Here is a 57,671-nt window from a genome sequence, read left to right on the forward strand (position 1 = left end):
CACCGCCGCGTGATCCACGTCCCGGGCCCGATCATCCCTGGAGGCAATACGCTCAGATCGCTCGCCGCAAAGAGCTCAGCGCCCAGGGGGTGACATTTTCGCTGAACCGTTAGCATGACAGGATTGCTGAACTACGACATCCCGCCTTCTCCGGATGAGACGGCGGATTGCGCCGACCAACCCGCCTCCTTCGGTCACGCTGAGGTAACAAACGATGCGGCCCGTCCAGGGTTCTGACGGACCGAGACGCGGTCACTCCCAGGACGTTACACGCAGGGCGGCGGGTTCCTCGTGCCGTGGTCGCACGAACTGCGGGCCGAGCGTGCGATGCGGCCATCTGCCACGGGCGAGGCGCTGTCGCGCAGTGCCACCCAGATCACACATGCGGGTTCGCCCGGGGGCTCCGCCCGCCTAACCGGTGATCGGGTACCGAGGGATCACATAGTCCCGGAACCGGTCGGGGTTCCCGTCCATCCCGGCCTCTGCCGCCTTCGCGATGTTATAGGCCTCTCGTGCGGTCACGTAGTGCAGCCGGTAGGCAACGCCGTCGTTGTAGGTCTCCTCAAGATGGGAAAAGAACGCCGCGATTCCATCCCCCAAGAGCAGGTCGAGCGTCGCGGGATCCTGACAGCCGTGGGTATGCACCTTCACGAAGATCCAGTTGGGCCGACCTCTGACATGCACCCCGGCGCGAATCCAATCGGCAGCGCGTCTCGACGAGGGCGGATTCTGCGAGCTGATATCGCTGCCGCCGAGGGCGGGGCCCTGGAAGATGACGAGCTCGTGCTGCGCGCGGCCGCCGGCTCGGAGATCGATTCCGGTGTTGTGCGATTTCGGACGGCGTGGATCATCGCGCGCGTAGTAGATGCTGTTGATCTTGGCCGGCTGCATCGTTCCCCACGCCGGGAAGGTAAAGTCGGCGAAACACCCCGTTTGCCGTAGGATCTCCAATTCGTCGTTGACGCCGCACCACCCGTGGTAGCCGCGCATCCACCGGCTGTTGTCGAGGGCCCACGCACCGTGAATCACCGCGTAACGGGTCTCGGATGGATCGCCACTCGCATGTCGCACGCCCGCGCGCTGAAAGTCGCTCCGCGCAGCGTTCAGTAAGGCGCGAAGCTGAACGGAAGATTCCACGTTCGCAAACACGTTCCGCGCGGGTTGCCCCGCGAAGTATCCGCGCCCGTGATGCAGATGCAGTTCAATCTCTCCACAATCCACGCCGCACAACGCGTGCAGGCTGCGTAGAAGCGCCACGTTATCGGTCTCATCCGAATACAAGTAGAACCAGGTGTGCCGTGGCGGTCGGCCGTCGTAGTCTCTATGCGGCAACGCAATCTTCGGATAGGACTCAACCCAACGCGCAACCTCGCCATGCGTGAGTGTTAGCTCCCTCCCCTCAAAGTGATCGCAGAACGAGAACATGACATCCACGGGTCCCGGGACCCTCGCGAGCCTTCGTGTGACGAGGCCTGCGGAGAATCTCAAATGTTCCCACACGTGACGCGGCGTCGCGTACCGGTTGATCATCTACATCTCCGCGGTAGGTTCGGCGCACCCGTCCTCGACGGCATCACCGATCGGCCCATCTCCGTGCAACGCGACCCGCAACCGCGGAGCCATGCCCTCCCACGAAAGTTGTTCCGCCGCGCGGCGACACCGAGTCCGCGTCGACGGGTCCCGAGTGAGAACCGCCAACCCGTCCAACGCCGCCGGCCAGGTGGAAGCGTCGTCAGGATCCACCAGAATGCCCAGCCGGTCAGTGGCCGTCAACGAGGAGTAGTCTCCAACGTACGGAGAGGTGATGACGGGAAGGCCGCAGGCAAGATACTCCGCAAACTTCACGGGCGCCGAAACGACATTGACCATGCTGTTCTTTCTGAGCAAGAACGCAGCATCCGCAAGGCGCAGATAGCGACCGACATCGGCGTGAGGCACAGCCATGACCTGGTAGTCTTGTGGGGCAAGGGTACCAAGCGTCCTGCGCCAGGTTTCAATGTCAGCCGATAGCACGAGCAAGAACGCATTGGGGAACCGTGCGCGGGCCGATCGGAAGAACTCAACGGTTTCAGAAACACACTGCCAGCGAGCCGCGCCGCCACTGTACACAAAGACAAACCGATCCGTCAAATGCAACGCGCTGCGCATTTGCAGGCGATCGTCGTCGCTCCACTGAAACCGCCGGAGATGCACGCAACACGGCACGAGGAGCGTGTTACGAACGCCGTATTCGCGTCGACAATACTGCGCCATCTTTTCCGAAACGACCACAACAGAACCACACCGTGGCACGAACTTCCGCTCAAGCGCCTTGTTGATCCAATACTTGATCCGGTCGCCGAGTCGCCCGGACAACAGGAATTCCTCCGCGATGCCGTGCTGAATGTATGCAAGTCGCGAATATCTCGCCGCCAACACGGGAGCTAGGAGCAGGAGGCCAGGCCCAACAACGATGCACGCGTCACTCTTCCTGCCGTCTGCGAGGACCACCCGAAATGCACGCCAATTGGCCCACGCCAGCTCATACATCCTCCACACGATCGCCGGGATGAATTTTGCGCAGCGGCTGCCGGGCGGCACGGAGACCGCGGTCCCGTCGATGGTCTCCGGCGTGTTGGCAGGCCCCGGCACGATCTGCTGCAGGAAAAAGGCCCGCACGGCCTGACCGGTCTCTCGCAGGGCATCGACGAACGACAACAAATACACGCGGGCCCCGTGCGAACGCTGGATATCCCCGAAGCCGAGAAACAAGAGACGTGGAGCCCGATCGTGTGTCCACGTAGAACGTCGCTGTTGAACGTCCATGACTTGCCGTGTCACGAGGCCGCGCCGGTGCCACACTGAGTCATCACCTTGGACCATCCCCTAGCGGCGTCTGCACGGGCGCCGCCCGGACGCAGGCGGCGTCCGACAGACCCCCAACGTATATACCCGTCGAGGGACGGCCACGCGACACGACGGCGGCGACACGCCAGCTCGAAGACCAGGGACCGTTGCCGTCGGAGAAAATCAGCAACCCCGCGCTTGGCTTCCGTGCTGTGGTTCGCGGCACCTCCTAGGCTGCATCAGCTGTACGGCCAAGTGCCTCCGCCGGCTCGGCCATCTACGCCGTCCACCGGATTCGGCAAACGAGATCGTGGATACCGCGTTCAGGGCACGAGTGCCAGGAGGCAAACATTTGTTCGTGTGCGCCTTATTCAAACGACCGACTGCGGCGATTGAAAACAGGAGAGGCAAACCCTTCGTTGGGATGAGGGCCGATCTGCGACAGGATCGCGATACTTGGTAACTAGGACGAAGATGATGCAACCGGCAACGCGGGGCTGGAAGATGAAAGTCTCTGTTGAGTCGGCGGCTGCGGCCGCCGAAAAACGACGAGAATTCGTGCGGTATCGAAGCGACGGGCCCCTCCCACGAATGCGTGTCATCTCCGAGCATGGCGAAAGTCGGCCGCTTGTGACCGTGGTCATTCCCACGACCGACGGCAGCCGCGGAGGCAATCTCACGCGCCTACTCGACCAACTCGGCCAGCAGACGTTTACGGAGTTTGAGGTTGTGGTGGTCGAGGGAGATCGGAGGCAAGGCCGGGCAATTAACACGGCCGCGGCGATTGCGCGGGGCGACATCCTGATCACGATGGATGACGACTCTCGGCTGGGGCACTCCGATCTTCTTGCGCGCATCGTCGCGGCGTTCGCTGCGGATCCAACGATCGGGATCGCGGGAGTCAGCAATGTGGTCCCGCCGGATGCACCGTGGGTCGTCCGTCGCGCGATGCGGGAACTCCCGCGACGCTCCTCTCCGATCGTCGAGGCAGTGACCGACAGCGATATGGCTGAACACCCGTGTCTGGGGATCCGCAAGGGCGTGTTCTACCGGGTCGGAGGAGAACATGAGTGGATTCCGAGGGGACTGGATCCGTATCTGAGGCGCGAAGTTCGCAAAATCGGGTATCGGGTCGTTGTCGTCCCACGCGCCTGGATCCACCACATGCTTCCCGCGACGGTCCGTGGCATCGTTCGCCAGTATTTTCGGAACGGTGTCGGCGCGGCGTACGTGGCGAAGTTCTACCCGGATTTCGTGATCGACCAAACGCTCGACCACCGCGCGGCACCGCCGAGCGCGGACGCCCGCTTGGCGCGTGGGGTGCGTTACGTCGGTCGGCTGGCTGGTGCCGCATGCGCGATGCGGTGGATCTACCTGGCTACCCTCGTTTCGTACGCGACGGGTTACGCGTGGGGTATGTGGCGGCTCCGATCGGATTCTCTGTGATGGCGCAGCTTCTGCCGGAGTCCGCGGAGACCACACGAGCGCTTCCCGGCGAAGCGCAGTGGTGGCCGACCGACGTGCTGCGGGCACGGCAATGGCACTGGCTCCAGGAGATCCTTCGCGTCGCCCGCGATACCAGTCCGTTCTATCGCCGCCGGATGGCGGGGATCTGTGGCCTCCCGGTCAGCCCCGAACAGCTTCGTCTCGTGCCTCCCGTGCGGCGGGAGGATCTTGCCGAACACGCCCGGGAGATCGCCCCTGCGAGGGACCGCGTGCGGCAGGGTCCCGAAGGCCGTAGTGTGCGGGTGCGGGTTCCCCTCGATCGCGCGACGTACGACTGGTATGTGGCCGGGACTCGACGGGGGTTCCAGTGGTGGGGGGTCGATCCGAGCGACCCGGTCGTCTCGATGCTGGGGCGCTCCTGGGCCTCACGGTTGAGCCAGGGGCTCGTGCGCAGCACGGGCTCCCAGGGCAACTGGCGCCAATTCTTGGTGGACCACGGATTTGACGACCGGATCCACCACGTGCTCGGCGAAATCGTACGATTCAAACCCGCTGTGCTGTACGGCTATCCGTCGGCGGTACACAGACTCGTGCGCGGGATACGGGAGGGCGCAGGCCCATCCCGCATCCCGCTCAAGGCTGTCGTGCTGACCGGTGAGCCGCTCTACTTATTTCAGCGCCAAGCGATTGCCGACACGCTCCAGTGCCCCGTAATCGAGGAGTACGGTAGCGTGGAGCTTGGCTCGGTTGCGTTCGAGTGCCCCAACGGGACGCTGCACGTGGCGGCCGAAACCGTCTTCCTCGAGACGCTCCCGGGGGACGCCGGCGGCGAACGCCTGCTGGCCACGCACCTGCGCAATCGGGCGTTCCCGTTGATCCGGTATGAGATCGGAGATATCGGCGTGCTCGACTCAGAACCGTGTGGATGCGGCCGGGGCCTACCGACGCTCCGGATCCTGGGGCGCGCCAGCGATGGTCTCGCGGGCGCGCGATGGCAGAGCCCCGCTCGACCGCTCGTGGAACGGTGTCTGGGGGCCCTCCCCGCCGGCCTACAGGGCCGCACCCGGGTGCTGCACCCGAGCACGGGGCTCGTGGTGCTCGAGGTGGAACGCGCGCCGTCGGGCGAGATCGACCGGCTCGATGATCTCCTGGCTGCAGCACGCGAGACGTTCGACCCGGAATGGCGGATCGGCGTTCGACAGGTGGAGCGATTCGTGAGGCTGCGGTCGGGTAAGCTCCCCTATTTCGTCCGCTTGGACCCGACGGCGCGAAGGCACCATCGACTGCCGGAGACGTTTCGCCGGACCCCGCAGATCCACGTCGCGTGGCCGAGGTGATGGTGGTGGCGGGTTGCGGGCTGAGTGACCACCACGAGGACAACGGCAGGACCTCGTCACGGCGCTCCGTCGAGGCCGCGCGGACGGCCCGGGATCGCCCGCGGCGCAACGCGCGCACGGGCGGAAGCAGGGCGAGATGAGGCCGGCGCGCAGGATTCGCGTGCTTCACGTCATCACGCGGATGATCGTGGGCGGGGCCCAGGAGAATACGCTCCTGACCGCCACCCGCCTGGATCCCGCGCGCTACGACATCACCCTGGCGAGCGGGCCGACGATCGGCCCCGAGGGCACCTTGGAACCCCGCATTCCGGGCGGGCTGCGCTTCGTCCGGGTGCCGGAGCTTGTCCGGGACCCGCACCCGATCAAAGATCCGGTGGCGCTCGCGCGCCTCTACGGGCTCGTGCGGGCCGGCCGGTTCGACATCGTGCACACGCACACGACCAAAGCGGGCCTGCTCGGCCGCATCGCAGCGATCTGCGCCCGCGTGCCCGTGATCGTGCACACCCCACACGGACACGCGTTCCACGGCTATCTCGGAACGGGAGGGTCGTCGGCGCTGCGGATCGTCGAGCGCGCGCTTACCGCACGGACCACGCGCGTCATCTGCCTCACGGACGCCGAGCGCCAGGATCATCTGCAACTCCGTATCGGCGCCCCGGAGAAGTTCAGCGTGGTGCACAGCGGAGTGGACCTGGAGCGCTTCCGGACCCCCCGCGGCACGCCCGAGAGCGCGCGCCGCGCCCTCGGCCTCCCCGAGAACGTACCGCTGATCGGGTGTGTCGCCCGCCTGGTGCCCGTCAAGGGGGTGCAGCATCTTCTGGACGCCGTGCCCGCTGTGCGCGCCGCGGTGCCCGGAACCACCGTGGTCTTCGTCGGGGATGGACCGCTCCGTGGCAGTCTTCAACGAACGGCGGCGGCCCGGGGGCTCGATCGCGCGGTGGTGTTCCTGGGCCTCCGCGACGACGTCCCCGACATCCTGCCGTTGTTTGACGTCGTCGCGCTGCCGTCACTGAACGAGGGCATGGGGCGAGCGGCGGTAGAAGCCCTCGCGGCGGGCCGCCCGGTCGTCGGGTCCCGCATCAGCGGAATCCAGAACGTCGTGGCGGACGGTGAGACGGGGATCCTGGTGCGGCCTGGGGACAGCGAGGCCCTCGCCGGCGCCATCGTCCGCTGCCTGCGCGACCTCGAGGGCCGGCGCGCGATGGGGGCGAGGGGCCAGCGGTCGGTGGACGGATACGGCATCGACGCGATGGTGGAAAAGATCGACCAGATCTACACGGCGCTGCTGGCCGCGCGATCGGGGCCGCGTTCGGGTGAACGAGCGAATTCGCTCGTCTGAGGGTTGTTGAGCACGAGGATCCTGTGTTAGAAGGAAGGAAGAGACGAATGGACCGTAACGTGCGTTTCATGCGGAGGATCTGATGCGAGTGCTCGTGACCGGTGGCGCCGGATTCATCGGGTCCCATCTCGTTGACGCGCTGATGGCCCGCGGAGACGACGTGTGCGTCCTCGACCATCTTTCGACGGGCCGCATCGAGAACGTGCGCCATCACCTTCGTCAGCCGCGATTCACGCTGGTAAACGACAGCATCCTCAACCGCGACGTCGTGAGTCGGCTGGTGGAATCGTGCGATCTGGTGTTCCATCTGGCGGCCGCCGTGGGCGTCTGGCACATCGTGGAGAATCCACTCGCGGCGATCAGCGTCAATGTCGAGGGCACCGAGAACGTCCTACGGGCCGCATTCCGTTTCTGGCGCAAAGTGGTCATCGCCTCGTCGTCCGAGGTGTACGGGAAGTCCACCAAGGCGCCGTTGAGCGAGAACGACGACCGCGTCCTCGGCCCGACGACGATCTCGCGATGGTCCTACTCGTCCTCCAAAGCCATCGACGAACACTTCGCGTACGCGTATGCGGCACGTGGCCTCCCCGTCGTGATCCTGCGATTCTTCAACGCGTACGGACCGCGCATCCATGAAAATGGCTACGGGACGGTCGTCGCCCGGTTCACCCACCAGGCGCTGAACGGCCTCCCGCTAACGGTCCACGGCGACGGCCGCCAGACGCGCTGCTTCTGCTATGTCGAGGATATCGTGCGGGGCATCCTCCGCTCGTCAGACGTCCCCGACGCCGAAGGCCAAGTCTTCAACATCGGCAACGACTCGGAGATCACGATCTACGACCTGGCGCTGTTGATCAAGACGCTTGCGCGGTCGGGCTCTGAGGTGCAGCTCGTTGCGTACCAGGACTATTACGGTCAGCGCTTCGAGGACACCCCGCGGCGAGTCCCGGACCTGCGGAAGGCACAACGGATCCTCGGGTACCATCCGGAGACGTCACTCGAAGACGGCCTCACGCGGACCATCGACTGGTGCCGCGCGAACCGGTTCGTGGAAACCGCCCCGGGCCACCGGGACGTGGACCCGTGATCGTCGGGATCCACCAACCGCACTACCTCCCCTGGCTTCGGTACGTCGAGAAGATCGCGCGGAGCGACGTCTTCGTGTTGCTCGACGATGTGCAGTTCACGAAAAACGGCTGGCAGAATCGGACGAGAATCAAGAACGCGCAGGGGTGGATGTACCTGACCGTCCCGGTGCTCGACGCGTTCGGCAAGCCGATCAACGAGGTCGCGATCAACAACCAGCAGCGCTGGCGGGCCAAGCACTGGCACGCACTCCAAACGAACTACGCTCGGGCACCCTACTTCGAACGATACCGCGAATTACTGCGCCCGTTGTACGACCAGCCTTGGGAGTCCTTGTGCGAGTGCAGCATTCACGCTCTGCGGGTGCTCCTGCCCGCCATCGGGATCCAAACGCCCCTGGTGCGGAGCTCCGAGCTCGGGGTCGCCGGCGGCGGCACGGAACGCGTGATCGAGCTCTGCCGGACACTGGGCGCGACCGCGTACCTCACCGGCGACTACGCTGCGACCAATCACCTCGACGTGGCCACCTTCGCGTCTTCCGGCATCGAGCTGCAGCCGCAGCGGTGGGAGGCGCCGGTCTACCGGCAGCAGTTCCCGGCGGTGCCGTTCATCCCGGACCTGTCGATCGTCGATCTGCTGTTCAACGAGGGCGAGCGGAGTCTGTCCCTGTTGTCGCGTCGCGAATCTGAGCCTGCGATCGCCGAGTCTTCGCGCGGATGAACGTGACGAACGTTCACCCGGCGCACAGGACGGACGAGGTCAAAGGCGTAACCGACTCGACCCCGCACGTCGCAGGCGGGCGTCCCTTGATCAGCGCGATCATCCCCACGCATAACCGGTGCGAGGCGCTGCGGGATGCGATCGATTCCGCACTCGGCCAGCAGGAGCGCGGGGTCCTATTTGACCTTGAAGTGATCGTCGTGGACGACGCGTCGACGGATGCCACGCGCGACGTCGTGGCAGCCTACCCGAACGTGCGCTACATCCGGCATTCGACCAACCTGGGGGCCGCCAAGGCTCGGAACACGGGGATCTTCGCCAGCCACGGGCAGTTCGTCGCATTCCTTGACGATGACGATGTGTGGTTTCCCCATTGCATGCGCACGTTGCTCCCCGCGCTCATCGCGACGCCGGAGGCAGACATCGCCTACGGGCCCTTTGCCCACGAGCTGGACGGGAAACCGACGCCGGCGCCTGACCGCGGCGATCCGTCCGGGGACATCTTCGAAGACTTGCTGCGGCTCACCGTCAGCTGCTGTTACGGGAGGATGCTGGCTCGGCGCAACGCCGTCGTCGCCGTCGGAGGGCATGAACTCCCGGTCCTCGAGGACCTCGATCTGTGGCTTCGGATGGCCTCGACACACCGGTTCACGTTTGTCCCGGCCGACCCGATCGTCGTCTACCGTGCATCGTCGGCCGGCACGTACATGAGGATGTACGCGGCGGGCGAGCTCACGTCGTACTATCGACGGGTCGTCCAACGCGGTCTTGCGCTCCGGCCCTCGATGCCCTCGCGGGTCAAAAACGCGATCCTGGATAACATGGAGATCCTCGGACTGGAGCACTTGCGCCACGCCTCCGCGCTCTCGTGGCCGGATCGTCTCGATCGCGCCCTGGCCGCGCTGCGGGCGTGGCCGCGGCTCTCGCGTGTCCCTCGGGCCCGCCAGGTGCTGGCCCTGCTGGCGCGTGAGTTTGTACTCGCCGAAGGCCCCACACTCGCAACGGCGGTCGCGCTCACGCGTCGGATCCGCGAGGCCTGCCAACCATCGTTCCAAGTGCGCCGGACGCTGGCCAGGGTCTGGCGTGAGATAGCCGTCGGCACCTTCCGCAAAGGGGAACGCTCCATGGCCGCCGCGTCGTTGGCACGAGCGATCGTGCTCGATCCGACGCAGACGGTCGCTGGTCTCGGTGCGCGGTTCGCCGCCCGGCCGCGGAGGGGGACGTGATCGCCAGGGCGGTGCACGTCCTGGACACCGGCGCGATGGGCGGGACAGAAGCCGCGCTCGTTCACCTTGTGCGGCACCTGGATCCCAATCGATTCCGGCCGAGCGCCATCCTGTCGCCGGACGCACTGCACCTCCCGCTGGTCGAACAGCTCCGCGATGCGGGCATCGAGGTGCACTTCCAGACGATGCCGCGGACGAAGAGGGACGTCAGGCGGTTCGCGGGTCTGATCGGATGCCTGCGGCGCATGTCAGCCGACGTGGTGCATGTCCATTTGCCGTTCACGTTGGACAACCGCTGGGCCTTTCTCGCGGCGCGTCTCGCCGGAACCCGCGTGGTCGTGTCTACCGAACAGCTCGCGGCCGAGGAGTGGGTGTTTCGGCCCATCCGCGCGCGCGTGCTCAAGCGCGTCCTCGTCGCGTTGCAGGACCGCGTGATCGCGACGAGCGAACACGTGCGCGCGCGGCTCGCCGCGGCCGGCGTCCCGTCCGCGAAATTGATGACCGTCTACAACCCTGTCGAAATTCCAGAGCAGATGTCGCCCGAGATTCGCGCTCGTGTCCGGCGCCATCTCGGCATCGCCGCGGACACCCCGCTGGTCGGCATGGTGGCCCGCATCGATCCCAAACAAAAACGGTACGATCAGTACTTAGCCGCCGCGAGCCGCGTCGCGACATCGGTGCCCAGCGCCCGGTTCCTGGTCGTCGGGGACGGAGCGCCAGAAGCGCGAGCGGAACTGGAGCGCACGGCGCATGCGCTAGGGCTCGCGCCGCGTGTTCGGTTTCTGGGTTATCGCGCGGACGCGCGAGACATCGTGGCTGCCCTTGACGTATTCGTGCTCGCCTCGGACAACGAAGGGTTCCCGCTCGTCACGCTAGAGGCGATGGCGGCCGAGGTTCCGATCGTCGCCACGGATCTCCCCTCCCTGCGCGAGCAGATCGCCGATACGCAGACGGGGTATTTGGTACCCCGCGGCGATGTGGAGACGCTTGCGGGCCGGGTAACGACCCTGCTGCAGGACCGCGACCGCGCACGTGACCTGGCGAGCCGCGCACGCGCCGCCGTGCGACAGTTTGACGCCCGAAGCATGGCCGCGCGCATCCAGGACGCTTACGATTCGCTGCTCGCCGGCCGGAAGGCGGCACGACACACCCCGCACGATTGCTCATCAGCGTGGTGATTCCGACGCCCGATCGCTCAACTGACCTCGCGATTGTACCGCCGCTTCCGCAAGACCCCTGGGAAACCGCGGACAGGCGGCCGATCAGGATCGACGGCATCCGCGCAAATGGCGCTCGCTCACGCTGGGATTTGTTCACCGCCCCGTCTGACGGATCCGTCGTTCGCGCGATGAGGTTTCCCGCAAAAAACCTGCCTCTCCGGCGAACGAATGATCGCCGTACATACGTATGATATAATAGATATGCCAAATTCTCTCTTGGGGGTCCGGGCAGGATTGAAGGACAATGCGGTTTCGTCCCATTGGCGGACCGCTGAGCTATCCCATAGTTCGTATACTTGGGCATATTAAGGATCGAAAGATGGACCCGACGGCGAGCAAGTTTTGGGCGAACCAACGTGTGCTGGTGGTCGCACCACACGCCGACGATGAGGCCTATGGTTGCGCGGGGACGATGGCGAAGATCAAGACTATGGGCGGCGAAGTGTTCGTCATCGTCGGGTCGGTCGCCGATCTTCAACACTATAATGAAGGACAGACGATCGTGACGGGGCAGACCCGAACCGAAGAACTGCGCGCCTCGATGGCGATCCTCCGCGTCGACGGGTACGAGATTCTCTTCACGGACGGACAGCAACACCTGCGCTTGGACGCCGTTCCCCAGCGCGACCTCATCAACCTGCTGGAGCGGGAGGCGACCTTCGCGATCGACAAGATCCATCCGACGGTCGTGCTGTTGCCGGCGCCTTCGTTCAATCAGGACCATACCGCGCTGTTCCATGCGGGGTTCGCGGCGTGTCGCCCCCATCTCCGGGCGCACAAGCCGTTTGTGAGCTACGTCTTGTCGTGCGACGCGGTGCAGCTGGGTTGGCGCGACGCGCCGTTCCACCCCCAACTGTACGTGGATATCAGCGAGCATTTGGACATCAAGCTGCGGGCGTTGCGGTGTCATGGCTCCCAGTTGCGTGACGATCCGGATTTCGGGAGCGTCGAGAACGTCGAGCGTCTCGCCCGCATCCGAGGCGCCGAGATCGGCGTGGCGGCAGCGGAGGCGTTCGAGTGCCACCGAGCCGTGCTATGATCCCACACTCCCGCCCCACCGTGACACCCGCGGACGCCGCAGCGGTCAGCGCAGCGCTGCTGACGGGGCAACTCGCGCAGGGCGAGCAGGTTCGCCGGTTCGAGGAAGCCGTGGCGGCCTATGCGGGTCGAGCGGGAGCGGTTGCCACAAGCTCCGGCACAAGCGCGCTCCATCTGGCGCTCCTGGCGCTTGGCGTGGGGGCCGGCGATGAGGTCCTCATCCCGTCGTATACGTGCGTGGCCTTGGTGAACGCGATCCACTACGTCGGGGCGGTCCCGCTGCTGGCTGAGATCGATCCGCTCACGTACAACCTCGACGCGGAGGACGCCCGGCGACGCCTCACCCCGAGCACACGGGCCGCGATCGTCCCGCACATGTTCGGCCTCCCAGCGGACATAGCACCGATGATGGACTGGGGCATCCCGCTCATCGAAGACTGCGCGCAGACGTTCGGAGCGACCTACCAGGGCCGGCCCGTCGGCGGGTTCGGGGCCGTGAGCGTCTGCTCGTTCTACGCGACCAAAGTGTTTACAACGGGCGAAGGGGGAATGCTGCTTTCGGATTCCGAGACGGTCCTCCGACGGGCACGGGATCTGCGGGATTACGACGGACGCCCGACGCTGCAGTTGCGGTTCAACTACAAGATGACCGACTTCCAGGGTGCGTTGGGGCTCAGTCAGTTTCGCCGACTGCCGGAGTTCCTCGCTCGCCGAGGCGCGCTGGCGTCGCGCTACGACGAAGCGCTTCGCAACCTGCCCGTTCGGCTGCCGACCGTGCCGCCGGATCGAACACACATCTTCTACCGGTATGTCGTCCGCGCGAACGACGCGCCACAACTCGCCGCTCGGTTGCAGCGTCAGGGTATCGGGTGCAAGTCGCCCGTGGGCCGACCGTTGCACCAGTATCTCCAGGCGAGCGGATTTGCGCGAACGGACCACGCGATGCGCACCGCCCTTTCGCTACCGCTCTACCCGTCGCTCTCGGACGAGGACGCTGACGCCGTCGCTCAGGCGCTGGCCGTTGATATCTCGCAGCAGGAGGACCTCCAACGCTCACCTCTGTCTTTGCCTATCTGACCGCGTGCGGCTTAACGCTGCTGCTGACGCCGCTGTGCGGCGTGTTAGCGCGCCGATGGGGCGTGCTGGATCTGCCCGCGCCCCGCAAGTTGCACGCGCAACCGACGCCGCTGCTGGGCGGGCTCGCCGTCTTCGCAGGCATCGCGGCTGCGACGATGGTGTTCGTCCGTCCAGTTGTTCCCGGACAGACCGCCCTGCTGCTTGCGGGCGCGGCCGCGTTCGGCCTCCTGGGGCTCGCCGACGACCTGTGGGATGCCGGCGCGTGGAAACTCGTGGCCGAGGCGGCGGTCGTCGCCGCGATCGTTTGGCTCGGCGGATTTCGGATCAACCTCCCGTGGCCGGGCAGCGGCGAGATCCTGGCCATCCTCTGGATCTTGGGAGTCGCGAACGCCGTCAACTGCCTCGATTGCGCGGACGGTGTGGCTCCGGGGATCAGCGCCATCGCCGGGCTTGCGCTCATGGTGCTGGCGATCACGTTGGACCGCTGGGGTGTGGCGGTCGCCGCGGCGGCCGTCGCGGGGGCGTCGCTGGGGTTTCTCCGCTTCAACTTCCCGCCCGCCAGGATCTTCCTCGGCGACGCAGGCAGCCTCATGCTGGGGTTCCTGCTCGCGGCCCTGAGCGCGGCGCTCGTGGCGCCAAAGATCTCCACGGAGTGGGCCGCTCCGCTGCTGATCTTGAGCATCCCGGTGTTCGATTTCCTTCTCGTCCACGTGAAACGCTACCAACAGGGCATCCGGCATCCACTTCAGATCATTACATCGACCGGCAAGGACCATCTCCCGCACCGCCTTCTGCAGGCCGGGCTCTCGACCCGCGCGACCACCGTGCGCGTCTACGCGCTGTCCGTTGTGGCCGGCGTAAGCGCCGTTTCGCTGGCGTTGTGGGGACCGATCGTCGCGGTGGTTCTGACCGTGCCGCTTCTTGCGACTCAACTGGCGTACCTCGCCTGGATGGCGGTAAGGGCCGACCGACAACTCAGGGACTCCAGCAGCCCCTCCGCGGTCGCGGTGTCGGGGAACGTTGGAGACGGAGGCTCAGCGTGAGCCGTGAGTCGTGAGATTGCCTCGAACCGCTCGCGGCTAGCGACGGATAGTGCCGGCCAACAGGTCTCGTCGCTCGACATGTCGCTGTCAGATTCTTCGGACATCCGTGAAACGACGGTGCGCATGTCTCCAGCGGGCGGATGGCCGTAAGCCGCCCGCCGAGTCTGGGCTCCAGCACCGCGTTGAGACACCTGTTCGCTCTCCGTATACTCGGGTCCGTTGCGTTTCTGTACGTTGCGGCGCCCCTGCTGTCGCACTTTTCGACCGCATACCCTGGAGGGCGCCATGTGTGGCTTGCCGCGTTGACGACCGGCCGGATGAGCAGGACGCATCAAACTATAGACCGATACCATCCATCGGCAGGAGGACCGTTGGGATGGGCCCTGGCATAGGCTGGGTGTGGAGTTGCGCGGTTTCGGGAACCGGCAGCCTTAGGCCACGGCGTGACCGCGCCGCGGATCTTTGGAGGGTGACGCAACAATGGTCTTGTATTCAGTAATCGTGCCGACGCGCAACCGCGCATCAAACCTTCGTGACGCGCTGCGGCAACTGACGAATCAACACGCTGCTCCGCCCCACGAGCTCATTGTCGTCGACAACGGGTCGACGGACGACACCGCGGCGGTGACCCAATCGTTTCCCGGCGTGCGGTACGTGTACGACCCACGCGGCGGCTGTGCCAGCGCGAAGAATATCGGGATCGAACACGCGACGGGCGATGTGCTCGTCTTCACCGACGATGATGCGGCGATTCCGGACACGTGGCTCGCGGCGTATGCCGAAGCGTACACCATGTACCCGGACGCCTGGTCGGTTGGCGGACCCGTGAAGCTCTTGCCGGAAAGCATCCCGGCATGGTACCACGGCACCGACTTGCCCCTGAAGCTGCTGTTCGGCCCGCAGATGGAGCACGAGGAGTACCAGACCGTGACGCCCTTGCAGCCTCCCCACTATCTTTCCGGCGGAAACATGTCGTTCTCACGGACCACGCTCGAGCGGGTTGGCCGGTTCCGAGAAGATCTGGGGTATCAACCGCGGCACTCAAGCGTGTACAGCGAAGACTGGGAGTTCTGCCGTCGCGTGTACAGCGCCGGGGGCACGTGCTACTACTGCCCGAAGGCGTTCATTCTCCATCCCGTCCGTGCGGACCGCCGAACATTGCGCGGCACCCGGCGGGCGCTGTTCCTCTACGGGCGAGCCGGTGCGCTCAGCGCGAGCTTGGCTCCGTGTTCGCCCGTCGTCGCCGCCAAGGACGCGATCAAGAGTTTGATCCGCTATGCCCGCGGCGATTTCGGAGGCGGGCTCCGGCATGAGCTGTTCGCGCGTCGCGCGGCGGGATACCTGTATCAACAACTGCTGGGTCCGACGCGCGGGCAGTTCCGGCAATGAGCGCCGATCGAGTGGTGCTGGTGTGCGGTAGCTACGGAAATGCGACGGGACCGGGGAAGATCCCACCAATGAACGGAGCTGGAGCAGAACTGTATGGCAACCGTTGAGATCGTGACCGATGCGCAGCGATGGATGGCCGTCCAAGACCAGTGGAACACGGCGGTAGAATCGGCGGGGGCCGGTATCTTTCTCGCGCACCAGTGGCTGTTTCCCTGGTGGACGCACACCCGAGACACCGACGAAGTTCAGCGACACCTGCGCATCTGCCTCGTGTGGGACCAGGACAGGTTACTGGGGATCGCCCCGTTCTTCCTGGAACGGCGGTTCCGGTGGAAATTCGAGGTCGAGCGGTGCCTCCGGCTCCTGGGGAATGGAGGCGACTCCAATCGGCATGACCTTGTCGCTATTCCGGGACACGAAGCTGAGGTCGGCGAACTCGTGGCGGAGGAGGTGCTGCGTCACCGCTTCGCGGACAGCGTCTACCTTTGGGACGTTCCGAAGGACTCGCCAACCGTCGGGCACTTCCTCGCCCTGATGAAAGGCCATAACGCCGCCGTGCTGGAGGATTGGAGCGAACAGCGTTTCGTGACCCTCGTGCCGCCCAGCTTCGAGGAGTTCCTCGCCGGGCTGTACAAGCAGAGACGGCGCGAGTTCCGACGAGCGGCGGAGGAATGCGACCGGCTGGGGGTGACGGTGGAGGTCGCCTCACGTCCCGGACAGGCGTTCGAGGCGGCGATGGACGCGCTGTTCGATCTGCACATCAGGCGCTGGGACGCCGCCGGCCAGCGGAACAACGCCTTCTGCGAGGAAGGAAGCCGGGAGCGCACGCTCGCGCTTGCGCGGTCGCTGCATGAGCACGGGCAGGCCCATCTCGTGCTCCTTCGGCAGGGGGTGCAGGCCATCGCCGCCAGGCTGTCCTTCTTCGATCATCGGACCCAGACCGCGTATGGCCAGCTGTGTGCCCACGACCTGACGTGGAACCCGTTCGCGCCCGGCACGTTCCTGTTCATGACGGTCTTCCGCGACGTCGTCGATGCCGGCCTGAACCGATACGACCATGGCTGGGGGGAGCAAGAGTACAAGAAACGATACAAGCCCATCGTTGCGGAGCCCCACTGGTGGCTCCGCGTCAAGCCGTCGGCCCGCCACGTACGTCCGTTCGCGACGCTGCTGGACGGATTGCGGTCCACTCGACGGAAGCTTGCGCCAACGAGTCGCTCGGCTCGCGCCCCGGTGACGGTCGGGGCCGACTCAGCCGACGCCGACGCATAATCCGGCATCTGGTGCACGTGGCCGCGCTACGAGCGTCACGCGGCGCATGGCGGCGGGCATGAGCGCGCCCCAACGCCGACCCACGTCGCCGCGGAGCGGACGGGCGTCCGGTTAGACCCGGGAGGGCGCTTGCTTACGCAGCTGAGCCGCGACCGCGCGGAGCGCCGCGACCGCGTAGTCCACTTCTGCCTCGGTCGTGTTTCGCCCCAACGTCAGGCGGACGGACCCCGCGGCCAGGTCGGGGGCTAGCCCCAACGCGAGCAGCACGTGGGACGGCTCCACGCTCCCTGCGCTGCACGCGGAGCCGGAGCTCGCCGCGACGCCCTGCAGGTCCAGCCCGATCACAAGGGACTGTCCGTCCGTCCCCTCGACGGACAGGTTGACGTTGTTGGGGAGGCGGCGCTGGGAATCGCCGTTGAGCCGCACTCCGGGTATCTCCATGAGCCCGCGGGCGAGACGATCCCGGAGTGCGCTCACACGGGCGCGCTCCTCTTCCATGAGTTCGCCCGCGAGCTGCAACGCCGCGCCGAGCCCGACAATCCCCGGAACGTTTTCCGTCCCTCCCCTCCGACCGCGCTCGTGCTCGCCGCCGTGCTGCATCCGTCGGCAGCGCGTGCCGCGCCGGATATACAGCGCCCCGATCCCCTTCGGCCCGTACCGCTTGTGTCCCGAGATCGACAGAAGGTCGACGCCCACTTCGTTCACGTTGAGCGGGAGGGTCCCGACCATCTGCGTCGCGTCCGTGTGAAACGGAATCCCCCGCTCCCGTACGATCCGTCCGATCGCTGTCAATGGTTGTACCGTGCCGATCTCGTTGTTCGCCGCCATGATCGTCACCAAGCCGGTATCCGGCCGAAGCGCCCGCCCCACTGCGTCGGGATCGACGATCCCCCGGGTGTCCACCGGCACGTACGTGACCGCGTATCCTCGCCCTTCCAGGACGCGACAGGACTCCAAGATCGCGGCGTGCTCGATGACGGAGGTGACGATGTGCCGGTTTCGGCCCTCAGGAGCCAACGCGACCCCGAAAACGGCCAGATTGTCCGCCTCGGTCGCCCCGCTGGTGAACACGATTTCCGCAGGTTGCGCCCCGATCAGACTGGCCACCTGGGTCCGGGCGATGTCGACGGCGGCGCGCGCCTCCTGGCCGAACCCGTGCAAACTGCTCGCGTTCCCAGGTCGCTCAGAAAAGTACGGCAGCATCGCCGCGAGCACCCTACCGTCCACCGCCGTGGTCGCCGCGTGATCCAGATAGACGCGCATGCCCTTCTCCCTTCGATTCCGACGCACGAGACCCCGATACCTCTCGCCAGAATGACAAGACACCCCCTCGGTCGCGCAGGGGGTGCGTGTGTCCTTCTAGCGGAATGAGTCTTTCACAAGCGTGTTGCCACTGGCCGCACACGGACCATACCACATACCACAAACGTCGTCAAGCGATTGCCCTGAGGCTGTAATAGTTCGACAATCCCGACCGTGAGTCTGCCACCCTGGGACTATAACCAAGGAGACGATCATCTTGACTCATCGCACAAACGGCCACCTCGAGGCGGTCATCTTGCTCGCGCAACACGGCAGAAGGACGTCGGCGGCCACCGTTCGCTCGCAGCCAGGCCGAACGGCACCTGGAGTCGCCGCAGTCTAGCACCGTTGCATGGGAATCGCTGGCGGCCCGACGCGATCACCTCCAACCAGCCACGGTCTACGCGGCGGGGTGTCCGCGATCAGCGGCGAGGGACTGATGCAAACAGCCCAACTCGTACCAAAGAGCTACCTCGTCTGCAAAGCGTTGCCCCTCATTGACTGGTCTATTCAGCAGTGCCCGCATTTCGTTTTTTGCCACCAACAGCGCGGAAGAGATCACTGCCGGCCGCCTGCGTACGCCAAGGAGAACCACTGTTCGTCCTTGCCAATAGGCGCGCTGGCGGAAGAATCGGCGTTCCAGGCGTGATGGCGGTACACGATGCGTCGCTACGGCCCGTCCATTATAGAAGACGCCTCCGCCCGCGCGCTGAATCCGCCAGCACATCTCCGTGTCTTCTCCTGATAAGAGTAAGGAACCCCGACGGCCGAGGCGGGGGAGGAACGCTCCGACGCGCGCGATCGCAGTTCTGGCGAGCGAGAAATTGGCAGCATAGAGCTCTTCCGGGTAGCGGAGTCTCACGATCTCTTCGCCCAGATCCAGTCCGCTCAGGTAACCAGTCAGGCGCGTTATGGATGGATCAAACCAACTGGGACGCTTTTCCGGAAGATCCAGTACGATCTTCCCGCCTACGCACCAAGCGTCAGGGAACCGTTCATACACTCGCTGTAACTCCTCAAGCCAATCCGGGGCAACGGTCGCATCATCGTCCACAAAGGCAACAATCTCGCCGCTGGACCGCTCGATGCCAGCGTTTCTCGCGAAGCTGGAACCGAGTTGCCCCTCGAAGACGTAGCGCACCCCGTCAAGACCACGCACCGTGGCTGAGGTAGCGTCGGACGAGTTGTTGTCAACAACGATGATCTCAAAATCGCACCGAGTGTTCTGGCGAAGCAGGCTGTTCAAGGTGGCCATGATTTGATCGGCCCGGTTATGCGTGGCAACCACGATGGAAAAGGAGAGCATGCAGCTCACCCCCTCAAGGCCGCTTCGCCAAACGTTCCGTCTTCGGCTGTCGACTCGTCTTGAGTGTCCACCCGATACCTCGTGCATCGGAAGCGTCCGCCTCGGTATCCTCCACGCGTCTGCTCAAGCGTGTTCGACGCTCCCTCACGCAGGGACAAGATCGCAGAAACACCACGCGTCTCGCCGAACGACTTCGCCGCGGACGACGGGCACCGGCCGATGAAAGCGCGGCCCGTTCCAGACGAAGGTGTGGAACTCCCCGTTCTCACCGCACGGATCGACCGCCGCAGGCAGGTCCGCGAGTAGCGCGTGATCGAAGGCCCGGCCGGCGAACGACGGCGCGAGCACCCGCGTGTCGACGCACGTGAGGATGGCCTCAAACCCGTCGTCGATGAACCGGCGGGCCAGCGCGCGCGTGTCGCGGTGCCAGATGGGGAAGACCGGCGTCATCCCCGTCCCGGCCAACCAGCGCTCGCGGTATCCGCGCACCTCGTCCAGGAACAAGTCGCCGAAGGCGATCGTCCGAACGCCCAGCCCCCGATGCCGCGCCAGCGCTGGTTCCATGCAGGCCTCGTACGCCGCGTTCGTCGCCTGCTGCGGGATGATTGCGACCTCCAGGGGGAACCGGAGCGCGTCGGCCTGCCGGCGGACCACGTCCAGGCGCACGCCGTGCATACTCACTCGGTCGAACCCCTCGGTGATCGTCGTCAAGAGCGCAACCACGTCCCGCGTCCCGTCCGCCAGCAGCGTATCGAGCGCCAGGCAGCTGTCCTTGCCGCCACTCCAGGAAACCAGCACACGCTCGCGCACCATCTCTGCGACCGCCCCTCATACGACCGGCGCCGTGAGCTCCAGCGGTGCCGGCGTGTCCCGACGGCACCGGCACAGCCCGGCCTCCGCCATCGTCAGTGGAAGATGTTCAGGAGGTTAGGCGGCAAACCGGGCAGCTGCGGCAACTGCGGCAGTTGGGGCTGTTGGGACGGCTGGGGGGACGTCGGTTGCGCCTGGTTCCGGATCAACTCGGGCGTGCCGGCGAGCGAGAACTTGGGATCGTCAAAGGTCCCCTGCAACCTGAACGGAACACGCGCGCCCGTCGTACCTGCAGCTCCGGGAATCGCCTGCCCGAGCCCCTTCCCCGCCAGCGAGAGCGCCAGCCCCAGCGCGGATCCACTAGACCCTTGGCTGTTGAGGACGCCCGTACCCGTGTAGTCCAGTGTCCTGTCGAAGCCGAAGCTCCCATGCGCCGTGCCACTGAGCGCGTCGGCGTCCAGCCGGAGCGCATTGCTGTTCCCGCGCTCCGCGGCGATCCGGAGGTCCCCTCCTACGTACCGAAAGGACGTCGCCCCTGAGGAGGCACCGGGCTGCAGCGCCTGGGTGATTCGGGCCAGACCGCCCAGCCGCCCCCCGAGGTCCAACCCCGGAAACGATCCGTCGCGCACCGCGAAGGTCCCGTTGGCGGTCAACGCCGCCAGGGGGTCGCGCCCGAGCGCGGTCGCGAGGCCGAACGCCGCCTCCAACGCGCCGGTGATCCTCGACGGCCCCGGGGCCACGGCGCCAACCAGCGCCGCTACGTCGACGCCCCGCGCCTGCGCGGTCGCGACGACCGGCAGTTGGGGGTCGGCGTAGTTGAGCGCGGCAGCGCCCTGCACCGTCCCGCCGTAGGCCGACAGCCCATAGGGATCCGCCCGCAGGCGGCTTCCCGTCACGCTCAGCCGGCCGCGGACTTGGGACACCGTCAGCGGAGGGACCGTGAGCCTGCCCACCTCGAAAGTACCCCCGCCGGAGAGCGCCGCCCTCGGGTCCCGCCCCAGGGCGGTCGTCAGCCTGACGTCGGCGTCCACCAACCCCGCAACCTCCGTGCGGGATGCCAGAACCCGCACCAGCCTCGCTAGATCCACTGCATGTGCACGCGCGGTCACGAAAGCCGGCGCCCCGGCCGCGGCATAGTCCACCGCGGCGGCCCCCTGGACGGTGCCACCGTAGGCTGAGAGCGCGTAGGAATCGACCGCGACGCGGTCCGTGTATACGCTCAGCCGACCGCGCACGTGTTCGGCCTCGAACGGGGAGAACGCCAACCGGTTTACGGTGATGTCTCCACGTGCCAGCAGGCGCCGCGGTCCCGGCGCCGCCGCAACGGTCGCGGCAGACCCGTTGCTCATCAATCGCTGCAGCCGGTTCACGTCCACGTCAGGCAACTCGAGGCTGAACATCACCGACAACGGATCGAAGGCGGCCATCGTCGCGCGCCCGGTCAGTTGAAGGGTGTCGAGCGACGCGGCGAAGGTGCTCTGGGCCGTGCCTCCCTTGACGAGGATCTCCCCGCTCTGGAACTGCACCGGTTTCAGCAGCGCGGAGACATCGAGCCGCGCGCCTTTCAAGCCCACAACCACCTGGAGCCGGTGGGGCCAGTCCGGCGCGCTCGGATCGAGCGACGTCACCCGCGCGCTGACCCCGCTCAGCGCAAACGCCTGGATCGCGCGGCCGCGCCGGGGGTCGATCGCCGCCGACGTGAGGGAAAGGTCCGTCACGGAGATCCGGTCGATACGGCCGAGGGAAAACAGCAATCCTGGACCCCGCCTCGTCGCGGCGCGCGGTGAGGGGGCCGGCAGGTCCAGATTGGTCCGGCCGTGTGCGCCGCTGATCAGGGCGAGCCGGATGCCGCTCAGGGAAACACCCGTCACCTCGATCCGTCGCGACAGCAGCGCCGGAAGGGCGACTCCAAGATCGACGGACCTTACGGCAAGTGCGTCCCCTTCGGGGAAGCCCTTCGGGTTTGTCACCCTAAGATTTACCGCGTGGATGTGTAACGTGGGAAGCACATAGAGCCGGAGTCCATCGATTTGCACGTCGCGGCCGGTGGCGCCTTCGAGCAGTTGAACCACCAGTGGGCGAACTCGGTCGATCGGAACGAGAAATGGCACCGCCGCGGCGACCGCAAGCACCGCGAGACACACCACGGCACCGGCACGCGTCCATCGCGACTTATACCAAGGTCTTCCCATGGTGCCGCACCGCTCCTCCGACTGCGCCTGACGCCGTCCGCGGCCTCCACGCGCCGTGGACGCCGGTGCGCGCCGCGTTCTTCCGCCCCCGCCGGGCGCGATCCTCCGTCGCGTCGGCGGCCGCGGCCCGTCGGGTACGCGTCACCACCGCCGCCGGGCGGCGACCGCTAGCTGGCGGCGACTTCGACCCGCGCGCGGCCGGTCTGTTTGGCTCGATACAAGGCCGCGTCGGCGGCGCGGAGCAGGCTCTCGATCGTCTGCCCATGGTCTGGAAACACGGCGACGCCGAGCGACAGGGTCACCGCGCCAAGCGACCGGCCGCGGTGGCGCACATCCAGCCAGCGCACCGCGTCCTCGAGTTCTCGGGCGCGATTGATCGTCTCGTCCAGCGTGGCGCTCGGAAGCACGATGACAAACTCCTCTCCGCCGTACCGGCAGACGATGTCCTCGCGGCGGAAGCGGTCCCGCAGCAACCGTCCGACTTCGCGCAGCATGACGTCCCCGGCTTCGTGCCCAAACGTGTCGTTGAACTGCTTGAACAGGTCGATGTCGAACATGAGGACACCGAGCGACTGGCCGGCTCGTTCGGCCCGGCGAAGCTCGCGGTCGAGCGTTTCCTCGAGATAGCGACGGTTGTAGAGGCCGGTGAGCGGATCCCGAATCGACTGGTGGCGGAGCGTGTCCCGCAGTCGCAGGTTGGCGATGGCAAGCCCGACCTGGTCGGCGACCGTGCGCGCCAGCCGGATCTCGTCCTCTGAGAACACCCGTGGGGACGGCGCGGTCGCGCCGTCCACGAGACACAGCACGCCGCTCGCGTCGCCCTGGGCCATCAACGACACGCACAGCGACGCGGCTGCCGGCGCGTCTGCAAGGTGGCGGCAGCGAGCGTCGGTTGAGTCGTGCCCGAAGTAATGTGGTTGCCCGCGACGCAGCGCCCAACAGTCCTCGAGGGCAAAAGCCGTGGCCCCGCCGCCCCCGCCGCCGCCCCAAGAGACCGCGGACTCGAGCAGGTCACGGGACGGACTCACCAGATAGATCGATCCTCCGCATCCGGGAAACAGTCGGGGCACGGTCCGAGCAATAACGCCGCACGCCTCGTCGATCGACAGGCTCGCCTGAAGCAGGTCACTCATCTGCCCAAGCAGGCTGCCCTCCTGCGACTGCGCGCGCATGCGATCGGCCATCGCATTGTAGGCGCGGGCCATCGCCCCGAGTTCATCGGTTCCGCCGGCGCGCACACGACGCGAGAAGTCGCCGCCGGCCAGGGCCGCCGCCGCCTCCGCGACCTCGTGGATCGACGCAGTGACGCCCGTTGCCGCCACCATCGCCGCGATCAACAGCAGCACCAGCGCCAGCGGGACGGCCGTCGCCACGATCCGGGCGTCGCGCGCCGTTCGCTGCGTCGCCACGAGGTTGGCGCGCAGCGTGGCCTGGGCGGTGTCCACGAACGCGAGATTGACGGCGCGGATCTGGTCGACGATCGCCTGGCCGCTGTCGGCCCCGGTCAACCGCCGGAGCCGCTCGTCCGCCCCCATGGCATCCGTCCGGATGGCGCTCACGATTGGGTCGAGCTGGACGCCGATCTCCACAAGCTTGGCGGCCGGGGTCTCCGGGCCAAACCGCGCGCCCTGATCCGCGAGCGCGTACGCTCGGCCCAAGGCGGCGACCTGGGTCGAGGACTGCTCCATGACCGTCAGCGTCTCGAGCCGGTTTCGAAGATCCGAGGCCTCCGCGATCCACTGCGTAAAGAGCCTGGGGTCCCGGCCCGCCGCATACGCCCCCGCGGTCTCCCGCATTTGGAGGACCAGCACGTAGCCACGTTGCGCGGCCTGAGCGAGGCCCGGGGGCGCCTCCCGGCGCGCGGCGATCTCGGGCGCGGCGACCTCGGCCTTCCACCGGGTGAAGAGCGTTTGGATCTGGTCGTTGCGGGTCCGCTGCTGAGGCACGAGCGTCAACCGGCGCAGATCCCCGAGCGCGGCGTCGACCGCTTCCGTACCCTCGGTGTAGGTCTGCAGGAAGCCCCGGTTCCCCGAGAGGAGGTAGCCGCGCTCCGCGGTCTCAGCGTCCACCACCGCCTTCATGGCTTGGTTGGCCGCCTCGATGATCTGGTTTACGTACGCGACGCGCGCCCCCGCCGCCGCACTGACGCCGAGAGAACGATACACGAGCGCCGTGCCCGCCAGCGCCACCAGCACGCAGACGAGGCACGCCGCCGCCACTTTTGTTCTGAGGGACAACCCGCGCAGCCGTCTGGACACGCCGCGCCTCCCAGCCCCACTATGGGCCGCGAACCGAGATCCCCGGCCGTTCTTACACGATGCCCACTTGCACGCCGGAGGACGACATGCGGCGCGACGGCGGCCCGTCGCGCCGGTGTCGGAGCTGCTCGGGGCGCGAGCCACGACGCCTTCGGCCCCGGCGGTATCGGCCCAACCGGAGCGGCGGACGGCGGTCGCCGCATGGCCCGGACAGACGCGAGCCCCAGCGGATGGGGGATCTCCCAGGGGCACTCGTTCGTCTCGTCGAACTGCCCTCGGCGGCGCCGCGACAGTACGCGCGCGGCGCGGGAGGGAGTCATGCCGCAACCGCTCGTGATCGTCACCGGGGCGAGCTCCGGGATCGGCAAGGCGGTGGCGATCGCGTTTGGACGCGAAGACTACCCGCTCCTCCTGGTGTCGCGACGGATCACGCCGCTGCCGGAACTGCCGTCGGACCGGGTCATCTACGCGCAGGTGGACGTCACCGACTACGCCGCCCTCGACGGTGCTGTGCGAAACGCCGAGTCCCGATACGGCACCGCGGGCTGCCTCGTCAACAACGCCGGCGTCGCGGACGGCCGCGCCTTCACCGAGGTCGACCCGGAGAGCTACTCGCGGGAGATCGATGTCAACCTCAAAGGTGTGTTGAACGGTACCAAGGCCGTCTTGAAGGGCATGCTCGCCCAGCGGGCCGGGACGATCATCAACATCAGCTCGATCAGCGACCGCAAGGTCGGTCCCGCCGCCGTCGCCTACGCTGCGTCGAAGCACGCGGTTCGAGCGCTCACCGAATCGCTCCGCCAGAGCGTCGCGAAGACCGGGATTCGATTCATCAACATCGCGCCGGGGTACATCCGAACGAACATCCACGCCCACATGGGCATCAGCTTCGCGCAGTATCAAGAACGGCTGGGACACCCCGACTTCATGACGGCCGAGCAACTGGCCGAGATCATCCTCTTCTGCTGGAAGCAGCCGCCGACGATCTGTATTCGCGACTTGGTGGTTGCGCCGACGAATTCCACAGTGTAGCCTCACTTTCCGGTCTCGCGGGCCGCCGCCGACGATCGCCGAGGCGCCCCCGCCCGCACCCCACCGCGACGACCGGTCCCCGTTCAGACCGGTCGGGGCGGGTGCCTTACGCCAGGTATCGGTGCGCGTGTGGCTCCGCGGCCCGGAAACTCATCGTTGACGTATTCCTGGCGCTAGGCTAAAATAGGCGCGTGGCGACGAAGAAGAGGCATCCCGCAGCGGTGGCCCTTGGCCGAAGAGGCGGAAAAGCGAGAGCGGCCCGGTTGTCCCCCAAACGGCTGACCGAGATCGGCAGAAAAGGGGCACGGGCGCGCTGGGCCAAAGCGAAGAAGACGCGGAAGCCGTAGGGGGCTGCACGCGGGCTTCACGAGGCCTTGAGCCATGGAGAGTCACACCGAGGAAGCCGCCCGTGTGGCGCCGCTCCCGGTAAGTAGCCTCATGAGGCCTTGAGAGGCGGGGGGAAGATGCCCGACAACGCTTATTGGTCGGGACCGGAGCGGCGTACCATCACCACCGCGGAAGGCCTGGCTCGGCGGGTTGCCTTTGAAGACTCCTGTGAGCTGCTCCGGGTGCTGCGCCTGTCATCGCCGGCCCTCGACTTCTACAAACAGCGTGCCCGAGAAACCGGGCTCCTGCCGCACGAGTACATGCTCCAGGTTGTCGAGAACGAAGCGCGGCGGTCATCGGCCGGCAGCGCATGACGCCCTCCCCTTCGCACCCGTTCCACAGTACCGAGTGGAAGATCATCGGCAAGTACTTCCTCAAGCTCTTGGTCGTCAGTTACCTCCTCATGAAACTCATCGTTTATCTCACCCGCGTCCTCGCCGATTACTTCATGTACCACGTGTGGAGGTTCGTCTAAACCCGCAGCGCCCCAGCCGCGCGCGCCGCGCGAGCGCACGGTGGCGGCGGAGGGACCACCGGTCCGACGTAGAACGCCCATCCTGGTACCGACGTCGGACGTTCCCGTCGCGGCCTTCATCATCGCGTTGAACGGCGCTACGTCCCATCCGCCCCATGTCAAATCCTGGAGGGGGGCCGTATGCCGAAGTACCTGTGGACCGGCTCGTATACCGCAGAGGGGGCAAGAGGAGTGTTGAAGGAGGGCGGCGCGGGTCGGAGAGCCGCCGTGCAACAACTCGTGGAAAGCGCGGGCGGCAAACTAGAATCGTTCTATTATGCGTTTGGGGGGAGCGACTTCTTCATCACCATCGATCTCCCGAACAACGCGGCCGCGGCGAACGCGGCCATGCGCGTTGCCGCGAGCGGCGCCGCCCGGGTCCGCACGATCGTGCTCGTCGCGCCCGAAGACATCGACCACGGCGGAAGATCCGTGAAGTACCGCGCGCCCGGCCAGTAGCGATCGGGTGGGGACGGCCGGCGGCTCGCCGCCCGTCCCCCGACCACCTTGTGCGGCGCCGGGCCGTGGATTGAAGGGAGGACGAGATGGTTCAGGATACCCGTGCTGCGTCGCCCGTTTCGCTCGCGGTAGACCGGGCGCTGGCCGACGCCACCGCGGCCTATTCCGCGCGGAACCCGGAGAGCCGCGCGCGCTATGCCGCGGCCACGGCCGCGATGCCGGGCGGCAACACGCGAAGCGTGCTGTACTACGATCCGTTCCCGCTGAGCATCGCCCGAGGCGAGGGATGCCGCCTCTGGGACGCGGACGGGCACGCCTACATCGACTTCCTGGGTGAGTTTACCGCCGGGATCTACGGCCACTCCCATCCGGAGATTCTCGCCGCGATCGCCTCGGCGCTGACACGCGGCATCAACCTGTCGGGACACAACCCGCTCGAGGCCGAGCTCGCCCGAATCGTGTGCGACCGGTTCCCGTCGATCGACCTGGTCCGGTTCACGAACTCCGGCACGGAAGCGAACCTCATGGCGCTCGCGGCCGCGACCGTCTTCACGAAACGCCGCAAGATCGTGGTGTTCAACGGCGCGTATCATGGCGGGGTCCTGACGTTCACCGGCGGAGGGTCGCCGGTAAACGTGCCCCACGAATTCCTCGTCGCGGCGTACAACGATGTCGAACGCACCCGCCGCCTCATCGACGCCCACGCCCGCGAGATCGCCGCGATCCTGGTCGAGCCGATGCTCGGCTCCGGCGGCTGTGTGCCCGCGGAGGCCGAGTTCCTGCGGGCGCTGCGACAGGCTGCCCGTGAGTACGGCGCCCTGCTGATCTTCGATGAAGTCATGACGTCGCGCCTCGCTCCCGGCGGGCGGCAGGAAGCGCTTGGCATCATCCCCGACATGACGACGCTCGGAAAGTACATCGGCGGCGGGATGTCGTTCGGCGCATTCGGCGGCCGGCGCGACGTGATGGAGTTGTTCGACCCCCGCCGTCCGGACGGGCTGCCCCACGCCGGCACCTTCAACAACAACATCCTGACGATGTCGGCGGGCGTCGCGGGCCTCACGCGGGTGTTCACGCCGGACGCGGCGCGTACGCTCAACGCGCGCGGCGACGTGCTGCGCGATCGCCTAAACGCGCTGTGCCGACGTCGAGGCGCGCGCCTCCAGTTCACCGGCATCGGGTCCCTCATGTCCGCGCACGCCACCGCCCGCGCGATCCGAACGCCGTCCGACGCTGCGGCCGGCGACGCAAGACTTCGGGATCTTTTCTTCTTCGACATGCTCGAGCGGGGCGTGTACCTCGCGCGGCGCGGGTTCATGGCGCTCTCGCTCCCGATCGGCGACGCCGAAACCGATCACCTGGTCGCGGCCGTCCAAGGGTTCCTCGAGGATCGCCAGGCCGTGACGGCCGCCGACCGATGACATCCCGCTCGCGGCTGAGCCGGCCCGGGTCCGCGCGGGTGCCCGCACGCTCTGCTGAGCACACGGCGGGGGGCCGGGCGTCGTGACCCACCGGTTCCGGAAGTTCGACCCCGCGAACGCCGGACGGTTGCTCTCGAGCGCCCGAGCGGACATGCATCCGCCGGAGCACGTCCTGTCGCTCCTAGATCCGCGCCGCGGGCACGTCGTCGCGGACGTGGGGTGCGGTCCCGGATACTTCACACTCCCAATCGCGGAACGGGTGCAACCGGCGGGCCGGGTCGTCGCGCTGGATATCGCGCCGGAGATGCTGTCGCGGCTGCGCGCGCGTGTCGCCACGGCCGGGGTGCGCAACGTGGCCCTTGTCCAGTCGGAGGAGTCACGGCTCCCCCTCGCCGCAGCCACGTACGATCGTGTCCTGCTCGCATTTCTGATACACGAGCTCGAAGCGCCGGACGAGGTTCTGCGCGATGTCCGGCACGCGCTGCGCCCCGGGGGCCTCGGCGTGGTCGTCGACTGGATGCCCCGCGAAACGCCCGCCGGGCCTCCGCTCGAGGTGCGGGTCCCCGCCGAACGCGTCCGCGAGCGGCTCGAAAGGGCAGGTCTGGCGCCGCAGACGCCGGTCGATCTCGGCCCCCACAGCTATGCGGTCGTGTTTCGCCGGCCGTAGCCGTCGCGCCGGACACCGCACGAGGGTTTGCGATCTCCCCCGGCTGGGTAACAATCACACGCAGTCGGCTGCGTATCACCTGGAACTGCCGCGACAAGGGAAGTGAACGACAATGCCGCTGGTCTTATGGTTCTTGGCCGGGGCTGCCGTGACCGCAGTGGCTGTTCACGCGGCCACGCACTAACGGGGAGGCAGCGTGCAACGGTTCCGTGCAGGGAGGGCCCTGGACCCGAGAGGTTCCAGGGCCCCCAGTGTCCGAGTCCCGCATGCGGCCAAGCGCGCCTGCGGGACGCCTGCACGACGCACCTGGGGGTGACAGCGATGCAGCCGTTTCAGGAAGTCCTCAAGCACGGCAACTGGGTATACGGTATCGCCGCAGAGAAGGACGCCGAGGGAGACGGCACCTGGGACTGGCAGGTCTTGCGATTTCCGATTGGCGGGTCCGGCTATGAACTCTTGGGCATGGGCAAGGCCGAGTCCCGCGAGGAAGCTGAGACGCTGGCCGGCGTCGCGCTTCAAACAGCGTGGGAGACCGCGCGTCACTAGAGGCATCACCGCTCATCGGCGGGTGGTGAACCCCACCCCGCACCGACAAACCCGGTCCCGGTAGGCGCGTCCGTATCGCAGCCCGGCTCGGTCGGGACGGCCGCACCGCCGACACGCCGTTTCCGCCGGGAAAAGCCGCGCGCAGCAGGACCGGCCGGCCCGCTCTCCGTATACCGTGCCATCACCAGCGGGCGGGACACGAGGACGGTGCCACGTGACAATTCCATGGGGCGTGACCGATGGGTGCTGAGCGCGCGCACGGTCGGCGAGCGGTTGCATGAGGATCGTGCGCGTCGAGATCTTCGGCTACGCGCTCCACTACGTTCACGGCAGCTACGTGATGTCGGGCGGCAGAGTCGTGACGGCCCTGCCGAGCACGGTCGTGCGGATCACGGCCGACGACGGACTGACCGGATGGGGCGAGGTCTGCCCGCTCGGCGCCACGTACCTGCCGGCGTTCGCGGAAGGCGCGCGGACAGCGCTCCGCGAGCTGGCCCCGGCCGTGCTGGGTCTTGATCCGACCAACCTCGGGGGCGTGCACGATGCGATGGACGCTGCCCTGCGGGGTCATGCCTACGCCAAGAGCCCGATCGACATGGCCTGTTGGGACGTCTTCGGCAAAGCCGTCGGGTGCTCCGTCGCGACGCTCCTCGGCGGCCGGCGGCAGACGCGTTATCCCCTGTACATCGCCGTTCCCCTGGGATCGCCCGACGAGATGGCCGACTACGTCCGCGCTCGCCGGGCGGAGGGCATCCACCGGTTCCAACTGAAGATCGGCGGTGACCCCTCCGCCGATCGGGACCGCGTGGAGCGCGTGCTTGGCGCGACGGACGGCGCGGACATCGTGATCGCGGACGCCAACGGAGGGTGGACGTTGCAGGACGCGATCGTCGCGGCGCGCCTTCTCACCCCCCTACCCCGTCTCTACCTCGAGCAGCCGTGCGCAACCCTCGAAGAATGTCTCCACGTGAGGCGGCACACGACGCTCCCGATGGTCCTCGACGAGGTAATTACGGATGTCGCGTCGTTCCTCCGCGCCGCTGGCGCCGGCGGCATGGAGGCGATCAACCTGAAGATCGCCAAAGTGGGGGGCCTCGCCCGCGCGAGGCTGATCCGTGACCTCGCCGAGTCGCTCGGCATCCGTGTGACCATCGAAGACATGTGGGGCGGCGACATCGTCACGGCGGCGACGAGCCACCTGGCCGGCAGTACCCGTCCCGAGTTGCTCTTCACCACGTCATTCATGAACGATTGGGTTCGCGAGCACGTCGCCGGTCACCACCCACGATCGCAGGCAGGGTTCGGGGTGACGTCGGATGCACCCGGGCTCGGCATCGAGGTGGACGCCGGAGCCCTCGGCGCGCCGTTGTTCGGCGTCGGCGGCGGGTAGATCTGCCGCGACCGGGCCGCCGACCGTCCCGGGCCGGCCGAAGGCGCCGCGTCTAGCGACGCCCCCGAACGGGCATGAAACACACGCGCCCCCGGAGTTGGCGGGGCACGGCCCGCGGCACGCGCGGGCGATGGAGGGAACGACATGTCGCAGAAACGCTGCAAGGCATGCGGCCGAAAGAAGCCGCCGCTCGCCGTTCAGCACGGGGATGAGTTCTGCTCGACCGACTGCGCCAAACGACACTACGGGACCGTCCAAGAGAGACGGGCCGGTCGACCTGTGACGTCCTCCCGCGTCGCGCGCGTGTCGGCTATCGGCAAGGCTTCGTGAGCACGGTTCCGTCCTGCGCCCACCCGACGCTCGGTTGATCGGGGTTCCCCCACGTCCACAGCCCGATCACTTGCGCCTGCGCGTCGAACACTGGTGATCCGGAATCCTCGGGGTCGAGCGGGCTCGCGAACTCGATCTGGAAGACGCCGGTGCCGTCGCCCGCGGCGCGCATCTGGCGTACGTGGCCGACGACGGTTCGCCGCTGGGAGAGCGGTCCGACAAATTCGTGCGCGGTCACGGATACGGCCGCGCCGATGGCCGGACGACCGGCGATCGGTGCAATCGGAAACCTCGGGAGCGGGCCGGTGTGCGCGACCGCCCACGCAACCACAGCGCCGGTGGCGAAGTGATGATCCCACGTGCGAAACGGGAAGTCCGACGGGCGAACCCGGAGTTCAGCGACGTCCCAACCGAACGGAACGATTGACGTGGCCACACCCGGCGGCAGCGGGCTCGCGCATACGACGTCAGCAGCATAGAACTCCGTGCCCACGATCGCCAGCAGGCGGGAGGATCCGGGGTCGCGGAGCGGCGCGGACACGACGTGGCTGCTCGTGAGCGCCGTGCCGCTCGACGAGACGAAAAACGCGGCCCCGACAGGATTCCCACTGTTCGTGCGGGTATCGACGGCGATGAGTTGAACCACCGCATCGGCGGGGTCCGCCGGTCCCCCCTGCGCCGGGGCCGCCACGACCCCGAGGCACAGGACGCCGAGCACGAGCACCTTCACGGTCCCGCAGAGGCCGCGGGGCGAGCCGCGCGTGGAATCGACGAGACCGGCGCGTCCGGTCACGCCGCGAGACACCATCGACCCGCCCGTTCCTGCGCGCGCACTGCGCGGCGCACCCGACGCCGCCCGGTGTCCTCCCGTCGCAACTAACCGACCGCCGCCATCTCGTCGAGCGCTGCGACGAACGACTTCTCGAACTCGGCGAGCCCCTTCACCTGGTCGTTGCCCTCGATCACCAGGTACTCATCGGGAGAATGCGCCCGTCCCCCATGGTTCAAACCGACCGGCAGCAACGGGATCTGAAGCGGTCGCTTCGTGAACACGTGCCACGGTGCGCTCCCGGCGTTCGTCGGCGCGATCAACGGTTCAGCGCCGCGCTGGCGGCAACTGCGCACGAGCGCCTCCACAAACGGCGATGTCGGGGACGTCCGCGCCCACTCGTGGCTGCGGGCGTCTTCGACCGACCGACCGCCCCGCACCGCCACGATTTGGATGTCCGGATACCCGCGGCGATCCAGGTGTCGGCGCACCTTGTCGAGTACCCCCCGGTAGGTCTGGTTCGGGACGAGGCGGCACTCGAACTTGGCCCGCACGCGATGCGGCATCGACGTTTTGAAGTCGGGGCCGATGTACCCGCCGACGATCCCTTGGATGTTCAACGTGGGAGCGAAGAACAGCTTCATCAATGCGTCCCGGCCGTGTACGTCATCGATGAAACGGTCCACCGCCAGCACCTGCTTGGCGCTCTCCTCGTCGTAGTTCGGCGCCATGCGGTCGACGAGCGCGACGTCGTCCGCCGCCGGAGGCAACACGTCGTCGTAGAAGTCGTCGATGGTGATGCGATCGGGGTGCGCGGGATCGGTCATCGTCGCGAGCGCCTGGATCAGGCGCCACGCGGGGTGATCGACCATCGCCGCGTTGCTGCTGTGGATGTCGAATCGCCTCGGACCCCGCCCCCACAACGCGCCGGAGCACTCCAGCTCGAAGGGCGCGCTGCCCTTGCACCCCAGCGCCACCATCGGCACGCCCTTGAGGTTTTGCGACGCGGTGGGGAAAATCGCGGCCTGGGCGTCTCTCAGCCGGTCCACGTAGGCGGTCGCGAAGTCGACCAGGCGCGGGCTTCCGATCTCCTCTTCGCCGTCGCTGATGAACTTGAGGTTGACCGGAAGTTCCTGTCCGGTGGCGCGAATCGACTCGACCGCGTTCAGAAACGCGCCGAGCGGTCCTTTCTGGTTGACGGCGCCCCGGCCGACGAGGCATCGCCGGAACGGGGACCGCTCCACGACCTGCGGATCAAACGGATCGCGAACAAGCGTCCACTCCTCGCCGGTGATCTGCTTGACATCGTACATGAAGTACACGAGCAGCGTCACCGGTTTCCCGGCGCGGTACTCTGCGTACACGACCGGCTGGCCCTTCGTCGGAACGATCTCGACGCGCTGGCATCCGAGGCCGCGGTAATAGGAAGCCAGTAGTTCCGCGCACTCGGTCATACCCCGGTTCTCCGCGGAGATGCTCGGCACGCGGATCAGCTCCAAGAGGCGATCAAGATGCTGGGGTTGATGCCGGTCGATGTGGTCGAATACGGGAGCCATCTGTAGCCGTTGCGCCATGCTCTCCTCCGGCGTGCGTCGGGATCCGCGTACGGGCGGTCCGTGGCGGTGATGGGTGCGTGACCACCCCGCGCGTGCCTTCGACGAGAGCGCGGACCCGCCCTCCGGAACCGCGGCCGAGGCCGTCGGCCCCCTACGTGATGAGGCCTCGCATTACGCCGGTGTCCCCTCGGGGTCTCCACTCGGGGAACCACCGCCGCATCACGGTTTCGTCATCACGACGGTCGGCGGGGATCACGCGGGCGATCTCCGCCAGGCGTTGCAGGGCGTCTTCGTTCACGGTGACACCCAGACCGGGGCCGCTGGGCATCGACACTGACCCGTCGTCCACATGGAACTCGAACGGCTCGTTCACGATGTCCCACCCCTGCTGCCACGGGTAGTGCGTATCGCTGGCGTAGTTGAGGTGCGGGATCGTCGCGGCCGCATGCACCATCGCGGCGAGCGAGATGCCGAGGTGCGTGTTGGAGTGCTGCGAGAGCCCAAAGCCAAAGATCTCGCACACTCGGCCGAGAAGCCGGAGCGCGTCCAGCCCGCCCCACCAGTGGTGATCGGCCAGAATCACCTGTACGGGCCGCCGCGATGCGGCGGCGGGCAGGTCCGCAAACCCGGTCACGCACATGTTGGTCGCGAGCGGCACGTTCGTGTGCCCGGCCACCTCAGCCATGGCGTCCATGCCGGTGACCGGGTCCTCGTAGTACTCGAGCCCGATCTGCTGCAGCGCGGGGAGCACGCGGAGGGCCTCCGGCACCGACCAGCCGCCGTTCGGGTCGATCCGGAGCCGGCACGCGGCCCCAAACCGCGCCCGCAGCAGGCGCAGCGCCTCAACTTCCTCTTCGGGCGACAACACGCCGCCTTTGAGCTTGAGCACGCGGAACCCGTAGCGCCGCACGAACTCCTCGGCCTCGGCGACCATCGCCTCAGGAGTGGCCACGGCGTCGCCCCAGCCGTGCATGCCCAACGGGGCGCGGGGCGTTGGCCTCCCGGCGGGTGTGTCCAACCAGTCGTCCGGGGTGGCGAACTTGAAGAAGAGGTACGCCGACATCGGCACGCGATCCCGGACGGCCCCGCCGAGCAGGTCTGCGACGGGACGTCCCACGGCCCGCGCCGCCAGATCGAGGCAGGGCAACTCAAAAGCGCTCTGCACTCGCGGGCGACCCGGAAAGAGCGTCCGGAGGTGTTCCCGGCGGAAGGGGTCCATGCCGATCAGATGCGCCGCCGCCTCTTCGAGCTCGACCTGCGCCTGCGTGCCGCCGGGCATCTCCCCCAGCCCGGTCAAGCCGTCGTCGCTGCGCACCTGGATGACGTTGCGAAGCGCATACGGCTGATGGCAGCCGATCACGTTCCGCAGCGGGAGATCCGGCACGGCGACCACGGTTACCTTCACAGCGGTGATGCGCATGCGTCACCCCTCTCGTGTCGAGGCGGGTGGATCCACCGAGTATTCTACCCGGCCAGCGTCGCGCGCCGCCAGATCGGCAGGTCACCGTCGCGTGTCGACGGAACCTGGCCCCGGGACGAGGTGTGCGGAGTGACCGAGTGGAAGACCTGTACTAGTTCACGTGGGAGCGGGGGCCGGCTCGTTCGGTTGCCGCTTGCGATCGGCAGGAGCATGAAACCGCCACGAGTCGCGGACATCCGCGCCACCACGGTCACCGTGCCGCTCGAGGCTCCGCTGCTCCACAGCAACGGAGCGCACTGGGGCCGGTTTGTGCGCACCATCGTCGAGGTCGAATCGGAGAACGGCCTGATCGGCCTTGGAGAACTCGGGGGCGGTGGAGAAAGCGCCGAGCGCGCGCTCGTGGCTCTCAAACCGTATCTCGTCGGCCACGACGTGTTCGACCTGGAGGCCCTCCGCTTCAAGATCTGCAATCCGACCGCCAGTCTCTACAACAACCGGACGCAGCTGCATGCCGCGGTCGAATTCGCGTGCCTCGACATCGCGGGGCAAGCCCTGGACGTGCCCGTCCACGATCTCCTTGGAGGGCGCCTGCGCAACACGATCCCGTTCGCCAGCTACCTGTTCTTCCGCTATGCGAACCCGGCCATGGGCGTCGGCGAGGTGCGCACCGTCGATCAACTCGTCGCACACGCCCGCGACCTCAGGGACCGACACGGGTTTCGCACGCACAAGCTCAAGGGCGGAGTGTATCCGCCGGACTATGAGCTGACGTGTTTCCGCGCCCTGGGGCACGCGTTCCCGGCCGACTCGCTCCGCTATGACCCCAACGCCGCCTTGAGCGTCGAAGAGGCCATCCGCTTCGGACTCGCGATCGAGGACCAGCGGAACGATTACTTGGAGGATCCGACCTGGGGCCTGAACGGTCTGCGCCGCGTCCGCGAGCGCGTCCGCGTGCCGCTTGCGACCAACACCGTGGTGGTCACCTTCGAACAGCTGGCGGCCAACATCCTCCACCCGGCCGTGGACGTGATCCTGCTCGACACGACGTTTTGGGGAGGCATCCGGCCCTGCATTAAAGCCGCGGGGGTGTGCGAAACGTTCCAGCTCGGGGTCTCGGTGCACTCCTCGGGGGAGCTCGGCGTCCAGCTCGCCACGATGCTGCACCTCGCCGCGACGATTCCGAACTTTACCTTCGCGGCCGACGCGCACTATCATCACGTCACGGACGACATCATCGCCGGAGGCAAGCTCCGGTACCGCGACGGCCACATGACCGTACCGGACGGGCCTGGGCTCGGCGTGCGCCTCGACCGTGAGAAGCTCGGGCGCTATGCCGCCCTGTACCGAGAGCTCGGCGGCTATCCCTACGATCGCGACCCCGGCAGGCCCGACTGGTATCCCCTCGTCCCGAACACCCGATGGGCGGATCCCGGGGTGGCATTGTCTCTCGAGGACCGACCATGCGCCTGACCCTGGGAGGCGCGGGCCCGATGCGCCTACCGGCGCAGCTCGACGCGGCGTCCTTCCGCCGCCGATAGATATCCCGCGTAGACGGTTTCCACGACGTCCCGCCCCAGCCGGCCGTCGGCCCGCGGTGTGCGCCCCGTGGCGACGCACTCCACAAAGTCCTGAAGCGCGTGGACGTGGCCCTGCGCCCAGTCCTCATCCGGTGCCGGGGAGCTCCAGCCGGCCTTCGTCTCAAGCTTCTCCATGAGGTACTCGCGCTCAAAGACCCCCGGGCTCGGCGCAAACGCCTGCACCAGGCCGGTGTGTTCCATGTTGCACTTGATGTGCGCGTTCGAGAGGAAGATCTGCAGGCTGCTCTCCATCCCGCCCAGCACCGACTCCGACGCCCACACGATGCCCCGGCTGCCGTCCTCGAAGGTGATGATCAGCGCCCCCCAACTCTCGACGTCGACCCACCCCTCGCCGACCCAACGCTGCGGTTGTTCCCGAAATCCGCGCGTCTCGGTCAAATCGCCGACCTCCGCCACGACGGCGCGCGGCCGAATCGCGCCGCCGAAGCGCCGGATGCCCTCCTGCCGCTTCAAGTACAGCATCGCCCCGACCGGATGCACGCCCAGTTGGAACAACGCCCCGCCCCCGGCGTATCGCCACTCCCGCGAATATGGGGAGTGCGACCCGCTGTGGCACTCGCCGCCGCGCATTTCCAAGATCACGCCGTCCGACGCGGCCATCAACCGATCGGCCTTCACAATCGACGGGGCGTACACCCAGTTCTCAGCGTACATCAGGTGCACGCGGGCCCGCTCCGCCGCCGCGACCATCGCGTCCGCGCTTTCCACGGCCGCCTGCAGCATCGTGGTGCGCGACACGCTCCGCGCGTCGGCGTCCGGCGCCAGCTGATCCCCGCTGAACGCGGTCAGCGGCTTCGCGCAGATCACATGCTTGCCGGCCGCCGCGGCCCGCTCGGCCATCGGCCGGTGCAGATGGTTCGGCACGCACAGGTCCACGACGTCGACGTCGGGCCGCCCAAGCACGTCGTCGTAGTCGTCACACACGTCGGGAACGCCGTGCTTCCGCGCGTAGCTCACGGCCCGGTCCTTGGATCGGCTCACGACGGCCAGGATGCGCACGTCGTGCCCCGTCACGGACGCGTACGATCGGGCGCGCGTCTCGGCGAGGAACCCTGCGCCGATCATCGCGACGTTCACCTGGGGTTTCTTGGCCATCGGTCACCTCGCCCTCTCGACTCGCCGCATCCGGCGGCCCCCGTCCGCGCGATCGCCTTCGCACCGCCGCCGACCGGACCGCTATCGGTCAACGGGGGCAAACGTTTTGATGAAGTTGATGACATGCCACCGGTCCGCGTCCGCGATCTTGTCCTTGAATCCCGGCATCGGCGTGCCGGGCATGCCGTCCGTAATCCAGAAGTACAGCCGCCCGTCGGGGTGCGTATGTCCCGAACCGAAATGCGCCCAGAAGTCGATCGGGCGCGGGAACAATCCGGCGGCGTCCGGTCCGTCTCCGCGGCCGTCCACCCCGTGGCAGACCTGGCAGTACGCACGGTAGACCCGCTCGCCGGCCGCCAGCGATGCCGGCGTCGGAGGAAACGGATTACGTCGGGCGTCAATGGCGTCGGGTGCGGGGGGCGCCGACACCAGGGCCCGTGTAGCCATGATCGCAGCCAGCCCCACGGCCGCGAGTGCGACACCAAGCAGGAGCGTTCTTCGGTCCGGGATGGGCCGCACCTTGACGATCGACCTGAACTCTTGCGCGCACGCGGTACGCTCCAAGCTCTACGACGTCATCCGCACCGTTCCCTCGGGCTTGCACGTCGCGTCGTTCGCCCCCGCGTCCCGCCGGGCCGCGACAGGTCGTGTAGGAGCCCAGCGTGCGGTATGGAACAGTACGGCTGGACGGTCGCGGTGGCAACGGCGCATGGGTCGACCGCCGACGCGTTGGAAGGAGGCTCGGGCTATGGGACGGGAGAGCATATCGGTCAGCGGGGTACACAAGACGACCGGATATTCGCACGCGGCCAAGGCCGGCGGCTTTGTCTTTGCCGCAGGACAGATCGCCCAGGATGTGAACGGAAACCTCGTGGGCAAGGGAGACATCGAGGTGCAGGCCGTCCAGATCTTCGAGAACCTCAAGGCCGTGCTGGCGTCGGCGGGAGCGACGCTCGATGACGTCGTGAAGCTCACGACGTATACGACGAGCGTCACTTACCGAGCAAAGATCGCGGAGGTGCGGGCGCGGTACTACCATACGTACTCCCCGCCCAACACGTTCCTCGTGGTGGCAAGCTTGGCCATGCCAGAGTACCTGTTGGAGATCGAAGCCGTGGCCGCCCTGCGCTGACGGCCCGGGTCGGGTGTCGGCGACGTACCGGCATCGGGCGCAGGGACTGCGAGCGCGTCTCTGGCACAACCCACCGGATCCCGTCGGGGCGGCACGCCAGGGGGGGCCTGGGCTAGCGGATGCCGGAGGGGCTGGCCGTGAGTCCCCAGCGAGTCGCCACCGACTCGCCGGGGCGCAGTACACGCACTCCGGTCCCGGTCCGAAACGCGTCAGGCGGGCACGTCATCGGCTCGACGGCGAGGCCCCGCCGGCGCTCGGCCGGGTCGGGGAGCGGATCGCCCGTGAAGAGCATCACGTGAGTATACCCCTCGTCGACCCACAGGACGGTGTCCTCGAAACGGATGCGCGCCCGTCCATCCGCGTCGCACCCCAGGCCGAAGTAGCAGTCATCGAGCTGCAGATCGCCGATCAGACGCGAGCGGCGCAAGTCATACGCGGTGCGGTCGACGGCCTCGGTGTCCCCCGTCGGCAGCCCAGGCGGGCCGATCAGCAGCCGCCGCGTCGCCGGCACGAGCAGGGTCGCCTCGTTCACCCCACCGCAGCGGCCCGCCAGGTAGGGATGGTGCCCCGCCCCATAGGGCCGCGCGCTCGCGCCGTCGTTTCGGGCGGTCGTCTCTGCCGAGAGCCCCGCGGCGGACAGCTCGTAGGAGACTTGGAGCGTCAACATAAAGGGATATCCCGGCTGGGGATAGATCGTCGTGCCGAGAACCACCCGCGACGCGGTGTGCGCGATCGCACACCACGGGACCCAGGCGGTGAGCCCGTGGATCGCACTGTGCTCGCTCACGCGATTGATCGGGAGCTGATGCTCCTCCCCATCGAACCGGTAGCGGCCGTCCCGGATGCGGTTCGGCCAAGGCAGCAGCGGCAGACCCCGGCTCCCGGTGACGACGTCGTGCTCGGCATATCCATCGAGGATGGAACGCCCGTCGGCGCTGTACTTCCGCAGTCCGCCGCCGAGCTCGACGGCCACGGCTGCGTGGCGGTCAAACCGGTTGCGGTACTGCCGTCCGGTGGGAAGCCGCATGTCGCGGGGCGCTAGACGAAGGGCTGCTCGAAGCGCCCGCGATGCGCGACCTCCGAGAGCGGCTTGCGCTGCTTCTTGCCCAGACCGCGGCGCTGCGCCGGGTAGCCAAACGGAACGATCGCCAACACGTCCAGGGCATCGGGGATGCCGAGGAGCGGCTTCACCTCGGTCAACCCCAGAAAGCCCACCCAGTTGGAACCGACCCCCGCCGCCCATGCCGTGAGGACCATCGATTGAATCGCGCGGCTCCCGTCCGAGACCGCGAATCTCGTCTTCTCGATCGCCACGACAATCGCGAGCGGCGTCTGTGCGACGTACGGCCCGCTTCGCGCCAATGCGCCCAACTGGCGGAGCACCTCCCGGTCCTCGACGACGATGAAGTGCCAGGGCTGCCCGTTCATGCTGCTCGCCGTCAGCCGCCCGGCTTCGACGATCTGCCGGACGATCTCCGGCGGCACCGGCCGGTCTTGGTAGGCACGCACGGCCAGCACGGTGCGAACCGCGTCAAAGACGTCCATCGCCCGCCTCCCCCAGAACTTCCGCCACGGGCCATCCGAGCGGTCGGCGGCCCGTTTCGTTCCTGCGCCTCTCAGCCCCCGTGGCGCTCCGCCTTGTCCTGCCTCACCCGCAGCGCCCAATGTCTGCGTTCTTCCCGGACGAAGCCCCACGTCTGTACGAGCGCCCATGCCTCGGCTTCCTGGGCCTCGTAGTCGTTCATCCGGCCGACGTGGTGCGCCAGCGCGATGTGCGCGAGCTCATGGGCGACCTCCGCGACGACAATCGCGTCGGCTGCACGCTCCAGCATCGGCGACAGGTACAGCATTCGGGCGTGAGGGGCCCGCGGCAACACGATCTCGTCCGGCGGGTGTACGGTGACTGGAAACGGCCACAACCCAGCTCGCATCAACGGATGGGGGATGAACCACGAAAACGAGTCTTCGTCGGACGCCGCTTGTTGGAGCAACCGTTCGTACCAGTCGTCAGGAAGTCGCCGGAGCACCTCTGCGATCGCCCGGCATCGCCGGTTCGCGTCCGGACCGCTGAATCCGCTCTCCGTAGTCGGCCAGAGCGCCGTCCAAAGGACGGTCTCGAGCGCCCGGTGGTAGGTGGGGCCTGTCCTGGCAACGCGCTCCCGCATCGCGACCCTGCCCTTCTCCGGGTTCCATTCTAGATCGGATCGTTCATCCATCGCATTCACCTCGCTCCATCACAATCCCCCTCACCCGCCGTCCGCGACCTGGGACGCGCATATCTACTATGCTCAGGGCAATCTATGGGAGTTTCTCACCCCCTGCGATGCCGATGAGGTCCAGTCTATGACATTCACAGAACGATTCTGCGCCGGTGTGCCCAACCAACCCCCGTTTCGGTCCCCTCGGATGAAGGATTTCGCATCCTCGGAGTGAGGATTCCGGGCTCGCGGGTGCTGGCAGGGGACGTCTCGGAACACAGCTAAGAGTCCGAGCGATCGCCCGCCGCCGTCAGGTCACGGCCGGGCAAAAGGGGCCGCCATGGAACAGCGCCTGCTCGGAAAGACAGGCCTCCGCGTCTCCGCCCTCGGCTTCGGTGCCGGCGCAGTCGGAGGCCTGTTGGTGCGCGGCGAACGCGCAGACCAGACGCGGGCCGTCGCGCGAGCGCTCGATGCGGGCATCACGTACTTCGATACGGCGCCGAGCTACGGCGACGGACGCTCGGAGGAGAATCTCGGCGCGATCCTCGGCGAACTACGCGCGTGGCGCCGCGTCGCGGTCGGCACAAAAGTCCGCCTGCAGCCGGCTGACCTCGCCGATCCGGCTGCGGCCATCAGGCGCTCGTGCGAGGCCAGTCTGCGCAGGCTGGGGTGCGATGCCGTCGACCTGCTGCAGCTTCACAATCCCATCGCCAGCAGCGCCGCCGACAACACGGTCACCGGCAGCAGCCGCCCGGTTCCGCTGGACGTGGTCACCGGTGCCGTTGCCGAGGGGATGCGCGACGTTGTGGCACAGGGGCTCGCCCGACACGCGGGTTGCACTGGCCTCGGCGACGCGCGCGCCCTGCACGCGCTCGTCGCGAGCGGCGCGTTCGCCACCGTTCAGACCTACTTCAACGCGATCAACCCGAGCGCCGGCGTCGCGGGCGCCGCCGGCGGCGAGCAGGACTTCGCGGGACTGATCGGCGCCGCCGCGACCGCGGGCCTCGGGGTCGTTGCGATCCGCGTCATGGCCGCAGGCGCCCTGCTCGCGCGGCCGCAGCGACACCGAAACGCCGGGGATCCCGGCGCGCTGCTGGTCGACGGCGCGCGGTACAACCGCGACCTCGAACGTGCCCGCGAGATACAAGCGATCGCCGCTGAGCTCACCTACGACGGCCCGCTCGAACTCGCGCTGCGATTCGTCCTCGCCGCACCCGGGATCTCGACGGCGTTGGTGGGGTTCTCGAGCCCCGAACAGCTCGACGACGCGCTGCGCTGGACCCGCCGTGGTCCTCTTCCTCGGGCCGCGATCGACCGTGTTGTAGATCTGGCCCGCCGCCCGTGAAGGCCGGAGAGAACCCTCCCAGATCCGCGCGTTGGAATGCCGGGCCGCAGCGCGCTGCGGCCCGGCACCTTGTCCTGCGCAGGTGACGAACCGCGCCCGACCCGCGACCGCGGTGCCTGTGCGGTCACCGACGACGCCACTTGGACGTTGCCCGTGGTCGGCTTGGCGCGTTCCGTCTTCGGGTTCGTCACCTCGAGCACGCCGTCCTTGTGGACGGCCTTCGCCCCCTCGCCCTTGACCTCGCTCGGCAGCCTGCGCGTGAAGGTGCCGGCCCGAACCTCCCGGCGGTGATACGTATCCGTCGGTTCACATTCCGCCCAGCTCGCCGTGGATGGTGATGGTGCCGCTCGTCACTTGATGTTGAGGTTCTTCGGATCGATGTTCGGGAGTTCGGCTCTGACCACGACGTCGTTCTCCGTCTCGAACACGTCGACCACCGGCTCCCAGATCATCGCCGTCATGCCCACGCGCTCCGCCCGAACGCGGCGCGTGGCGTAGAATTCATCGAGGAGCCGGTTCACGGACCACCGCAGCGGGGCCTTCACGGCCGTTGACGGGATCCACGGATGCGGGGCTTCCGACCCCATGCTTGGCCGGGCAACACCCGTTGCCCGATCCCTACTTCCCGTGCCCTCCGACGCCAATTCCCCTCCACCGTGGTGGGCGAGGCGCTCGCGATGATCGTCGGCACGATCGCCGGCGGAGCCGAGGTCAGTTCGCGGGACGAGTGCCAGGAGAGATTCCTCCTGGCTGCGCGGGAATCGGAAATCGAGTGGGCGGACGCTCGGGATCGATCCGACCGCGTGCACTAAGAGCGCACCCGCACACCACTGGCTCGACGCGCCGCCGTGTCTGTCGCCCGCTGCAATCCAATCACCAGTGCCGCGCCGGGAGAAATGGCCGAAGAGCCTAGTCCTTTCGCATGAGTGGTCCGGTGACGACGCACCACCGGCTGGGAACTAAATGCTGGGGAGCAGATTCGACGGTGACAGCCGGATGGTGATTGAGACCGATGCGAGGATCGCTCCGAAGCGGTGTTCGATGAGCAGCTCCCCATCTCTGCGTGGACGTCCGTTCCGCGCTCAACCTGCGGAGCGATCCCCCCCGCTCGAACCTCGCGGCGCCCGGCGCACGCCGGAGACGCCCCATCCCATCAGCTAGGCTAGGCGCGACAAATCGGCAGCAGGTTCCAGAACCAAAAGGAGGCGATGTAGGTGGGCGGCGGTAACAAGACGCGCTCCGTTCTGTATCTCGTCATCACGGCACTGCTCGTCCTCGCGATCCCCGGGTGGTATGTGAATGCGACCGCTACGGTGGCTCACGCCCAGACCTCCGGCAACGGTGGCGGCGGCGGCGCGGGTGGTGGCGCCGGCAACGGCAACGGCTTGCCCGGTAACCCCGGGACCACCGTAGTGGGTGGCGGGACCGGCGGCTCCGGAGGGGCTGCGGGTACGACCGGCGGTAGCGGCGGGCACGGCGGCGCCGGAGGCGCGGGCGGCAGCAACAACACCAATACCTCCGGCAACGGCGGTAACGGCGGCGCGGGCGGCAGCGGCAGCAACAGCAACAGCGACGGTGGCAACGGTGGTAGCGGCGGGGCCAGCTCAGGAGGCAGCGGCGGCACCGGTGGTGCCGGCGGAGCGAACAACGGGAACGGCGGCGCCGGCGCCGCCGGCGGCGCGGGCGGCAGTTTCAACACCAACAACTCAGGCAACGGCGGCGCGGGTGGCGCCGGCGGAGCCAGTCAGAATAGCACTGGCAATACCCCGGCCGGTGGCAATGGCAACGGGGGCGCCGGTGGCACCGGCGGCGCGAATTCCGGTGGCAGCGGCGGGACCGGTGGCGGGGGTGGCACCGGGAACGGCAACGCCGGCGCGGGTGGCGCCGGCGGCAACGGCGGCAACGTCGGCGGCACTGCCACCGGCGGCAACAGCAATAACTCCGGAGACGGCGGTGCCGGCGGGGCCGGTGGGACCGGCGGCATCAACAACGGCGACGGTGGAAGCGGCGGGACTGGCGGAGCCGGCGTCGGCGGGAGCAGCGGCGGGACCGGCGGCACCGGTGGCGCCGGCAATGGGACCGGCGGCGCGGGCGGCACGGGCGGCGCGGGTGGTACGGCCAACAACACCGCCTCCGGCAACGGCGGTGCGGCTGGCGCCGGCGGAGCCGGCGGCAATACGAACGGCGGCGGCGGCGCGGGCGGTCTCGGCACGACAGTCGCCGGCGGTAACGGAGGAGCGGGTGGTAGCACGAACGGGACCGGTGGGGCCGGCGGCGCCGGTGGTGCCGGCGGGAACGCGAACATCGGTCAGACGACCGGGCCAGGGGCGCTGGGCGGCTCTGGGAATGGCGGCGCCGGCGGCAAGGGCGGTGCCGGTGGAAGCAGCAATGGCATCGGTGGGACCGGTGGGGCTGGCGTAAACGGCGGGGCCGGCGGGAACAGCAACGGTGACGGTGGAAGCGGCAGCGCCGGCGGCAGCGGCGGCAACAGCAACGCCAACGGCTCCGGCAACGGTGGCGCCGGCGGCAATGCCGGTGGTGGTGGTAGCAACAACGGCACAGGTGGTAACGGCGGGGCGAGCGCCGGCGCGGCCGGCGGCAGCAACAACGGCAACGGCGGCGGCGGCGGCGCGGGCGGTGGCGGCGGCAACAGCAACACCAACGGCTCCGGCAACGGTGGGGCCGGCGGCACGGGAGCGACGGGTGGCAACAGCAACGGCAATGCGTCCGGCTCAGCCGCTGGGACGAACGAGAACGGCAACGGCGGCGCGGGCGGTGGCGGTGGTACCGGCGGGAACAATAACGGCGGCAACTCCGGCAACGGCGGCGCGGGCGGTAATGGCGCTCCAGGCGGGAACAACAACAACTAACGCCTGAGCACGTCGTAGATCGGGGCGGGGCATGCGACTCGTGCATGCCCCGCCCTCGTCGTTGTTGTGAACATCCCTACGCGACGCGCGCCCCGCGCCGACGTCGCGTGGCCGCGCGGAACGTACCGTCTGTCGCCCGACGAACTGGGGCACACACTGCAAGGGCAGGCCGATACACGGTGAGAAACGAGGCGCGAACGGGCCGGTGAAGACTCCTTCGACCGACGACGAGCACAACCCGCGGACACCGCTCTCCATGCTCATCGTCGGAGACCGCCCAACCGACAGTGCCCTGGTGGTCGACAAACTTCGCCAGCACGGGTTCGACGTCGAGTGGCACCGCGTGGAGCACGAGTCGGACTACCTGGCACGCCTCAGCCCTGAACTGGATGTCATCGTGGTCGACGACGGCCTGCTGCAGGTGGACGCCCGCCGCGCGATCGCGCTGGCGAAGGACCGCAACCTCGATGTGCCGATCGTCGTGGCCGTGGCGGCGCTCGGAGACGAAGCCGAGGCGTTGGTGAGCCGGTGGGGCGCCACCGATTGCGTGGTCAAGCCACACCTGCCGCTGCTTGCGCACGTGGTGGAACGAGCGCGGACCCACCGACGCCTGCGACACGAACAGACGCAACTCCGCCGACGCTTGGACGCGTTCGTCGAAAATAGCTACGACGCCCTCGCGTTGATCGGTGACGATCTGAGAGTTCGGTACGCGAGCCCCTCGATTCGCCGCGTCATGGGCATCGAACTCAACGATTTCGTCGGACACGAAATTCTGGAGTTCGTGCACGCCGATGACCACGAGCAGGTCCGCCGCGCCTACGACGCGCTCCGCCGCGATCCGACCCGCACGCAGGCGTCGCTCATCAGGCACCGACACGGAGATGGGTCCTGGCGCTTGGTGGAGATCACCCGCCGCAACCTCCTCGCCGAACCCAGCGTGCGCGCCATCGTGGTCAACTTCCGGGACGTGACGGAGCGCGAAACGGCGCAGAACGCGCTGCAACAAAGCGCATCGCGGTATCGAGGTTTGTTCGAGAGGGTGCCCATCGGACTGTACCTGACCCGCACCAACGGGACGTTCGTGGACGCCAATCCAGCGTTCCTCGAGATGCTCGGGTATCCGGACCGCGCCACCCTTCGAGGAATCAACGCGACCTCGCTGTACGTCGACCCGGGCGCCCGCGAGCGGCTCACCGAGGCGCTCGAACGCGACGGTGTCGTGACGGGGTGGGAAAGCGCGCTCCGTCGGCGGGACGGCACGATCCTCTGGGGACGAGCGAACGTGCGCGCCGTTCACGACCCGACCGGCGAGGGGGACGGCCTCGAAGGCGCCATCATCGATATCACCGACCAACGCGCCGCCGAGACCGCCCTGCGGGACAACGAGCAGCGTTTCCGCGCATTGATCGAACACGGTTTTGATATCATCCTGCTCCTCGACCGACGCGGCATCATCCAGTACGCCAGCCCCTCCGCCGAGCGCGTCCTCGGCTACGAGCCCGACGCTCTCCTCGGCCGCGACCGCCTCGAGCTCGTCCACCCCGACGACCGCGCCGAACTGCGGCATCGGTTTGCGAGCCTGGTCGAGCACCCGGACGGGCAGGCGTTCACGCAAGCTCGGCTGCGGCACCGGGACGGCACGTGGCGCTGGACGGAGTCGGTGGCGACCAACCTGCTTCATGATTCCAGTGTGCAGGCCGTGGTGGCGAACTACCGCGACATCACCGTGCGAAAGTTGGCAGAGGAAGAGAACCAGCGACGTGCGGCACACCTCGAGACGATCAACGCGATCGTGGCGGCCGCCGTGTCGGCGCGCGACCTGGGGCAACTGCTGGAGCACACGGTCGACCTGACGCTCCACGCGCTGGGGCATACGATGGGGGGCATCTGGATCGGGACGGAACATCGGGGCAGCGGCATGTCGGCGGACGTGGGCCCGTCGATCCTGCGGGCGGCGGCGTCGCTGGGGCAGGTCCTTGACGCCTCGGAGGCCGTCGCGGACGCGCGTGCGCCCGACGCGCACGGGTTGGCATCCGTAATGAAGGGCCTCGGCATTCTCGCCTGGATCGCCGCGCCTATCCGGGCCGGGGGACGCGCGATCGGGGGCATCGCCGTGGCGTCACCGGTGCCGTGCGCGTGGCGCCCGGACGAGACTGCGCTCGTGGAGACCGTGGGACGGCAGATCGGCGAGGCGGCCGAGCGGCTGGATCTGTTGCAACGCGCCGAACGGCGCACGGCGGAGTTGTTGGCGGTCACAGACCTCGGCCGCCGGCTCCGCGAGGCGGCAAGTGTGACCGACATGTACCCCATCATCGTCGAACACGCCATGCAGGTGCTCGCGAGTGAACACGGAGCCCTCGCGCTCTTGAACGAAGACGAAGAGTCCTTCACGCGGGTGTACGCGAGGGGGGTCTCAACGGAACCGCCCGGATCGACGTTCCCCGCGGCCGGCAGTCGATCGATGGAGGTTGTGCGAACGGGCATCCCGCGTGTGGCCAAAGATATCGGCGAGGAGCAGCGTCCGCCGTGGATGGATCACTTCAGCTACCGAGACTTCGGCCCGTACCTCGTGGTGGCGGTGCGATCCGAAGCGGAGAGCATCGGGACCCTCACGCTGCTCCGACGGAAGACCGGCCAGGATCGATCGTTCAGCGAGGACGACGTGCGCGTGCTGATGGGGATTGCCGAAATCGCCGGCTCGGCCATCCGGCGAGGACGCCTGCAACAAAGCCTGGAGCAATCGTACATCGAGATGGTGCTCGCGCTAGCCCGGGCCGTGGACGCCCGGGACAGCTACACCGGCGACCACAGCGAGCGCATCGCCGCACGAGCCGTCGCAACGGCGCGAGCGCTCGGATGCACCGACGATGAGACACAGACCATCCATTGGGCCGCGTTGCTGCATGACATCGGCAAGCTCAGCGTGCCCGATCAGATCCTCAAGAAGCCCAGCCCGCTCACGGCGGCCGAGTGGGATGTCATGCGCGAGCATCCCACGATCGGCGAACAGATCTTGCGGCCGATCGAACGGATGCATGGGGTCGCCGCGATCATTCGCCACCACCACGAACGATGGGATGGTACGGGCTATCCCGACCGTCTGCAGGGCGACGAGATCCCGCTCGGGGCCCGTATTCTCGCGGTGGCCGACGCCTACAGCGCCATCATCGATACTCGAGCGTACGACGCGGGCAGGCCCAAGAACGAGGCGATCGCGGAGATCCGCCAGTGCGCCAGCACGCAGTTCGATCCCGCCGTCGCCGACGTCTTCTGCCGTGTGATCGAGCACGCCGACGCGGCGATCGTCCCGGTCGCGGAGATGGCCTCTGCGGGCAATGAGTCCATCCGATCACTGGCCTCGGCGGTGGTACAGCCGTTTCAGCAAAACCGGCACCTCCGCCGCGCCGCCCCGGCGGTGGCGGACGTGGCACAACGACTCCTGCGGCCCCTCGATCTCACGGCCGTGCTCGAGGCGATCCTGAGCCAGATCCAGAGTGTGTTCGGGTATCCGATCTGCGGCGTGCTTCTGCTGGATGAGCGGACCCGAGAGCTGCGCGTGGCCGCCCAGCGCGGGTTCGATCCCGATGTCGTGACCGGACTGCGGCTCCGGGTCGGCGAGCAAGGGATCGCCGGCTGGGTCGCGCAGCGGGGACGGTCCTACTACGCGCCTGACGTTACCCTGGATTCTCTGTACGTCGCGGGGTCATCGTCCGCGCGGTCGAACGTCGCGTTTCCGCTGATGGTCGACGACCGGACAATCGGTGTCCTGGACGTCGAGAGCCCGAGCGTCGACGCGTTCCCGAAGGAAACCCGCGAATTCCTCGCGACGTTCGCGGTCCTCGCCGCGCTTGCCATTCTCCGCGCCCAACGGGACGAGAATCTCAGCGAGCTCGCGCGCACCGACGGGTTGACCGGCCTCGCGAACCATCGGGCGATCCTGCAGGATCTCGAGCGCGAGATCGTACGCGCCCGCCGCAGCGGCCACCCCGTGTCGGTGGCGCTCGTAGAGATCGATGGGTTCAAGCGGCTCAACGACAAGTTCGGTCACCTGCAGGGCGATCTGGTGCTGCGGGAGGTGGCCGACGTGCTCCGCCGGCATTCTCGCGCCGGCGATCTCGTCGGGCGGTTCGGCGGCGACGAGTTCGTGCTGGTGCTGCCCCAGGCGACAAAGAACGTGGCCGCACAGATCGTGGAGCGAGTGCGGGGGCACGTCGAGGAGATCCGCGTCCCGGGCAACGAGCGCACGTTGAGCGTCAGCATCGGACTGGCCGCCCATCCCGCCGACGGCGACGATCCGGACGGTCTTCTGGAATCGGCAGATCACGCCATGTATCAGGCGAAGCGCAACGGCGGCAACCGCGTGTGCGTAGCCTAACGGACTCCCTCGAGCGCATCGATCGGCGTAACAAGTTCATCACCTCTCGCGTCGACCGACATCCAAACGCCCCGTCCGAGGTTATTCATGCGTGAACCACGACAGAGAGTGCGCGCCTCTCTGATTCCGCCACACAAGGAGGCACCGCCCATGCGTCAACTGGTTGCAGCGATCCTGGTGGGGGGCGCGCTCTCGACGAGCATGTCCGGAGCCTTTGCCAACGACATCGCGGAGCGGTCGTTCCCGCGGCACAACGGGTACGTCGCAGCGGAGGACCAGAACCAGGCCGCGCCGATGACCCCGGTCGACAACCGGGAACCGCCCAACTACCCGACGTCGACGAGCCAGAACCAGTAGCGCCGGCGCGGCAGACTGCGGCGGCCGTCGCGAGCCAATCGCTGGTCGTCCCTCCCCCCGTGGTCGTGTGACGAAAACGTGACACGATACCTGTGACATTAGTAGGTGAACTCGGTCTCTCCCGCAGCACCGATTCGCGCGCTCGGAGGTGGCCCCGCATTGAACGGAGATCCCACGGATCGTCGCCGCCAGGTGGCGGTGCTGGCGGCGTCTCCTCTCGCCCCGATCCCCTCGGGCGCTCGCCGTCTCGCCGTCAACGGAACCGTCCACAGCGTTCGCCTCCCGCCGGATACCCCGCTGCTGTATGTCCTCCGAGACGAATTGCATCTGCACGGACCGCGCTTCGGCTGCGGGCTCGGTCAGTGCGGGGCGTGTACGGTCCTGCTCGACGGCACCGCGGTGCGGTCATGTACCCTCCCCGTTTCCGCCGTCGGCGACCTGCCGGTCACGACCCTGGAGGGCCTGGGTACCCCCGATCGGCCGCATGCGGTGCAGCAGGCGTTCATCGAGGAACAGGCGGTGCAGTGCGGGTACTGCATCAACGGCTGGATCATGACGACGGTGTCGCTCCTGGCGAAGACGCCCAATCCGAGCGACCCCCAGATTCGGTCCGCCTTGTCGGGCTTGATCTGCCGCTGCGGCGCGCACATGCGGATCTTCAGGGCGGTCAGACGCGCCGCTCAACAGCGGAGCTGAGGGAGAGATGCGCATGCGGCGCCCATGGGCTCTCTCTCGACGCCGGTTCCTCAAGACCTCAGGTGCGATCGTCGTCGCCTTCGCGATGCCGCCGGCGGTCCTTGGCTCGCACCCGGACGCCGCCGGGGCCGCGCCGGCTCGAAACGCCTCGGCGGACCCGGCACAGTTGGATTCGTGGTTGGCGATCGCTGGGAACGGCAGCGTCACGGTGCTCACAGGCAAGGTCGAGCTCGGGATGGGCGTGTCGACAGCCTTTGCGCAGATCGTGGCCGAGGAACTCGACGTCCCCGTCCGGGCGGTTTCGGTCGTGATGGGAGACACCGCGAGGACACCCGATCAGGGGGGCGTAGGCGGAAGTACGTCGATCTCGATCGGCGCCAAGCCGGTCCGGCAGGCGGCCGCGGAGGCCCGGCGGGTGTTGTTGGACCTTGCGTCGGCCCGCCTCGGGGCGCCGGCCGCCCAGCTCTCCGTCCGCGATGGCGTCGTACGGCGGGTGGACGACCCGACCCGCACCGCGTCGTACGGGGAGCTGATCGGTGGACGACACTTTGATGTCGCGCTCACAGCCGGCGGTGGAAGCTACACGCTCGGTGTGACGGGGAGCGCCCGGCCGAAATCTCCGGACCAGTACACGATCGTCGGCACCTCGGTGCCGCGCATTGACATCCCTGACAAGGCGACCGGCCGGTTTACGTATGTGGTCGACGTGCGTGTCCCCGGTATGGTGCACGGCCGGGTCATCCGTCCTCCGGTCCCCGGGGCAACACTGCTCCGCGCCGAAGACGCGCCAGGCGTGCCGGGGTTGATCAAGGTCGTGACGAGAGGAAACTTCGCCGGGGTCGTGGCCGAAACCGAGTGGGGCGCGATTCAGGCGGCGCGAACGCTTACCCTGAAGTGGTCCATCACGACCGCGACCTGGCCAGCCATGGCCGACCTGTACGCTGCGATGTGGGCCATGCCCGCCCGCACACGCCGGGTGATGGCACAGGTCGGCGATGTGGACGGGGCCTTGGCGTCGGCGGGTCGCACGATTCAGGCCCGCTACGAGTGGCCCTTCCAAGCGCACGCGATGATGGGCCCCGGTTGCGCGGTGGCCGAGGTTCGTGATCGAGGGGCCACGGTTTGGTCAAGTACGCAGCATCCGCACCAACTCCAGCGGGGGATAGCCGAACTACTCGGCTTCCCGGCCGACGCCGTGCATGTGATCTGGGTGGAAGGCGCCGGCTCGTACGGCCGCTCCGGGGCCGAAGACGTGGCGGGTGACGCCGCCCTGCTGTCGCAGGCCGTGGGCCGGCCGGTGCGCGTGCAGTGGATGCGAGCAGACGACACCGCGTGGGACCCCAAGGGACCGCCGGTCGTCATGGCGGTCCGCGCGGGCTTGGACGAGCGAGGGACCATCGTCGCCTGGGACTACCTGGCGCGCGCGTTCTCCGGCAGCGGGATTCCGCCGAGCCCGGCCACCGCGGGGAACCTGCTCGCGGGTCAGTTGACGGGACGGTCGGCGGCAGGCGTCGACGTCCCCACGACCGTGCAAGAAAATTACGCGTTCGCGGCCAAACGCAAAGTCGGCGAGATCGTCCCCTGGCCCCAAGACGGCTCGCCGCTGCGCACGTCCAACCTGCGGGCTCCCAGCCAGCCGGCCACCACGTTTGGCGGGGAGTCGTTCGTGGACGAGATCGCGGCCGCCGTCGGGGTCGATCCGCTGGAGTTCCGCCTGCGCTATCTCCGGAACCCGCGCGACCTCGCGGTGGTGCGAGCGGCCGCCCAGCGTGCCGGGTGGACCTCGCGACCGTCGCCGCAATCGGGCATCTCGCGCTCGGGCCTGGCCACGGGCCGCGGCATCGCCTACGCGCCGCGCGGCAACACCTTGGTTGCGACCGTCGCCGAGGTGGAGGTCAACCAGGCGACCGGACAGGTCCACGTGACTCGCCTGGTGATCGCCCACGACTGCGGGTTGATCATCAACCCGGATGGCCTCCTCGGGACGATTGAGGCAAACGCGGTGCAGTCGACGAGCCGGTCCCTCAAGGAGGAGGTACACTGGGGTCCGTCCGGCGTGACCAGCGTGGATTGGGTCACGTACCCGATTCTTCGGGCGCCGGAGATCCCCGATCACATCGAGGTCGTCCTGATCAACCGCCCGGATCTGCCGCCGTTTGGAGCCGGGGAACCTGCGTCGGTGACGACGGCGCCGGCCATTGCCAACGCGATCTTCGACGCGACGGGCGCGCGGTTACGCACCGTCCCGTTCACGCCTGCGCGGGTCAAGACCGCGCTTCAACACCGCGCCTAGCGGGGTTGGCGCACTCAGCCCCGCGCGGATCCCGGGCTCCAGCGGGTTCGCGGTCAGCCGGAGCCCACGCGTTCCATAGTCCTCCGCTCAACCCGGCACAGGAGCCAGCACCCGGACCGGGCTCCCGCTCCCGTCCACGATCTTCAGCGGCGCCGCGATGACCACCGCGCCGGTGGGCGGAACTCGATCGAGATTGCAAAGGCTGGCCAGCCCGAACTTTCCAGCCCCGTGCATGATCGCGTGGTTGGAAAAGGGCGGGTCGAAGGTACCGGCCTGGCCCGCATCGGTCCCCACCGTCTCGACACCCACCCCGAGGATATCCCGTTCTCTGACCAGGAATTCGGACGCCGACTTGTGAAAACCGGGGCTGTGTGCGCCGTCGTTACGCACATTGAGGAATTTCTTGGGGTCGCGGCGCTTGCTCCACGCCGTGTACAGTAGCACCCACGACGCGGCGGGGATGCGGCCGTACCGCGCCTCCCAGGCCGCTATGTGCGCGGGCATCACCAAGTAGTCCTGATTGCGCTCGACCTCGACCGTCACATCGATCACGACCGCCGGGCCGACGAAGTTGCGGGCCGGAATCGTGTCGCAGGCGTTGTTGGGTAGGTCCTTGCCTGTGACCCAGTGGATCGGCGCATCGAAGTGCGTTCCGGTGTGCTCCCCGAGGTGCACCGTGTTCCAGTACCAGGCCGGCCCCCGGTCGTCATAGCGAGAAATCGCGTCCATGGAAAACGGCGGGGATGGACCGAACATGGGCGGCAGACCGATGACGGGTGTTCCCGGCTCCAGCGGTTGCGTGAGATCCACGACCTTGACCCGTTGCGCCCTGAGCTCCTCGACCAGCTGCCCCAACACGCTCGCCACGTCACGGCTCCCTTCCGGTCAGTTCTCTCGTTCGTTCCGAACCTTGCGTGACCGACCCATCCGAGTCTCTCAGATGCTGTCATTCCTTCGGGGCGCGCCAACTACGTAGCTGTCGCTGGAATTGAAAGCGGTTCTCCAGCATGGAGAGGTCGGTCAAGTAGACCGGCGGGCCCGTGGCCTCCACTTTCGCCACAAGGGTCGTCAAGGCATTCGCCCGAAGCGCGTCATCGAACGCAGCCGTGAACTCCGCGACGGTGTGCACCGTCGACGTGCGCGGCACACCGGCGGCGGCGGCGATTCCGGCGATGTCGCTCCCGGTCGCGGTCGCCGTGGGAAACCCGCCCACGGAAAGGAGACTCTCGTTGTCAAACACGACGTGCACGAGGTTGCGCGGACGATAGCGCGCCAAGGTGGTCAGGGCGCCCAGGTTCATCAAGATCGACCCATCCCCGTCCAGCACGACCACCTGCAACTCCGGACGCGCGAGTGCGATCCCCAACCCCATGGAGGAGGCGAGCCCCATCGCGTGCAGCAGGTAGAAGAACCCCGGCCGATGTCCGAGCGACTGCAGCTCCGCCGACACGGCTCCCATGATCGTGACCACGACACACCGTTCCAGCCTCGGATAGACCGCCCGCAACGCGTCGATCCGGAGCATCAGTCCGTCACCGTTGGCAGCCGGCGGGTGCGAGCGGTTAGTCTTCCCACATCAGATCCCGGCACAACAGGAGCGCGACCGGCTTGAGCGACGACTCCGCCAACGTTTGCGCTTGTCCGATCCGATGCGCCACGTGGGTGGGCGCGTCCAACCGTTCGTAGGGGATATCGAGGGCCCGCAACACGGGCTCAGTTGCCCCGCCGCCCTCGGTCTGCCATGGATCTCGCTCGCCGAACTCGCCGCGGTAGCTGATCAGCATCAGCAGCGGGATCCGGTAGAGGCGCGCCAGCGAGACGATACCGTTCACGCTTGCGAGCAGCCCGTGGTTCTGCAGGAGCATCGCAGACTTTACTCCCGCCAGGTACGCGCCCGCAGAAATACCGACCCCTTCTTCCTCCTTGGCGAGACGCACGAGAATCATCTCCGGGTCGTCTTCCGCGATCTGCAGCAGGTGCACGAGCCACGTCTCCGGGAGGGCAGAAAGCAGTCTGATTCCACAGGATTTCAACGCGTCGTAGACCATTCGCGAGTTCTTTACGGAAACCGGCACGTTCGCCTCGACGTCTTCATCATTGTCCTCCTCGAACGATGCCCGGCCCTGAAACCGCTACGATATTCACCCGCCGGCGGACGAACGCCTGCCCTACCCGCGGCCCCGGTCGGGCGGTCCTGCGCGCGCACCGGAGATGCCCTCTCGTTGGATCGCGGGGATCGGCCGAGACGGCGCAGACGGGGCGCCGTGCCACGGATCAGGCGATGGTTGCGCGTCCTCATACGGCGCGCAGCGCCTCGCTGACCCGCCGAATCGCGTCGCGGTGCGCCCGCGGTGAGGAGAGGCCGACCCGCATCGTGCTTACGCTGACATGGGTCCCCCCGATCGCCCGCCACTCCGCGACAACACGCGCCCACTCGGCGGGCGACTCCGCATACCCGAGACGGCGCTCAAGCCCGATGGTCCCGGCATCGCGGCCGGCTTCCTTGGCGTATGCTCGAATCTTCGCGACCATCGCGCGGTAGCCGTCCGTGACCGGGGGAAAGCGGGACGTGGGTGAGACAATACCTCCCCCGGCCATCCATCCGTCCGCCATCCGCGCCACGCGCCGGAACACGGCATCGCTCTCCCCGCCCATCCAGACCGGAATCGGACGCTGCACCGGCAGTGGGTTAATCCCGGCGCGGTCGATGTGGTGCCAGCGGCCATGGAAGGTGACGATCTCCTGCGTCCAGAACGCCCGCAGCACCGCGACCTGCTCCTCAATGCGCTGGCCACGAGACTTGAAGTCTGCCCCAACCGCCTCAAACTCCGCGCTGTTCCAGCCGACGCCAACACCGAGGCGGAGCCGCCCGCCGCTCAGCAGGTCGACTTCGGCGGACTGTTTGGCGACGAGGGCGGTTTGGCGCTGGGGCAGTACCAGGATGCCGTTCGTGAGTTCGATGCGACTCGTGACCCCTGCGAGATAGCCGAACAGGACGAACGGCTCGTGGAACATGTCCCGGTGCGTGTATCCGAGCCAGTTGTCCTCGCGCGGTACGACGCCAAGGATGTGGTCGTACGCGATGAGGTGATCGTACCCGAGATCCTCCGCCGCCCTGGCGAAATCTGCAGCGTCCGAAGGATCCGCCCCGAGCTCCGTCTGAGGGAATACCACGCCGACCTTCACGAGCACCCTCCGGCAACTCGTTGTCGCTTAGCGGGCCCAGCGGGCATGCGAACGCCGCTGCGCCCCGTCGATGTCGCGAACCATTTCTCGTCTCGCCGCTCGCATTCCCGCGGAACGGCCTCCCGACTCGCACGCCCGGGTTGCCCGTGGCTTCTCCGCGGCCGACCCGCGCCGCCATGTCGTTGGCCGTCGCGCCACTGTCCTCTCCCTTGCACGCTCGACGACAACGTAATCCTGGAAGCCGAGCGAATGGAGTGGCCCCAGATGACGGCGACCGCGCGGGTAGCGAAGCGTGATCGTGTACCTGTCTGGCTCAACGTGATGTCTTGCTCCGAGGTGCCCCGGGATCGGCACGTTCCGTCAACACCACCAAGCCATGAGGATTGCGCAGCAGCAGTCGCTGGCGGCCGGCGTCGATGAGCCCCTGCAACTGCCACCGGCTGACAATGCGACTTGCGGTGTACAGCGTGGTCCCGGCCAGTCCGGCCAGATCTCCGCGCGAGAGCGGCATATCGAGCAGAACGCCCCCGTCCACTTTGCGGCCGGCGTGATCGGCCAACCGCAGGACGGCCTGTGCGAGCCGTTGTTCCGCCCGATCCGCAACCTGCTCGGAGAACCGAGATTGCATCTCGAGCATCCGCGCGGTCACGATGCGAAGGACGTTGACCACAAGCGCAGGGTACCGTGCGAACAGGGTGGCGATCGTCCGACTGTCCCATACCAGTGCTTCCGCCGGAGCGGTCGCTTCGGCCGACACGGGGTACGTCGTTCCCCTTAACGCGGCGACGGTGCCAAACGCGTCACCGTGCCCGATCACCTGGATGATCACCTCCTGCCCGTCCTGGTGCACGAGCGTGAGCTTGATCTTGCCGCGGACAAGCACGTACATCGCGACCGCAGGGTCTCCCTGGCGGAACAACAGCGCCTTGCGGGGCGCCCGCGCCCGACTAGAGACTCGCACGACAGACGCGCGGGCGGCCGGCGAGAGGCCCCGGAACAGCGCGACAGGCCCAAGAAGATCGTCCGACTGGTCCACGGGCACCCTCACCACCTCCACGTGGAGCCGCGCGGCTCTGTGGTTCCGCCGGTCCGGGACACGCGCAATGCAAGTCCTCGGCCGCGACACCCGTGGATTCCGAAGACTA

49 protein-coding genes and 1 pseudogene are annotated in these 57,671 nt (G+C 67.6%); 28 read left to right on the plus strand and 22 right to left on the minus strand.

All coding sequences use genetic code 11. The annotated features are described in order from the left end of the window. Nucleotides 1-411: 411 nt before the first annotated feature. Nucleotides 412-1,257: a hypothetical protein gene (locus VKZ50_13165; protein HLJ60669.1), complete on the minus strand. Its 846-nt coding sequence runs from the start codon at nt 1,255-1,257 to the stop codon at nt 412-414. A 273-nt stretch (nt 1,258-1,530) separates the two neighbouring features. Next, nucleotides 1,531-2,706, minus strand: coding sequence for a glycosyltransferase (locus tag VKZ50_13170; GenBank protein HLJ60670.1), 1,176 nt, complete (start codon nt 2,704-2,706; stop codon nt 1,531-1,533). Between the two features lie 711 nt (nt 2,707-3,417). Here VKZ50_13170 and VKZ50_13175 point away from each other — a divergent pair. The 12 genes from VKZ50_13175 (at nt 3,418) to VKZ50_13230 (ending at nt 17,019) form a co-directional block, all read left to right on the plus strand. Then, a complete protein-coding gene (locus tag VKZ50_13175) occupies nt 3,418-4,272 on the plus strand; it encodes a glycosyltransferase (protein ID HLJ60671.1) in 855 nt (284 codons plus the stop codon). Further along, nucleotides 4,272-5,609 (plus strand): hypothetical protein, encoded by a 1,338-nt coding sequence (locus tag VKZ50_13180; GenBank protein ID HLJ60672.1) that lies wholly within the window; start codon nt 4,272-4,274, stop codon nt 5,607-5,609. The genes VKZ50_13175 and VKZ50_13180 overlap by 1 nt, the downstream gene beginning before the upstream one ends. A 136-nt stretch (nt 5,610-5,745) precedes the next feature. Beyond that, a complete protein-coding gene (locus VKZ50_13185; GenBank protein HLJ60673.1) occupies nt 5,746-6,948 on the plus strand; it encodes a glycosyltransferase family 4 protein in 1,203 nt (400 codons plus the stop codon). An 82-nt stretch (nt 6,949-7,030) separates the two neighbouring features. After that, nucleotides 7,031-8,035: a GDP-mannose 4,6-dehydratase gene (locus tag VKZ50_13190; protein HLJ60674.1), complete on the plus strand. Its 1,005-nt coding sequence runs from the start codon at nt 7,031-7,033 to the stop codon at nt 8,033-8,035. Then, nucleotides 8,032-8,754, plus strand: coding sequence for a WbqC family protein (locus tag VKZ50_13195; protein ID HLJ60675.1), 723 nt, complete (start codon nt 8,032-8,034; stop codon nt 8,752-8,754). Before VKZ50_13190 ends, VKZ50_13195 begins: the two co-directional genes overlap by 4 nt. A 2-nt stretch (nt 8,755-8,756) precedes the next feature. Then, the gene (locus VKZ50_13200; protein ID HLJ60676.1) at nt 8,757-9,980 is read left to right on the plus strand and encodes a glycosyltransferase family 2 protein; all 1,224 of its coding nucleotides are present in this window, start codon (nt 8,757-8,759) and stop codon (nt 9,978-9,980) included. Then, nucleotides 9,977-11,158, plus strand: coding sequence for a glycosyltransferase (locus VKZ50_13205; GenBank protein ID HLJ60677.1), 1,182 nt, complete (start codon nt 9,977-9,979; stop codon nt 11,156-11,158). The genes VKZ50_13200 and VKZ50_13205 overlap by 4 nt, the downstream gene beginning before the upstream one ends. 361 nt (nt 11,159-11,519) lie before the next feature. Beyond that, nucleotides 11,520-12,239 carry a PIG-L deacetylase family protein gene (locus VKZ50_13210; GenBank protein HLJ60678.1) on the plus strand — a complete coding sequence of 240 codons (720 nt, stop codon included), beginning with the start codon at nt 11,520-11,522 and terminating at the stop codon, nt 12,237-12,239. Then, entirely contained in the window at nt 12,236-13,315 is a 1,080-nt protein-coding gene (locus VKZ50_13215) for a DegT/DnrJ/EryC1/StrS family aminotransferase (protein ID HLJ60679.1), read from the plus strand. Before VKZ50_13210 ends, VKZ50_13215 begins: the two co-directional genes overlap by 4 nt. A 41-nt stretch (nt 13,316-13,356) precedes the next feature. Continuing rightward, entirely contained in the window at nt 13,357-14,358 is a 1,002-nt protein-coding gene (locus tag VKZ50_13220) for an MraY family glycosyltransferase (GenBank protein ID HLJ60680.1), read from the plus strand. 480 nt (nt 14,359-14,838) lie between these two features. Further along, nucleotides 14,839-15,747: a glycosyltransferase gene (locus VKZ50_13225; GenBank protein HLJ60681.1), complete on the plus strand. Its 909-nt coding sequence runs from the start codon at nt 14,839-14,841 to the stop codon at nt 15,745-15,747. A gap of 93 nt (nt 15,748-15,840) precedes the next feature. After that, complete coding sequence (locus VKZ50_13230) at nt 15,841-17,019, plus strand: GNAT family N-acetyltransferase (protein ID HLJ60682.1); 1,179 nt, start codon at nt 15,841-15,843, stop codon at nt 17,017-17,019. A gap of 111 nt (nt 17,020-17,130) precedes the next feature. On the opposite strand, the gene VKZ50_13235 is transcribed toward VKZ50_13230, so the two are convergent. The 5 genes from VKZ50_13235 to VKZ50_13255 form a co-directional block, all read right to left on the minus strand. After that, nucleotides 17,131-18,282 (minus strand): cysteine desulfurase family protein, encoded by a 1,152-nt coding sequence (locus VKZ50_13235; GenBank protein ID HLJ60683.1) that lies wholly within the window; start codon nt 18,280-18,282, stop codon nt 17,131-17,133. A 439-nt stretch (nt 18,283-18,721) separates the two neighbouring features. Continuing rightward, nucleotides 18,722-19,627, minus strand: a complete 906-nt coding sequence (locus VKZ50_13240) for a glycosyltransferase (protein HLJ60684.1) — start codon at nt 19,625-19,627, stop codon at nt 18,722-18,724. Between the two features lie 144 nt (nt 19,628-19,771). Beyond that, complete coding sequence (locus tag VKZ50_13245) at nt 19,772-20,440, minus strand: ATP-binding protein (GenBank protein ID HLJ60685.1); 669 nt, start codon at nt 20,438-20,440, stop codon at nt 19,772-19,774. A 92-nt stretch (nt 20,441-20,532) separates the two neighbouring features. Beyond that, nucleotides 20,533-22,629, minus strand: a complete 2,097-nt coding sequence (locus VKZ50_13250) for an AsmA family protein (GenBank protein HLJ60686.1) — start codon at nt 22,627-22,629, stop codon at nt 20,533-20,535. 167 nt (nt 22,630-22,796) lie between these two features. Next, nucleotides 22,797-24,887: a diguanylate cyclase gene (locus VKZ50_13255; GenBank protein ID HLJ60687.1), complete on the minus strand. Its 2,091-nt coding sequence runs from the start codon at nt 24,885-24,887 to the stop codon at nt 22,797-22,799. A 318-nt stretch (nt 24,888-25,205) separates the two neighbouring features. Between VKZ50_13255 and VKZ50_13260 the strand changes: the two genes are divergently transcribed. From VKZ50_13260 to VKZ50_13295, 8 genes are all read left to right on the plus strand, one after another. Continuing rightward, on the plus strand, nt 25,206-25,919 hold the full coding sequence (locus tag VKZ50_13260; GenBank protein ID HLJ60688.1) for an SDR family oxidoreductase: 714 nt from the start codon (nt 25,206-25,208) through the stop codon (nt 25,917-25,919). Between the two features lie 464 nt (nt 25,920-26,383). Beyond that, nucleotides 26,384-26,620: a hypothetical protein gene (locus tag VKZ50_13265; protein HLJ60689.1), complete on the plus strand. Its 237-nt coding sequence runs from the start codon at nt 26,384-26,386 to the stop codon at nt 26,618-26,620. Further along, entirely contained in the window at nt 26,617-26,781 is a 165-nt protein-coding gene (locus VKZ50_13270) for a hypothetical protein (GenBank protein ID HLJ60690.1), read from the plus strand. The genes VKZ50_13265 and VKZ50_13270 overlap by 4 nt, the downstream gene beginning before the upstream one ends. A 180-nt stretch (nt 26,782-26,961) precedes the next feature. Continuing rightward, nucleotides 26,962-27,279: a GYD domain-containing protein gene (locus tag VKZ50_13275; GenBank protein HLJ60691.1), complete on the plus strand. Its 318-nt coding sequence runs from the start codon at nt 26,962-26,964 to the stop codon at nt 27,277-27,279. An 86-nt stretch (nt 27,280-27,365) separates the two neighbouring features. Beyond that, on the plus strand, nt 27,366-28,700 hold the full coding sequence (locus VKZ50_13280; protein HLJ60692.1) for an aspartate aminotransferase family protein: 1,335 nt from the start codon (nt 27,366-27,368) through the stop codon (nt 28,698-28,700). 82 nt (nt 28,701-28,782) lie between these two features. Then, nucleotides 28,783-29,367 carry a methyltransferase domain-containing protein gene (locus VKZ50_13285; GenBank protein HLJ60693.1) on the plus strand — a complete coding sequence of 195 codons (585 nt, stop codon included), beginning with the start codon at nt 28,783-28,785 and terminating at the stop codon, nt 29,365-29,367. 321 nt (nt 29,368-29,688) lie between these two features. Then, nucleotides 29,689-29,913 carry a hypothetical protein gene (locus VKZ50_13290; GenBank protein ID HLJ60694.1) on the plus strand — a complete coding sequence of 75 codons (225 nt, stop codon included), beginning with the start codon at nt 29,689-29,691 and terminating at the stop codon, nt 29,911-29,913. A 277-nt stretch (nt 29,914-30,190) separates the two neighbouring features. After that, entirely contained in the window at nt 30,191-31,303 is a 1,113-nt protein-coding gene (locus tag VKZ50_13295) for a mandelate racemase/muconate lactonizing enzyme family protein (GenBank protein HLJ60695.1), read from the plus strand. Nucleotides 31,304-31,613: 310 nt separating this feature from the next. Here the strand turns inward: VKZ50_13295 and VKZ50_13300 are convergent, their stop codons facing one another. The 3 genes from VKZ50_13300 to VKZ50_13310 all read right to left on the minus strand — a co-directional run bounded on the left by VKZ50_13300 (nt 31,614) and on the right by VKZ50_13310 (nt 35,378). Further along, on the minus strand, nt 31,614-32,441 hold the full coding sequence (locus VKZ50_13300; GenBank protein ID HLJ60696.1) for a trypsin-like peptidase domain-containing protein: 828 nt from the start codon (nt 32,439-32,441) through the stop codon (nt 31,614-31,616). A 68-nt stretch (nt 32,442-32,509) separates the two neighbouring features. Then, nucleotides 32,510-33,976 carry a M20/M25/M40 family metallo-hydrolase gene (locus VKZ50_13305; GenBank protein HLJ60697.1) on the minus strand — a complete coding sequence of 489 codons (1,467 nt, stop codon included), beginning with the start codon at nt 33,974-33,976 and terminating at the stop codon, nt 32,510-32,512. A 133-nt stretch (nt 33,977-34,109) separates the two neighbouring features. Further along, entirely contained in the window at nt 34,110-35,378 is a 1,269-nt protein-coding gene (locus tag VKZ50_13310; GenBank protein ID HLJ60698.1) for an enolase C-terminal domain-like protein, read from the minus strand. A gap of 210 nt (nt 35,379-35,588) precedes the next feature. On the opposite strand from VKZ50_13310, the gene VKZ50_13315 reads away from it, so the two are divergent. Further along, nucleotides 35,589-36,848 (plus strand): enolase C-terminal domain-like protein, encoded by a 1,260-nt coding sequence (locus tag VKZ50_13315; protein HLJ60699.1) that lies wholly within the window; start codon nt 35,589-35,591, stop codon nt 36,846-36,848. A 26-nt stretch (nt 36,849-36,874) separates the two neighbouring features. Here the strand turns inward: VKZ50_13315 and VKZ50_13320 are convergent, their stop codons facing one another. Both VKZ50_13320 and VKZ50_13325 read right to left on the minus strand, forming a co-directional pair. Continuing rightward, a complete protein-coding gene (locus VKZ50_13320; GenBank protein ID HLJ60700.1) occupies nt 36,875-38,071 on the minus strand; it encodes a Gfo/Idh/MocA family oxidoreductase in 1,197 nt (398 codons plus the stop codon). 81 nt (nt 38,072-38,152) lie between these two features. Further along, nucleotides 38,153-38,518, minus strand: a complete 366-nt coding sequence (locus VKZ50_13325; GenBank protein ID HLJ60701.1) for a cytochrome c — start codon at nt 38,516-38,518, stop codon at nt 38,153-38,155. A gap of 301 nt (nt 38,519-38,819) precedes the next feature. Between VKZ50_13325 and VKZ50_13330 the strand changes: the two genes are divergently transcribed. Further along, nucleotides 38,820-39,203 (plus strand): RidA family protein, encoded by a 384-nt coding sequence (locus VKZ50_13330; GenBank protein ID HLJ60702.1) that lies wholly within the window; start codon nt 38,820-38,822, stop codon nt 39,201-39,203. 112 nt (nt 39,204-39,315) lie between these two features. On the opposite strand, the gene VKZ50_13335 is transcribed toward VKZ50_13330, so the two are convergent. The 3 genes from VKZ50_13335 to VKZ50_13345 all read right to left on the minus strand — a co-directional run bounded on the left by VKZ50_13335 (nt 39,316) and on the right by VKZ50_13345 (nt 41,419). Continuing rightward, nucleotides 39,316-40,230 (minus strand): aldose 1-epimerase family protein, encoded by a 915-nt coding sequence (locus VKZ50_13335; protein ID HLJ60703.1) that lies wholly within the window; start codon nt 40,228-40,230, stop codon nt 39,316-39,318. 11 nt (nt 40,231-40,241) lie between these two features. Next, nucleotides 40,242-40,748, minus strand: coding sequence for a nitroreductase family protein (locus VKZ50_13340; protein HLJ60704.1), 507 nt, complete (start codon nt 40,746-40,748; stop codon nt 40,242-40,244). A gap of 71 nt (nt 40,749-40,819) precedes the next feature. After that, nucleotides 40,820-41,419, minus strand: coding sequence for a hypothetical protein (locus VKZ50_13345; protein HLJ60705.1), 600 nt, complete (start codon nt 41,417-41,419; stop codon nt 40,820-40,822). Between the two features lie 322 nt (nt 41,420-41,741). Here VKZ50_13345 and VKZ50_13350 point away from each other — a divergent pair, with 322 nt between their 5' ends. Next, a complete protein-coding gene (locus tag VKZ50_13350; GenBank protein ID HLJ60706.1) occupies nt 41,742-42,746 on the plus strand; it encodes an aldo/keto reductase in 1,005 nt (334 codons plus the stop codon). Between the two features lie 149 nt (nt 42,747-42,895). Here VKZ50_13350 and VKZ50_13355 read toward each other — a convergent pair. Together VKZ50_13355 and VKZ50_13360 are read right to left on the minus strand one after the other, a co-directional pair. Further along, nucleotides 42,896-43,042: pseudogene (locus tag VKZ50_13355) on the minus strand (Hsp20/alpha crystallin family protein). Between the two features lie 54 nt (nt 43,043-43,096). Further along, nucleotides 43,097-43,333: a hypothetical protein gene (locus VKZ50_13360; GenBank protein HLJ60707.1), complete on the minus strand. Its 237-nt coding sequence runs from the start codon at nt 43,331-43,333 to the stop codon at nt 43,097-43,099. Between the two features lie 627 nt (nt 43,334-43,960). Between VKZ50_13360 and VKZ50_13365 the strand changes: the two genes are divergently transcribed. From VKZ50_13365 to VKZ50_13385, 5 genes are all read left to right on the plus strand, one after another. Further along, nucleotides 43,961-45,616: a hypothetical protein gene (locus tag VKZ50_13365; GenBank protein HLJ60708.1), complete on the plus strand. Its 1,656-nt coding sequence runs from the start codon at nt 43,961-43,963 to the stop codon at nt 45,614-45,616. Between the two features lie 205 nt (nt 45,617-45,821). After that, entirely contained in the window at nt 45,822-49,994 is a 4,173-nt protein-coding gene (locus VKZ50_13370) for a PAS domain S-box protein (GenBank protein ID HLJ60709.1), read from the plus strand. A 150-nt stretch (nt 49,995-50,144) separates the two neighbouring features. Then, on the plus strand, nt 50,145-50,351 hold the full coding sequence (locus VKZ50_13375; GenBank protein ID HLJ60710.1) for a hypothetical protein: 207 nt from the start codon (nt 50,145-50,147) through the stop codon (nt 50,349-50,351). 225 nt (nt 50,352-50,576) lie between these two features. Then, entirely contained in the window at nt 50,577-51,047 is a 471-nt protein-coding gene (locus VKZ50_13380) for a (2Fe-2S)-binding protein (GenBank protein ID HLJ60711.1), read from the plus strand. Between the two features lie 13 nt (nt 51,048-51,060). Beyond that, on the plus strand, nt 51,061-53,340 hold the full coding sequence (locus tag VKZ50_13385; GenBank protein ID HLJ60712.1) for a molybdopterin cofactor-binding domain-containing protein: 2,280 nt from the start codon (nt 51,061-51,063) through the stop codon (nt 53,338-53,340). 87 nt (nt 53,341-53,427) lie between these two features. Here VKZ50_13385 and VKZ50_13390 read toward each other — a convergent pair whose 3' ends face one another. From VKZ50_13390 to VKZ50_13410, 5 genes are all read right to left on the minus strand, one after another. Continuing rightward, complete coding sequence (locus tag VKZ50_13390) at nt 53,428-54,207, minus strand: cyclase family protein (GenBank protein ID HLJ60713.1); 780 nt, start codon at nt 54,205-54,207, stop codon at nt 53,428-53,430. Between the two features lie 79 nt (nt 54,208-54,286). Continuing rightward, nucleotides 54,287-54,865 carry a thiamine pyrophosphate-dependent enzyme gene (locus VKZ50_13395; GenBank protein HLJ60714.1) on the minus strand — a complete coding sequence of 193 codons (579 nt, stop codon included), beginning with the start codon at nt 54,863-54,865 and terminating at the stop codon, nt 54,287-54,289. 37 nt (nt 54,866-54,902) lie between these two features. Beyond that, the gene (locus tag VKZ50_13400) at nt 54,903-55,415 is read right to left on the minus strand and encodes a sulfopyruvate decarboxylase (protein ID HLJ60715.1); all 513 of its coding nucleotides are present in this window, start codon (nt 55,413-55,415) and stop codon (nt 54,903-54,905) included. 220 nt (nt 55,416-55,635) lie between these two features. Further along, a complete protein-coding gene (locus tag VKZ50_13405; protein HLJ60716.1) occupies nt 55,636-56,526 on the minus strand; it encodes an LLM class F420-dependent oxidoreductase in 891 nt (296 codons plus the stop codon). Between the two features lie 313 nt (nt 56,527-56,839). Continuing rightward, nucleotides 56,840-57,568 carry a Crp/Fnr family transcriptional regulator gene (locus VKZ50_13410; GenBank protein ID HLJ60717.1) on the minus strand — a complete coding sequence of 243 codons (729 nt, stop codon included), beginning with the start codon at nt 57,566-57,568 and terminating at the stop codon, nt 56,840-56,842. Nucleotides 57,569-57,671: the final 103 nt, after the last annotated feature.

The organism is bacterium (assembly GCA_035295165.1).
Taxonomy (GTDB): domain Bacteria; phylum Sysuimicrobiota; class Sysuimicrobiia; order Sysuimicrobiales; family Segetimicrobiaceae; genus JAJPIA01.

Bases quoted from the DNA above. Each gene is read 5' to 3' on its own strand.
- VKZ50_13325 (HLJ60701.1), bottom strand. From the start codon at position 38,518: ATGGCTACACGGGCCCTGGTGTCGGCGCCCCCCGCACCCGACGCCATT.
- VKZ50_13260 (HLJ60688.1), top strand. From the start codon at position 25,206: ATGCCGCAACCGCTCGTGATCGTCACCGGGGCGAGCTCCGGGATCGGC.
- VKZ50_13215 (HLJ60679.1), top strand. From the start codon at position 12,236: ATGATCCCACACTCCCGCCCCACCGTGACACCCGCGGACGCCGCAGCG.
- VKZ50_13395 (HLJ60714.1), bottom strand. From the start codon at position 54,865: ATGCTCCGGATCGACGCGTTGCGGGCGGTCTATCCGAGGCTGGAACGG.
- VKZ50_13265 (HLJ60689.1), top strand. From the start codon at position 26,384: ATGCCCGACAACGCTTATTGGTCGGGACCGGAGCGGCGTACCATCACC.
- VKZ50_13350 (HLJ60706.1), top strand. From the start codon at position 41,742: ATGGAACAGCGCCTGCTCGGAAAGACAGGCCTCCGCGTCTCCGCCCTC.
- VKZ50_13190 (HLJ60674.1), top strand. From the start codon at position 7,031: ATGCGAGTGCTCGTGACCGGTGGCGCCGGATTCATCGGGTCCCATCTC.
- VKZ50_13310 (HLJ60698.1), bottom strand. From the start codon at position 35,378: ATGCGCATCACCGCTGTGAAGGTAACCGTGGTCGCCGTGCCGGATCTC.
- VKZ50_13300 (HLJ60696.1), bottom strand. From the start codon at position 32,441: ATGGTGTCTCGCGGCGTGACCGGACGCGCCGGTCTCGTCGATTCCACG.
- VKZ50_13185 (HLJ60673.1), top strand. From the start codon at position 5,746: ATGAGGCCGGCGCGCAGGATTCGCGTGCTTCACGTCATCACGCGGATG.
- VKZ50_13280 (HLJ60692.1), top strand. From the start codon at position 27,366: ATGGTTCAGGATACCCGTGCTGCGTCGCCCGTTTCGCTCGCGGTAGAC.
- VKZ50_13235 (HLJ60683.1), bottom strand. From the start codon at position 18,282: ATGCGCGTCTATCTGGATCACGCGGCGACCACGGCGGTGGACGGTAGG.
- VKZ50_13340 (HLJ60704.1), bottom strand. From the start codon at position 40,748: ATGGACGTCTTTGACGCGGTTCGCACCGTGCTGGCCGTGCGTGCCTAC.
- VKZ50_13335 (HLJ60703.1), bottom strand. From the start codon at position 40,230: ATGCGGCTTCCCACCGGACGGCAGTACCGCAACCGGTTTGACCGCCAC.
- VKZ50_13225 (HLJ60681.1), top strand. From the start codon at position 14,839: ATGGTCTTGTATTCAGTAATCGTGCCGACGCGCAACCGCGCATCAAAC.
- VKZ50_13175 (HLJ60671.1), top strand. From the start codon at position 3,418: ATGCGTGTCATCTCCGAGCATGGCGAAAGTCGGCCGCTTGTGACCGTG.
- VKZ50_13210 (HLJ60678.1), top strand. From the start codon at position 11,520: ATGGACCCGACGGCGAGCAAGTTTTGGGCGAACCAACGTGTGCTGGTG.
- VKZ50_13320 (HLJ60700.1), bottom strand. From the start codon at position 38,071: ATGGCCAAGAAACCCCAGGTGAACGTCGCGATGATCGGCGCAGGGTTC.
- VKZ50_13250 (HLJ60686.1), bottom strand. From the start codon at position 22,629: ATGGGAAGACCTTGGTATAAGTCGCGATGGACGCGTGCCGGTGCCGTG.
- VKZ50_13295 (HLJ60695.1), top strand. From the start codon at position 30,191: ATGAGGATCGTGCGCGTCGAGATCTTCGGCTACGCGCTCCACTACGTT.
- VKZ50_13305 (HLJ60697.1), bottom strand. From the start codon at position 33,976: ATGGCGCAACGGCTACAGATGGCTCCCGTATTCGACCACATCGACCGG.
- VKZ50_13180 (HLJ60672.1), top strand. From the start codon at position 4,272: ATGGCGCAGCTTCTGCCGGAGTCCGCGGAGACCACACGAGCGCTTCCC.
- VKZ50_13330 (HLJ60702.1), top strand. From the start codon at position 38,820: ATGGGACGGGAGAGCATATCGGTCAGCGGGGTACACAAGACGACCGGA.
- VKZ50_13360 (HLJ60707.1), bottom strand. From the start codon at position 43,333: ATGGGGTCGGAAGCCCCGCATCCGTGGATCCCGTCAACGGCCGTGAAG.
- VKZ50_13245 (HLJ60685.1), bottom strand. From the start codon at position 20,440: ATGGTGCGCGAGCGTGTGCTGGTTTCCTGGAGTGGCGGCAAGGACAGC.
- VKZ50_13230 (HLJ60682.1), top strand. From the start codon at position 15,841: ATGGCAACCGTTGAGATCGTGACCGATGCGCAGCGATGGATGGCCGTC.
- VKZ50_13345 (HLJ60705.1), bottom strand. From the start codon at position 41,419: ATGGATGAACGATCCGATCTAGAATGGAACCCGGAGAAGGGCAGGGTC.
- VKZ50_13275 (HLJ60691.1), top strand. From the start codon at position 26,962: ATGCCGAAGTACCTGTGGACCGGCTCGTATACCGCAGAGGGGGCAAGA.
- VKZ50_13290 (HLJ60694.1), top strand. From the start codon at position 29,689: ATGCAGCCGTTTCAGGAAGTCCTCAAGCACGGCAACTGGGTATACGGT.
- VKZ50_13270 (HLJ60690.1), top strand. From the start codon at position 26,617: ATGACGCCCTCCCCTTCGCACCCGTTCCACAGTACCGAGTGGAAGATC.
- VKZ50_13315 (HLJ60699.1), top strand. From the start codon at position 35,589: ATGAAACCGCCACGAGTCGCGGACATCCGCGCCACCACGGTCACCGTG.
- VKZ50_13240 (HLJ60684.1), bottom strand. From the start codon at position 19,627: ATGCTCTCCTTTTCCATCGTGGTTGCCACGCATAACCGGGCCGATCAA.
- VKZ50_13385 (HLJ60712.1), top strand. From the start codon at position 51,061: ATGCGGCGCCCATGGGCTCTCTCTCGACGCCGGTTCCTCAAGACCTCA.
- VKZ50_13375 (HLJ60710.1), top strand. From the start codon at position 50,145: ATGCGTCAACTGGTTGCAGCGATCCTGGTGGGGGGCGCGCTCTCGACG.